57 protein-coding genes and 1 tRNA gene (2 of these 58 only partly in view) are annotated in these 55762 nt (G+C 66.9%); 29 read left to right on the top strand and 29 right to left on the bottom strand.

What is annotated here, in order from left to right; translation table 11 throughout:
• Both aceE and V6M37_RS09865 read right to left on the bottom strand, forming a co-directional pair.
• A protein-coding gene (gene aceE / locus V6M37_RS09870; protein WP_332672762.1) for a pyruvate dehydrogenase (acetyl-transferring), homodimeric type crosses the window boundary here: on the bottom strand, positions 1–260 show its beginning. 2422 nt of this gene lie to the left of the window's left edge; 260 of the gene's 2682 nt are visible here — the first part of the coding sequence; its start codon is at positions 258–260; its stop codon lies off the left edge, out of view.
• A gap of 498 nt (positions 261–758) precedes the next feature.
• Positions 759–1937: an ABC transporter substrate-binding protein gene (locus tag V6M37_RS09865; protein ID WP_442881007.1), complete on the bottom strand. Its 1179-nt coding sequence runs from the start codon at positions 1935–1937 to the stop codon at positions 759–761.
• A gap of 252 nt (positions 1938–2189) precedes the next feature.
• On the opposite strand from V6M37_RS09865, the gene V6M37_RS09860 reads away from it, so the two are divergent.
• From V6M37_RS09860 to V6M37_RS09805, 12 genes are all read left to right on the top strand, one after another.
• A complete protein-coding gene (locus tag V6M37_RS09860) occupies positions 2190–4901 on the top strand; it encodes a PAS domain S-box protein (RefSeq protein WP_332672760.1) in 2712 nt (903 codons plus the stop codon).
• Positions 4876–5511 carry a response regulator transcription factor gene (locus tag V6M37_RS09855; RefSeq protein WP_332672758.1) on the top strand — a complete coding sequence of 212 codons (636 nt, stop codon included), beginning with the start codon at positions 4876–4878 and terminating at the stop codon, positions 5509–5511. Before V6M37_RS09860 ends, V6M37_RS09855 begins: the two co-directional genes overlap by 26 nt.
• Positions 5508–6107, top strand: a complete 600-nt coding sequence (locus tag V6M37_RS09850; protein ID WP_332672756.1) for a c-type cytochrome — start codon at positions 5508–5510, stop codon at positions 6105–6107. Before V6M37_RS09855 ends, V6M37_RS09850 begins: the two co-directional genes overlap by 4 nt.
• Positions 6108–6281: 174 nt before the next feature.
• Positions 6282–7922, top strand: a complete 1641-nt coding sequence (locus V6M37_RS09845; protein ID WP_332672754.1) for a methyl-accepting chemotaxis protein — start codon at positions 6282–6284, stop codon at positions 7920–7922.
• 132 nt (positions 7923–8054) lie between these two features.
• Entirely contained in the window at positions 8055–8927 is an 873-nt protein-coding gene (gene folD / locus V6M37_RS09840; RefSeq protein WP_332672753.1) for a bifunctional methylenetetrahydrofolate dehydrogenase/methenyltetrahydrofolate cyclohydrolase FolD, read from the top strand.
• 3 nt (positions 8928–8930) lie between these two features.
• Positions 8931–9428 (top strand): 5-(carboxyamino)imidazole ribonucleotide mutase, encoded by a 498-nt coding sequence (gene purE / locus V6M37_RS09835; RefSeq protein WP_332672751.1) that lies wholly within the window; start codon positions 8931–8933, stop codon positions 9426–9428.
• Between the two features lie 17 nt (positions 9429–9445).
• Positions 9446–9781 carry a DMT family transporter gene (locus V6M37_RS09830; RefSeq protein WP_332672750.1) on the top strand — a complete coding sequence of 112 codons (336 nt, stop codon included), beginning with the start codon at positions 9446–9448 and terminating at the stop codon, positions 9779–9781.
• Positions 9782–10969, top strand: a complete 1188-nt coding sequence (locus V6M37_RS09825; RefSeq protein ID WP_332672748.1) for a 5-(carboxyamino)imidazole ribonucleotide synthase — start codon at positions 9782–9784, stop codon at positions 10967–10969.
• Positions 10956–12143 (top strand): L-threonylcarbamoyladenylate synthase, encoded by a 1188-nt coding sequence (locus V6M37_RS09820; RefSeq protein WP_332672746.1) that lies wholly within the window; start codon positions 10956–10958, stop codon positions 12141–12143. Before V6M37_RS09825 ends, V6M37_RS09820 begins: the two co-directional genes overlap by 14 nt.
• Positions 12144–12205: 62 nt before the next feature.
• Positions 12206–12281: transfer RNA gene (locus tag V6M37_RS09815), tRNA-Ala, on the top strand.
• Positions 12282–12611: 330 nt separating this feature from the next.
• On the top strand, positions 12612–12890 hold the full coding sequence (locus tag V6M37_RS09810; RefSeq protein ID WP_332672744.1) for a VF530 family protein: 279 nt from the start codon (positions 12612–12614) through the stop codon (positions 12888–12890).
• Positions 12887–13741, top strand: a complete 855-nt coding sequence (locus V6M37_RS09805) for a PA4780 family RIO1-like protein kinase (protein ID WP_332672742.1) — start codon at positions 12887–12889, stop codon at positions 13739–13741. Before V6M37_RS09810 ends, V6M37_RS09805 begins: the two co-directional genes overlap by 4 nt.
• Before the next feature lie 36 nt (positions 13742–13777).
• On the opposite strand, the gene V6M37_RS09800 is transcribed toward V6M37_RS09805, so the two are convergent.
• On the bottom strand, positions 13778–14116 hold the full coding sequence (locus V6M37_RS09800; RefSeq protein WP_442881006.1) for a hypothetical protein: 339 nt from the start codon (positions 14114–14116) through the stop codon (positions 13778–13780).
• A 309-nt stretch (positions 14117–14425) separates the two neighbouring features.
• Here V6M37_RS09800 and V6M37_RS09795 point away from each other — a divergent pair, with 309 nt between their 5' ends.
• On the top strand, positions 14426–14758 hold the full coding sequence (locus V6M37_RS09795) for a hypothetical protein (protein ID WP_332672739.1): 333 nt from the start codon (positions 14426–14428) through the stop codon (positions 14756–14758).
• Positions 14759–14885: 127 nt separating this feature from the next.
• Here the strand turns inward: V6M37_RS09795 and moaC are convergent, their stop codons facing one another.
• The gene (moaC, locus tag V6M37_RS09790) at positions 14886–15383 is read right to left on the bottom strand and encodes a cyclic pyranopterin monophosphate synthase MoaC (protein WP_332672738.1); all 498 of its coding nucleotides are present in this window, start codon (positions 15381–15383) and stop codon (positions 14886–14888) included.
• 75 nt (positions 15384–15458) lie between these two features.
• Between moaC and V6M37_RS09785 the strand changes: the two genes are divergently transcribed.
• Entirely contained in the window at positions 15459–16898 is a 1440-nt protein-coding gene (locus V6M37_RS09785; protein WP_332672736.1) for a beta-barrel assembly-enhancing protease, read from the top strand.
• A 221-nt stretch (positions 16899–17119) separates the two neighbouring features.
• Positions 17120–17350 carry a sulfurtransferase TusA family protein gene (locus V6M37_RS09780; protein ID WP_332672734.1) on the top strand — a complete coding sequence of 77 codons (231 nt, stop codon included), beginning with the start codon at positions 17120–17122 and terminating at the stop codon, positions 17348–17350.
• A 190-nt stretch (positions 17351–17540) separates the two neighbouring features.
• Here the strand turns inward: V6M37_RS09780 and V6M37_RS09775 are convergent, their stop codons facing one another.
• The 4 genes from V6M37_RS09775 to V6M37_RS09760 all read right to left on the bottom strand — a co-directional run bounded on the left by V6M37_RS09775 (position 17541) and on the right by V6M37_RS09760 (position 22924).
• A complete protein-coding gene (locus V6M37_RS09775) occupies positions 17541–20387 on the bottom strand; it encodes a valine--tRNA ligase (protein ID WP_332672732.1) in 2847 nt (948 codons plus the stop codon).
• A 115-nt stretch (positions 20388–20502) separates the two neighbouring features.
• Positions 20503–20985, bottom strand: a complete 483-nt coding sequence (locus V6M37_RS09770) for a hypothetical protein (protein ID WP_332672730.1) — start codon at positions 20983–20985, stop codon at positions 20503–20505.
• Positions 20982–21422, bottom strand: coding sequence for a DNA polymerase III subunit chi (locus V6M37_RS09765; RefSeq protein ID WP_332672728.1), 441 nt, complete (start codon positions 21420–21422; stop codon positions 20982–20984). The genes V6M37_RS09770 and V6M37_RS09765 overlap by 4 nt, the downstream gene beginning before the upstream one ends.
• A 5-nt stretch (positions 21423–21427) precedes the next feature.
• Positions 21428–22924, bottom strand: coding sequence for a leucyl aminopeptidase (locus V6M37_RS09760; RefSeq protein WP_332672726.1), 1497 nt, complete (start codon positions 22922–22924; stop codon positions 21428–21430).
• Positions 22925–23031: 107 nt separating this feature from the next.
• On the opposite strand from V6M37_RS09760, the gene lptF reads away from it, so the two are divergent.
• Both lptF and lptG read left to right on the top strand, forming a co-directional pair.
• Complete coding sequence (gene lptF / locus V6M37_RS09755; protein WP_332672724.1) at positions 23032–24111, top strand: LPS export ABC transporter permease LptF; 1080 nt, start codon at positions 23032–23034, stop codon at positions 24109–24111.
• Complete coding sequence (lptG, locus tag V6M37_RS09750; RefSeq protein ID WP_332672723.1) at positions 24108–25187, top strand: LPS export ABC transporter permease LptG; 1080 nt, start codon at positions 24108–24110, stop codon at positions 25185–25187. The genes lptF and lptG overlap by 4 nt, the downstream gene beginning before the upstream one ends.
• A 183-nt stretch (positions 25188–25370) precedes the next feature.
• On the opposite strand, the gene rplS is transcribed toward lptG, so the two are convergent.
• The 4 genes from rplS to rpsP all read right to left on the bottom strand — a co-directional run bounded on the left by rplS (position 25371) and on the right by rpsP (position 27418).
• Positions 25371–25757 carry a 50S ribosomal protein L19 gene (rplS, locus tag V6M37_RS09745; protein WP_332672722.1) on the bottom strand — a complete coding sequence of 129 codons (387 nt, stop codon included), beginning with the start codon at positions 25755–25757 and terminating at the stop codon, positions 25371–25373.
• An 85-nt stretch (positions 25758–25842) separates the two neighbouring features.
• On the bottom strand, positions 25843–26637 hold the full coding sequence (gene trmD / locus V6M37_RS09740) for a tRNA (guanosine(37)-N1)-methyltransferase TrmD (protein ID WP_332672720.1): 795 nt from the start codon (positions 26635–26637) through the stop codon (positions 25843–25845).
• A gap of 7 nt (positions 26638–26644) precedes the next feature.
• Positions 26645–27151, bottom strand: coding sequence for a ribosome maturation factor RimM (gene rimM, locus V6M37_RS09735; protein ID WP_332672718.1), 507 nt, complete (start codon positions 27149–27151; stop codon positions 26645–26647).
• Positions 27152–27166: 15 nt separating this feature from the next.
• Entirely contained in the window at positions 27167–27418 is a 252-nt protein-coding gene (rpsP, locus tag V6M37_RS09730; RefSeq protein ID WP_332672716.1) for a 30S ribosomal protein S16, read from the bottom strand.
• A 191-nt stretch (positions 27419–27609) separates the two neighbouring features.
• On the opposite strand from rpsP, the gene V6M37_RS09725 reads away from it, so the two are divergent.
• The gene (locus V6M37_RS09725; protein ID WP_332672714.1) at positions 27610–29136 is read left to right on the top strand and encodes a hypothetical protein; all 1527 of its coding nucleotides are present in this window, start codon (positions 27610–27612) and stop codon (positions 29134–29136) included.
• Here V6M37_RS09725 and V6M37_RS09720 read toward each other — a convergent pair.
• Positions 29124–30353, bottom strand: a complete 1230-nt coding sequence (locus V6M37_RS09720) for a YihY family inner membrane protein (RefSeq protein WP_332672712.1) — start codon at positions 30351–30353, stop codon at positions 29124–29126. The genes V6M37_RS09725 and V6M37_RS09720 overlap by 13 nt on opposite strands.
• Before the next feature lie 70 nt (positions 30354–30423).
• Between V6M37_RS09720 and wrbA the strand changes: the two genes are divergently transcribed.
• Positions 30424–31023, top strand: a complete 600-nt coding sequence (wrbA, locus tag V6M37_RS09715) for an NAD(P)H:quinone oxidoreductase (protein ID WP_332672710.1) — start codon at positions 30424–30426, stop codon at positions 31021–31023.
• The gene (locus tag V6M37_RS09710; protein WP_332672708.1) at positions 31020–31379 is read left to right on the top strand and encodes a DUF2069 domain-containing protein; all 360 of its coding nucleotides are present in this window, start codon (positions 31020–31022) and stop codon (positions 31377–31379) included. The genes wrbA and V6M37_RS09710 overlap by 4 nt, the downstream gene beginning before the upstream one ends.
• Before the next feature lie 47 nt (positions 31380–31426).
• On the opposite strand, the gene V6M37_RS09705 is transcribed toward V6M37_RS09710, so the two are convergent.
• The 4 genes from V6M37_RS09705 to V6M37_RS09690 all read right to left on the bottom strand — a co-directional run bounded on the left by V6M37_RS09705 (position 31427) and on the right by V6M37_RS09690 (position 35614).
• Complete coding sequence (locus V6M37_RS09705) at positions 31427–32962, bottom strand: 2-isopropylmalate synthase (RefSeq protein WP_332672706.1); 1536 nt, start codon at positions 32960–32962, stop codon at positions 31427–31429.
• 278 nt (positions 32963–33240) lie between these two features.
• Entirely contained in the window at positions 33241–34548 is a 1308-nt protein-coding gene (locus tag V6M37_RS09700) for a ferredoxin reductase family protein (protein ID WP_332672704.1), read from the bottom strand.
• Between the two features lie 111 nt (positions 34549–34659).
• Positions 34660–35154 (bottom strand): diheme cytochrome c, encoded by a 495-nt coding sequence (locus V6M37_RS09695; RefSeq protein ID WP_332672702.1) that lies wholly within the window; start codon positions 35152–35154, stop codon positions 34660–34662.
• A gap of 43 nt (positions 35155–35197) precedes the next feature.
• The gene (locus tag V6M37_RS09690; protein WP_332672700.1) at positions 35198–35614 is read right to left on the bottom strand and encodes a DUF1924 domain-containing protein; all 417 of its coding nucleotides are present in this window, start codon (positions 35612–35614) and stop codon (positions 35198–35200) included.
• A gap of 193 nt (positions 35615–35807) precedes the next feature.
• Here V6M37_RS09690 and V6M37_RS09685 point away from each other — a divergent pair, with 193 nt between their 5' ends.
• From V6M37_RS09685 to V6M37_RS09670, 4 genes are read left to right on the top strand one after another with little or no spacing between them, the layout of a single operon-like run.
• Positions 35808–36134, top strand: a complete 327-nt coding sequence (locus V6M37_RS09685; protein WP_332672698.1) for a PepSY domain-containing protein — start codon at positions 35808–35810, stop codon at positions 36132–36134.
• Positions 36135–36148: 14 nt separating this feature from the next.
• Complete coding sequence (locus V6M37_RS09680) at positions 36149–36811, top strand: response regulator transcription factor (RefSeq protein ID WP_332672696.1); 663 nt, start codon at positions 36149–36151, stop codon at positions 36809–36811.
• Positions 36808–38184 carry a sensor histidine kinase gene (locus V6M37_RS09675; protein WP_332672694.1) on the top strand — a complete coding sequence of 459 codons (1377 nt, stop codon included), beginning with the start codon at positions 36808–36810 and terminating at the stop codon, positions 38182–38184. The genes V6M37_RS09680 and V6M37_RS09675 overlap by 4 nt, the downstream gene beginning before the upstream one ends.
• A gap of 54 nt (positions 38185–38238) precedes the next feature.
• Positions 38239–39171: a YcjF family protein gene (locus V6M37_RS09670; RefSeq protein ID WP_332672692.1), complete on the top strand. Its 933-nt coding sequence runs from the start codon at positions 38239–38241 to the stop codon at positions 39169–39171.
• A gap of 46 nt (positions 39172–39217) precedes the next feature.
• On the opposite strand, the gene V6M37_RS09665 is transcribed toward V6M37_RS09670, so the two are convergent.
• The 10 genes from V6M37_RS09665 to V6M37_RS09620 form a co-directional block, all read right to left on the bottom strand.
• Entirely contained in the window at positions 39218–39961 is a 744-nt protein-coding gene (locus tag V6M37_RS09665; RefSeq protein WP_332672691.1) for a lipopolysaccharide kinase InaA family protein, read from the bottom strand.
• Positions 39958–40653 carry a class I SAM-dependent methyltransferase gene (locus V6M37_RS09660; protein ID WP_332672689.1) on the bottom strand — a complete coding sequence of 232 codons (696 nt, stop codon included), beginning with the start codon at positions 40651–40653 and terminating at the stop codon, positions 39958–39960. Before V6M37_RS09660 ends, V6M37_RS09665 begins: the two co-directional genes overlap by 4 nt.
• Positions 40654–40733: 80 nt before the next feature.
• On the bottom strand, positions 40734–42005 hold the full coding sequence (locus V6M37_RS09655) for a sensor histidine kinase (RefSeq protein ID WP_332672687.1): 1272 nt from the start codon (positions 42003–42005) through the stop codon (positions 40734–40736).
• Position 42006: 1 nt separating this feature from the next.
• Entirely contained in the window at positions 42007–42678 is a 672-nt protein-coding gene (locus V6M37_RS09650; protein ID WP_332672685.1) for a response regulator transcription factor, read from the bottom strand.
• Between the two features lie 35 nt (positions 42679–42713).
• Complete coding sequence (locus V6M37_RS09645; RefSeq protein WP_332672683.1) at positions 42714–44594, bottom strand: sulfatase-like hydrolase/transferase; 1881 nt, start codon at positions 44592–44594, stop codon at positions 42714–42716.
• A gap of 116 nt (positions 44595–44710) precedes the next feature.
• Complete coding sequence (gene pssA, locus V6M37_RS09640; RefSeq protein ID WP_332672681.1) at positions 44711–45487, bottom strand: CDP-diacylglycerol--serine O-phosphatidyltransferase; 777 nt, start codon at positions 45485–45487, stop codon at positions 44711–44713.
• A gap of 87 nt (positions 45488–45574) precedes the next feature.
• Positions 45575–46222, bottom strand: coding sequence for a phosphatidylserine decarboxylase (locus V6M37_RS09635; protein ID WP_332672679.1), 648 nt, complete (start codon positions 46220–46222; stop codon positions 45575–45577).
• Positions 46223–46420: 198 nt separating this feature from the next.
• A complete protein-coding gene (gene ilvC / locus V6M37_RS09630; RefSeq protein ID WP_332672677.1) occupies positions 46421–47437 on the bottom strand; it encodes a ketol-acid reductoisomerase in 1017 nt (338 codons plus the stop codon).
• An 85-nt stretch (positions 47438–47522) separates the two neighbouring features.
• A complete protein-coding gene (gene ilvN / locus V6M37_RS09625; protein ID WP_332672675.1) occupies positions 47523–48014 on the bottom strand; it encodes an acetolactate synthase small subunit in 492 nt (163 codons plus the stop codon).
• Positions 48015–48161: 147 nt separating this feature from the next.
• Positions 48162–49871 (bottom strand): acetolactate synthase 3 catalytic subunit, encoded by a 1710-nt coding sequence (locus V6M37_RS09620; protein ID WP_332672776.1) that lies wholly within the window; start codon positions 49869–49871, stop codon positions 48162–48164.
• A 103-nt stretch (positions 49872–49974) separates the two neighbouring features.
• Here V6M37_RS09620 and V6M37_RS09615 point away from each other — a divergent pair, with 103 nt between their 5' ends.
• From V6M37_RS09615 to pepN, 5 genes are all read left to right on the top strand, one after another.
• On the top strand, positions 49975–50556 hold the full coding sequence (locus V6M37_RS09615) for an RNA polymerase sigma factor (RefSeq protein ID WP_332672774.1): 582 nt from the start codon (positions 49975–49977) through the stop codon (positions 50554–50556).
• Positions 50553–50927, top strand: coding sequence for a DUF3619 family protein (locus V6M37_RS09610; RefSeq protein ID WP_332672674.1), 375 nt, complete (start codon positions 50553–50555; stop codon positions 50925–50927). The genes V6M37_RS09615 and V6M37_RS09610 overlap by 4 nt, the downstream gene beginning before the upstream one ends.
• On the top strand, positions 50900–51352 hold the full coding sequence (locus V6M37_RS09605) for a DUF3106 domain-containing protein (RefSeq protein WP_332672673.1): 453 nt from the start codon (positions 50900–50902) through the stop codon (positions 51350–51352). The genes V6M37_RS09610 and V6M37_RS09605 overlap by 28 nt, the downstream gene beginning before the upstream one ends.
• Before the next feature lie 10 nt (positions 51353–51362).
• Complete coding sequence (locus V6M37_RS09600) at positions 51363–51857, top strand: RDD family protein (protein WP_332672772.1); 495 nt, start codon at positions 51363–51365, stop codon at positions 51855–51857.
• 139 nt (positions 51858–51996) lie between these two features.
• Positions 51997–54702, top strand: a complete 2706-nt coding sequence (gene pepN, locus V6M37_RS09595; RefSeq protein WP_332672672.1) for an aminopeptidase N — start codon at positions 51997–51999, stop codon at positions 54700–54702.
• A 91-nt stretch (positions 54703–54793) separates the two neighbouring features.
• On the opposite strand, the gene V6M37_RS09590 is transcribed toward pepN, so the two are convergent.
• The gene (locus tag V6M37_RS09590) at positions 54794–55243 is read right to left on the bottom strand and encodes a CBS domain-containing protein (RefSeq protein ID WP_332672671.1); all 450 of its coding nucleotides are present in this window, start codon (positions 55241–55243) and stop codon (positions 54794–54796) included.
• Positions 55244–55365: 122 nt separating this feature from the next.
• Positions 55366–55762, bottom strand: the final stretch of a protein-coding gene (panC, locus tag V6M37_RS09585; protein ID WP_332672670.1) for a pantoate--beta-alanine ligase. The gene runs 431 nt beyond the window's last position; the window shows 397 of its 828 coding nt (coding positions 432–828); the start codon falls outside the window, past its right edge; its stop codon occupies positions 55366–55368.

Genomic DNA, 55762 nt, shown 5'->3' with positions numbered 1-55762 from the left:
GAGTGCAGCTTGATCTCCATATCCGGATTGCCGGGGTACTTCGGCTGCTGGCCGACGGGGATCGTGTTGATGTACTGCGTCGTTGCGGAGTAAGGGATGTCGATCCCTTCCGCACGGCCTGCTTCGATCATTTTCTCGATCAGGAAATGGGCCCGTTCGGGGCCTTCACTGGCAATGACGCCTTCGAGCGCGTCGAGCCATTCCTGGGTTTCCTGGCTGTCCTGGTCGGCTTGCAGGATCACATTCGGTGTAGCGGCCATGCGTGTCTCCTCTTGCGGTGAGCTTGTCGGATTTCGCTGTTTGCGAAGCGGTCGAGTCTGAATTTTGGACGCAAGCAGGGGTAGTTGCTGGCGCCTTTCACATTCTAAAACTAGGTTTCGTAATGTGCAATCGAACGGACGCGGACCCGGACAGGTCTGGAAGCAAAATGGCATCCCGCGCGCAGCGGACATGCGGGTTGGCGAATGGCGTCGATGACGTCGAAAAGCGGCAGCCGGGCCGAGCGTCCCGGGGGCCGGGAAACGCCCGGATGGGGCGGGTCCGATCGCAGCCGCTCCGCTGGCATGACGGGAAACGAGAACGAATGAAGACGCCCGTCTTCCGCACCGATGTCGGGAACGTATGACGGCTTTCGGGGAAGGTCGCGAACGGCCGCGCGACCGGGAAAGCGGGTTCGCGAAGGAAAAAAAGTCGGCCGGGGGAGAGGGAGGGAGGGAGAGATCCCCCGGCCGACGAGCAAAACCCGGAACGTGCGCGACTTATGGCCCGATCGCCCGGCGACGATCTGCATCGTAGGCGAAGACGACCTGGCCGTCCCGCACCTCGCCCATGAAGATGTCGCTGGCGTCGGTGATCGCCTCGTGGTTGTCCTTCGAGAACGGGCGGTCATACGTCATGATTACGCCGTCCACCTTCACGCGCAGGTCTTCCAGCGCCTCGCGGATCCGGTCGCCGTCGGTACTGCCGGCCTGGCGGATCGCGGTGGCGAGAAGAAGCAGGGAATCATACCCTTGAGCGGCCGCCGGAGGCACCGGGATGCGCGTGCTGCCGCTGGATTTTTTCCACGCGTCGAGAAAGTCGCGTCGCCGCGTGCTGGTCGGCTCCGCGATGAAGGTCTGCGGCATCCGCGCGCCTTCCGCATTCGGGCCGGCGTTGTCGATGAAGTTCGACATCGCGAGCGTCCAGCTCCCGATTAGCGGAACGCGCCAGTTCAGCCGCGCCATGCCGTTGGCGATCTGCGCGAGCTCGGGGCCGATCCCGTAGGTGAGGACGCCTTGCGCGCCGGCGTCGCGCGCACGGCGAAGCTGCGCGGTCATGTCCGCCTCGCGCAACTCGAAGCGTTCGACGGCCACGGGCCGAATGCCGTGCGCGACGAGCGCCCGCTCGAGGTCTTCCCGGCCCAGCTGCCCGTAGTTCGTCGCGTCGTGAAAGATCGCGACGCGCCGCAGCCCGCCGCGGTCGACCGCCTCGACGACGATCATCGCCGCCTGAAGCGTGTCGTTCGCGGAGATGCGGAAGACGAAGTTGTCGGGATATCGAGGGGGAACGAACTGCTTCGTGATCAGCGAGCCGGTCGCGACCGACGTGATGACCGGGATTCGCGCGTGCTGGTAGAAGCGCTGGCTCGCGAGCGCGACGCCGGTGTTGACGATGCCGACGCTGGCGACGACGCGCTCCTTGTCGATGAGTGCCTGTGCGACCTGTGCCCCGCGCTCGTTGCTCGCCTCGTCGTCGCGTTCGACGAGCACGATCGGGCGCCCGAGCACGCCACCGTCGGCATTGATCCTCTCAGCCGCGATGCGGATGCCTTCGCGCATCGAGATGCCCATCGGGCTCGATCCGCCGGTGAAGGGGCCCGAGACGCCGATTTTCACCGGGTCCTGCGCCTCGGCGGCGAGGACGGTGAGACAGAAGAGCGCAAGAAGGAGTCGCAGCACCCGGCAGGCATCCGATGACAAAACCAGCCGCAAATCTACCGGCGGGGGCCCGCGTGCAGAATTGGCGAAAACCCGCGGCCGGAGCAGGATGTCGCACCGGATCGTCGCCGCGCCGCGAACGACCCTCCACTTGCTAGGGAAAAACCGGATTCCGCCGGGCGCCGGGTGCGGCAAGAATGCCCGGCAAATCTCCAGGCGCGTCGGGACCTTCCTCCTGCGGCCCTGCTCCGGAACCGCACCGCGCCTGAACCGATGAACAGAAACCTCGACGCCGCCAGCATCGCCCGGGTCCAGTGGTATTGGAGAGCGCCTTACCTCGCCGTCGGGATCTTCGCGCTGACGATGCTCGCGGTCGTCTGGTTGTTGCAGGACCGCGAAGCCGACAGCCAGCGCAACGCGGTCGCGCGCGACGTGCAATGGGCCGAGCAGACGATGCGGGTCCACATGCAGGGCACCGAGGAGTTTCTCGGCCAGCTCGCGCGCGACCTCGCCGCGGAAGCGCTCGACGCCGACGGGTTCCAGCTGCGGGCGAACCAGCACATCGCGAACAACGGCGAGCTCGTCAACGTCGTCTGGGTCGGGCCGGAAGAAGCGGTGCGCTGGTCGGCGCCGTTCGACACGCTCGACTGGCTCGTCGGCGACGCGCTCACCGGACTGCAGACCACCGCGTTCCATCACGCCCGCGACCTCGGGCGCCCGACCTACGCGGAGGCCTACGCGAACCCGCGTGGAACCATCGTCATCGAGGTCTATGTCCCGGTACGGCGCGGCCGTGAATTCCTCGGCGCGGTCGTCGGCGTCTATTCGATCGACCGCATCGTGCGGCACCTCGTGCCGAACTGGTTCACCGAGAAATACCGGCTCGCGCTGATCAGCGGCAAGGGGGAGAGCCTCGCGGTCAATTCCAGCGTCCGCGATCTCGACGAGAGCGTGTCGTACGAAATTCCGCTCGACCCGCCGGGCAATGGACTGCGGCTGCGCGCGGTCGCGTTCCGGACCGCGACGCCGCTGTCGCAGGCGCTGCCGACGATGATGATCGTCGGCCTGTCGGTGCTCGTGCTGTGGACGCTGTGGCTGCTGCGCACGCACGTGCAGCGCCGCGTGCAGGTCGAGAAAGAGCGCGACCGGCTGTTCAACCTGTCGCTCGACCTGTTGTGCATCCTCGGCCTCGACGGAGCGTTCCGTCGCGCGAACCCCGCGTTCGAGCGCATCCTCGGCTACCGGCCGGACGACCTGCCGGGCCACGCCTTGCTCGACCTCGTTCATCCCGACGACGTCGCCGAGACGGTGGCGCAGATGCGCCGTCTCGCGGGCGGCGAACCGGCGAGCTTCGAGAACCGCTGCCGCTGCGAGGACGGATCGTTCAAGTGGCTCGCGTGGAGCATCAACCCGGTGCGCGAGGAGAAGCTCGTCTACGCCGTCGCCCACGACATCACCGGGCGCAAGGCCGGCGAGGACGCGCTGCGGGCGGAATCCACGTTCCGCAAGGCGATGGAGGAGTCGGTCCTGACCGGAATGCGTGCGATCGACCTCGAAGGGCGCATCACGTACGTGAATGCGGCGTTTTGCCGCATGGTCGGATTCGAGCAGGAGGAACTGATCGGCGTGCGCCGGCCGTTTCCGTACTGGCCTCCCGAAGACGTGAAAACCTGCAGCGAGAATCTCGATCTCACGCTGCTGGGTCGCGCACCGCCGACGGGATTCGAGATGCGCATCCGCCGCAAGAACGGCGACCGCATCGACGCGCGCTTCTACCTGTCGCCGCTGATCGACAGCAGCGGCACGCAGACCGGCTGGATGGCATCGGTGACCGACATCACCGAGCCGAAGCGCATCCGCGCGGCGCTCGAAGCGGCGCACGAGCGTTTCGTCGCGGTGCTCGACGGCCTCGAAGCGGCGGTGTTCGTCGCCGACGCGGGCACCGACGAGATCCTGTTTGCGAACCGCGCGTTCAAAAGCATCCACGGTTTCGACGCCGTCGGCCGCACCGTGCGCGGCGTCTCCGTCCCGCAGCCGGAGCGCGGCGAGTATGGCGTCGACCCGCGCGGACTGACCGCGGCAGACGTACCACGCGAGCTCTTCGACGGCGAACTGCAGCATCCGTTGTCGGGGCGCTGGTACCACGTCCGCGAACGCGCGACGCGCTGGGTCGACGGACGCGTCGTGCGGATGGGGATCGCGACCGACATCACCGAGCGCAAGCAGATGGCGGAAATTTCACGCCAGCAGGCCGAGCGGCTGCAGCGCACGTCGCGCTTGATCACGATGGGCGAAATGGCGTCGACGCTCGCGCACGAGCTGAACCAGCCGCTGTCGGCGATCGCCAACTACTGCATGGGCTCGGTGACGCGTATCCAGTCGGGCAGCTTCCGCAACGAGGACATTCTCGCCGCGATGCAAAAGGCGAGCTTCCAGGCCGAGCGCGCCGGCAAGATCATCCGGCGGGTGCGCGAGTTCGTGAAGAAGAGCGAGCCGCGGCGCAGTGCGGTGCAGATCGTCGAGCTGCTCGACGACGCGATCGGCTTCGCGGAGATCGACGCGCGGCGGATGAGCACGCGCATCGTGTCCGACGTCGCCACCGATCTGCCCGCGGTCTTCGCCGACCGCATCATGATCGAGCAGGTCGTGCTGAACCTCGTCAAAAACGGCATCGACGCGATGTCCGGTATGCCGGCCACCGAACGCGTTCTCGTCGTCCGCGCCCGCGCGCTCGGCCCTGGGGCTGTCGAAGTGTCGGTCATCGACCGCGGGCACGGCATCGGCGAGGAGGAGCGCGCGCGCCTCTTCACGCCGTTCTACACGACCAAGACCGAAGGCATGGGAATGGGGCTGAACATCTGCCGTTCGATCATCGAATTTCATGACGGCAGATTGATTGTGGATGCGAACCCGGAAGGCGGTACCATCTTCTCCTTTACGCTGCCGACGGAGTTTGCGAGTGAGCGGGTCGCCCGGAGTGCCTGACCAGAAGATCTATATCGTCGATGACGACGAGGCGTTGCGCGATTCGCTCGTCTGGCTGCTCGAATCGAACGGATACGCGGTCGCCTCCTACGAGTCGGCCGCGTCCTTTCTCGAGATCTACGACGCGTCGCTGACCGGCTGCCTCGTGCTCGACGTCCGCATGCCCGGCATGAGCGGCCTCGAACTGTTCGAGGAGTTGAAACGTCGCCGCTCGCCGCTTCCGGTGATCTTCATCACCGGCCACGGCGACGTGCCGATGGCGGTGTCCGCGGTCAAGAAGGGCGCGGTCGATTTCATCGAGAAGCCTTTCGGCGACCGCGACATGCTCGCGCTGATCGAGCAGTGCCTCGCCGCCGAGCGTGAAAATCGCATCAAGCGCCGGCTGGAGACGGAGGTCGCCCGGCGCCTCGCGCACCTCACGCATCGCGAGCGCGAAGTGCTCGATCTCATCATCGGCGGCAAGCTCAACAAGCAGATTGCCGACGTGCTCGGCATCAGCATCAAGACCGTCGAGGTGCACCGCGCGCGCGTCATGGAAAAGATGGGCGCGAACTCGCTCGCCGAGCTCGTGCAGCAGGTGATCGCTGCCGAACCGGGAGCGTCGCATTGAGCCGGCGGAGGAGCTTCGCCGCCGGGATCCTCGTCGCCGCGTTCTCGACGGGAGTCGCCGCGGCAGACCGCGCGCCGGAGCAGATCGTCGCGGAACGCTGCCGGAATTGCCATGGACCGGAAGGCCGCAGCAGCAATCCAGACTTCCCGAAACTCGCCGGCCAGAACGCCGACTACCTGACGCGACAGCTCGCGAACTTCAAGACCGGCGTGCGCACGAGCGAGCCGATGCAGCAGGAGGTCGCGCGCCTGACGGGAGGCGAGATGCGGGCGCTCGCGCTCTATTTCAGCGCGAAGGAGATCGATCCGGAGCCGGTCGCGGACCGCGCGCAGGCGCAGATCGGTAAGCGTCTCTATTTTTCGGGCGATCCGGAAAACAGCGTGGCCGCCTGCATCACGTGCCATGGCCCCGGGGGCCGGGGCGCGATATACCTTCCGCGCCTCGCCGGGCAGCATGCGAAATACCTCGTCGCGCAGTTGCATGCGTTCCGGAACCAGTCCCGCGTCGCGCCGGACATGGTGATGCACACCGTGATCCAGAACGTCACCGACGCCGAGATCGCCGCTATCGCGCAGTTTCTCAGCGGCATGAAATAGGGCCCGCGCGCCGCGGCGCGGCGGGTTCGATCGCCGCCGGGGGCCGCGTCGCCGACGCCTGCCGTCCGCTGACTTCCGCTGCCGATCCCGACATTTCCACTCAAGTTATGCGCTTCGCGGCCGTTCACGGAGGGACGCGAATGCGTTCTTGCACATAAGATCCAGGAGACTCTGTTGCTTAACCTGTACCAACTGAGCGTGGGTGCGCGCCTGCGGCTCATCGTCGCGATTGCTTTCGGCCTTTTCATTCTCGTGCTGTGGAGTGCGGTCAGCTCGCGCGGTGACGTGATGCTCGAAGAGCGCAAGACCGGTGTCCGAAACGCGCTCGAGTCCGCGCACGGAGTGCTTCAGCACTATCACGCGCGCGAGTTGACCAACGAGATGTCACGTGAGGAAGCTCAGGTGGCCGCGCTCTCCACCGTTCGCGCGCTGCGATACGGCGACGGCGAGTACTTCTTCGTCACCGATACCCATGCGCGGACGCTGATGCACCCGATCCGCCCGGAGCTCGACGGCAAGGACATGAGCGATGTCGCTGACCCGAATGGGAAGCGTCTGTTCGTCGAATTCGCCGACGTCGCCACGCGGGCCGGCGCCGGTTTCGTGGATTACCTGTGGCCGAAGCCGGGCTCGGCCGATCCGCAGCCGAAAATCTCGTACGTGAAAGCGTTTACGCCGTGGAACTGGGTGATCGGCAGCGGCGTGTATGTGAACGATGTCGACGAGAAGTTCTGGAGCGGCGCACGGGACACGCTGTTATTGGGTGTCATCGCGATCGCGCTGGTGACTCTGCTGTCCTGGCGCATCGCGCGCGGCATCCTGCGCCAGCTCGGCGGCGAGCCGTCCGACTTGCAGCGCGTCGCCGGGCAGATCGCGGAGCGCGACCTCACGTCGCACGTGAAGGTCGCCGCGGGCGACACGCGCAGCGTCACGTACGCGATGGACCAGATGCAGTCGCGCCTTGCGGAAGTGATCCGCCGCGTGCGCGACAACGCGCACGACGTGACCGACGCGGTTCGCGAAGCGGCCGAAGCGGGGCGCTCGATCCACGAGGCGTCGGTGCGCCAGACCGAAGTCGCCGGAAGCACGGCGGCGGCGATCGAGCAGATGGCGGTCAGCATCGGGCACGTGTCCGATAACACCGATGAGGCGCGCGGCAACTCGCAGCGCACGGTCGACATCGCGCAACGCGGCGAAGGCCTTGCACGCGAAGCGTCGGACGGGATCGCGCAGATCTCCGACACCGTGACGCGCGCTGCGAAGCAGATCCAGGTCCTGCGCGACCGCTCCGGCGAAATCGGCGAGATCGCCGACGTGATCCGGGAAATCTCCGATCAGACGAATCTCCTGGCGCTCAACGCCGCGATCGAGGCCGCGCGTGCCGGAGAGCAAGGCAGGGGATTCGCGGTCGTCGCCGACGAAGTTCGCAAGCTCGCCGAACGCACCGGCTCGGCGACCGCGCAGATTTCGCAGGTTATCGTTTCGGTGAAGGCCGAGACCGAAAGCGCGGTGGCGAGCATCGAGCAGATCGTGCCGAAGGTCGACTCCGGCGCGCGCTTGTCGAAGCAGGCGGCCGACGCGCTGCGCGAGATCCGCGAAGGCGCGGGCGACACGCTGGTCCGCCTCGAAGATGTCGTGACGTCGATGAAGGAGCTTACGTCGGCGAGCAACAGCGTCGCGACGAACATGCAGGAAGTCGCCGAAATGGCCGAGCGCAGCAGCGACGAGATCCGCGGCAGCGCGGAGTCCACCGAGAAGCTCAAGCACAGCGCGGAGGCGTTGGAAGGTCTGACGACCGGTTTCCGCATTGATTGACGGGCGACGGTCGGGTGGCCTTCTCGTCCGCCCGACGCCGTTCGGTCGACCCGGCACGACACCCTCTTCGACGGACCCGCACAGGCCACGGATCCTGCTATAAAATAGCCGGCTTTTTCGGGGCCCCCGACCATGACGGCTCGCATACTCGACGGCAATGCCCTTTCGACCCGCGTTCGCGGTGAACTCGCGGAGCGCGCGGCGAACCTGACCGCACAGGGCATGCAGCCGTGCCTCGCGGTGATCCTCGTCGGCGACAACCCGGCCTCGGCCGTTTACGTGCGCAACAAGGTGAGCGGGTGCGAGAAGGCCGGCATCCGCTCGCTGCGCTTCGATTTCGATGCCGGCGTCGACGCCGCCGACGTCATGACGAAGATCGCAGAGTTGAACGACGACCCGTCGGTCCACGGCATCCTCGTGCAGCTGCCGCTGCCGAAGCAGTTCGACGAGGCGGCGGTGCTCGAAGCGATCCGCGTCGAGAAGGACGTGGACGGCTTCCATGCCGAGAACGTCGGACGCCTGTCTCAGTGCCAGGAAGCCTTCCTGCCGTGCACGCCGCACGGTGTCATGAAGATGCTCGAAGCCGAGAATGTCCCGGTCCAGGGCGCCGAAGCCGTCGTCATCGGCCGCTCGAACATCGTCGGCAAGCCGATGGCGATGCTCCTGACCAACGCCGGCGCGACCGTCACGGTGACCCACTCGAAAACACGCGACCTGGCGTTCCACACGCGGCGCGCCGACATTCTCGTCGCCGCGATCGGTAAGCCGCGCTTCGTGACCGCCGACATGATCAAACCGGGTGCGGTCGTCATCGACGTCGGCATCAATCGCCTCACCGAGGGGCCGGACGCCGGCAAGCTGTGTGGCGACGTCGATTTTGCGTCGGCGAAGGACGTGGCGTCGCTGATCACGCCGGTCCCCGGCGGCGTCGGCCCGATGACGATCACGATGCTGCTGGCGAACACGGTCGAATCGGCCGAACGCGCTGTCCGCCGGAAGGACTGAGCGATGAGCGCGAAACCGGTCGTCGGCATCATCATGGGCTCGAATTCCGACTGGCCGACGATGCAGGCTGCGGCGAAGATCCTTGCCGAGTTCGGTGTGCCGTACGAGGCGAAAGTGGTGTCCGCGCATCGCACGCCGGACCTGATGTTCGAGTACGCCGAGATCGCGCGCGACCGCGGCCTGAAGGCGATCATCGCCGGCGCCGGCGGGGCCGCGCACCTGCCCGGCATGGTCGCCGCGAAAACGATCGTGCCGGTGCTCGGTGTGCCGGTGCAGTCGAAGGCACTGTCGGGGCAGGATTCGCTGCTTTCGATCGTGCAGATGCCGAAGGGCATTCCGGTCGCGACCTTCGCGATCGGCGAGGCCGGCGCAGCGAACGCCGCGCTCTTTGCCGTCGCGCTGCTCGCGAACGAGGACGCGGCGCTCGCCGGAAAGCTCGCGGCGTTCCGCGCCGGCCAGACGCAGACCGTGCTCGCGATGGAACTGCCGCCGCCGGCCTGACGGCCGCCGCGCCTGTCATGAACCCGGCCTGGCTGTACCTGCTGGTCGCCATCGTCGCCGAGGTCGTCGCGACGTCGGCGCTGACCGCGTCGCAGGGCTTCAGCCGCCTGCTGCCGTCGGTGATCGTCGTCACCGGCTACGCGATCGCGTTCTATTTTCTTTCCCTGACGCTGCGCTCGATCCCGGTCGGTATCGCCTACGCGGTCTGGTCGGGCGTCGGCGTGGTCCTGATCAGCCTCGCCGCCCTCGTGCTGTTCGGGCAGCGGCTGGATCTCGCCGCGCTGCTCGGCATCGGCCTGATCGTCGCCGGCGTCCTGGTGATCAACCTGTTTTCGGACGTTTCCGCCCACTAGATGCCCGTCACGTCGTCCCCAGTGCCTCCGATCCTGCCGCCCGCGACGCTCGGCATGCTCGGCGGCGGCCAGCTCGGCCGCTTCTTCGTTTCCGCTGCCCATGAAATGGGCTACAAGGTGTGGGCGCTCGATCCGGACCCGCACAGTCCCGCGGGCCTGATCGCCGACCGCCACCTCGTCGCCGCGTTCGACGATCTCGCGGCGCTCGACGAGTTGTCGGCTGCCTGCGCCGCGGTCACGACCGAGTTCGAGAACGTACCGGCCGCGACGCTCGACTATCTCGCGAAGTTCGTTCCGGTGCACCCGTCCGCGAAGGCGGTCGCGGTGTGCCAGAACCGCGTCGCCGAAAAGACTTTTCTCGCCGACCACGGCTTGCCCCACGGGCCGTTCGCGGTGATCCGCGCCGAGGACGACGTGCGCCGTGCTGCTGCCGACCTGTTTCCGGCGGTGCTGAAGATCGCGCGCTTCGGCTACGACGGCAAGGGCCAGGCGCGCGTCGCGAATCGCGACGAAGCCTTGCACGCGTTCCACGGATTCAAGGGCGAAGTGTGCGTGCTCGAGAAGATGCTGAGTCTCGACTGCGAAGTCTCGGTCGTGCTCGCGCGCGACGAATCCGGCAGTGTGCAGATCTTCGATCCGGTTGAAAATCGCCATCGCAACGGCATTCTCGACGTCACGATCGCGCCCGCCCACATTGGCACGATGCTCGCCGAGCGTGCCCGCGGATCCGCCCGGCGGATCGCCGAGGAATTGGGCTATGTCGGCACGCTCGGCGTCGAATTCTTCGTCTGCGACGGCGAGCTCTACGTGAACGAAATGGCGCCGCGTCCGCACAACAGCGGCCATCACACGATCGACGCATGCGTCACGAGCCAGTACGAACAGCAGGTCAGGGCGGTGTGCGGCTTGCCGCTCGGCGAACCCCGCGCGCACAGCGCCGCCGTGATGGTGAATCTGCTGGGCGAACTCTGGTACGAAGGCGGCCGCAGCGACGGCGCGTATCACGAACCCGACTGGTCCGTGCTGCACGGGGTGCCTAACCTCAGGCTGCACCTCTATGCGAAGCATCACGCGCGCCCCGGTCGCAAGATGGGGCACTTCACCGTCGTCGCGGACGACGTCGCGAAAGCGCTGGACGTCGCGCTCGCCGCCCGCGCCGCGATCGGAATCTCCGGTGACGCGCCGTAACGGCGACGGGCGCATGACCGGCGCGCCCCGGACGGATCGCGCGGCCGGCGACGCGAAGCATTTGGGCGCGAGCGATGCCGACGGCGAAAACGGGGCCGAAGCCGTCGCATCGCCGTCCATCCCGCCGGCGGCGGCAAACGCCATCGTTTCCGCCGACGCCGAGCACATCGCCCGTGCCGTCGATCTGCTGCGCGCCGGCGAGCTTGTCGGCATGCCGACCGAAACGGTGTACGGCCTTGCGGCCGACGCGCTGAACATCGCTGCGGTCACGAGGATCTTCGCCGCCAAGGGCCGGCCCGCCGATCATCCGCTGATCGTCCATCTGCCCGACGCCGACCATATGTCCCGCTGGGCGGGAGCGATTCCGAAGGATGCGCTCGCACTCGCCCGCGCGTTCTGGCCCGGTCCGCTGACGCTGATCCTGAAGCGCGAGGACGGCGTTCCCGATGCGGTGACCGGCGGGCAGGACACGGTCGGCCTGCGCGTGCCCGATCATCCCGTCGCGCTGGCCTTGCTGCGCGCGTTCGATTCGGGCATCGCCGCGCCGTCCGCGAACCGTTTCGGCCGCATCAGCCCGACGACTGCCGCCCATGTCGCCGAGGAACTCGGCGACCGCGTCGGCCTCATCCTCGACGGGGGCGCCTGCGAGGTCGGCATCGAATCGACGATTCTTGATCTTTCGCGCGACGCGCCGATGATCCTGCGCCCGGGCGCCATTTCCGCGGATGACATCGCCCGCGTCATCGGTCGCCGCGCGCAAGTCCGGTCCCTTGTCGAAGAATCGTTCGGCGAAGAACAGGACAAACCCGACCGCGACGACCGGCCGCGCGTGTCCGGCTCGCTCGCGGCGCACTACGCGCCGCGCACGCCGTTGCAGCTCGCTCCGGCGTCGCAACTCGCGGAAGTCGCCGCGACGCTTGCCGGCGAAGGCAGCCGCGTCGCGGTACTCGCGCACGGATGCGAGGATCCCCACGACGCCCGTCTGCTCTGGCGCGCGGCGCCCGCCGACCCGGTCGGCTACGCACACGACCTCTACGCAAACCTCCGCGACCTCGATGCCTGCGGAGCCGACTTCATCGTCGTCGAAGCGCTGCCCGACGCAATCGAGTGGCAACCGATCCGCGACCGTCTCGGCCGCGCCGCCGTTGGCTCCGGCGAAGCCGACGAGACATGAAAGAAATTTTCAGTCTGGGCTTGCCAGTAAAACAAAGCACCTCTATAATGCGCAGCTCTTGAGGGCCGATAGCTCAGCTGGGAGAGCGCTGCGTTCGCAATGCAGAGGTCGGGAGTTCGATCCTCCTTCGGTCCACCAATTCAAAAAAGGCCAGACATTGCTCTGGCCTTTTTCATGCCTTCCAGAAACGTCTGCCGTGGCGCGGGTTCCAGCGATTCGTGCGAAAGGTGCGGTCGCACCAAGAAGCACTCATTGGTCATAAACTGCACAAAAATTAGGCAGAGAGGCCTCTCTGTTCTCTGTTTGTGCGAAAGGCGTTTTCGCGCGCGGTCCTTAAAAAGCAATGGGTTGCGAAGGGCGGTTTGAATCGTAAGGTGGCCGGCAAGACCCACTAAAACGAGAATATGCAACGATCAAAAAGGTGGCGGCGGCATCCGACGGCTCGCCGTTGCGACCGGAGACGACTTAATGACCGACACCCAGCCCAACAATCCCCTGCACGGCCTCACCCTGGAGCGGATCCTCAACGAACTGGTGGCGTGCTACGGCTGGGCGTCGCTTGGACGGCAGATCGACATCCGCTGCTTCAACCACGAGCCGGGCATCGCCTCGAGCCTCAAGTTCCTGCGTCGCACGCCGTGGGCGAGGGAAAAGGTCGAGGCGCTTTACCTTCACAGGGTGCGCAGCAATGCCGCGCGGCGACACCCGACTCACGGCACGGCGCCCAGGAGCACCCCGAACGCATGAAAACCCCGAGCAGGATACAACCCTTGGTAGCCGATGGCCTCGTCGACGCCGTCATCCGGCAACTGATGAGTGGCAAGGAGGCGATGGTCTATGTCGTCCAGTGCGGCGACGCAGTGCGCTGCGCCAAGGTCTACAAGGAAGCCAACAAGCGGGGTTTCCACAACGCGGTCGACTACACCGAGGGGCGCAAGACCAGGAACAGCCGCCAGGCCCGCGCGATGGCCAAGGGCTCGCGCTACGGCCGCCAGGAACAGGAGGCCGCGTGGCAGCACGCCGAGGTCGATGCGCTGCGCCGTCTTGCTGCTGCCGGGGTGCGCGTGCCGACGCCTTACGATTTTCACGAAGGCGTGCTGCTGATGGAACTGGTGGCCGACGAAGACGGCGAACCGGCGCCGCGCCTCAACGACGTCGTGCTGAGCGAGGAAGATGCGCGCCGCTACCATGCGGTGCTCGTCCGCGAGGTCGTGCGCATGCTCTGCGCCGGCATCGTGCATGGGGATCTTTCCGAGTACAACGTGCTCATCGACCACGACGGGCCGGTGATCATCGATCTGCCGCAGGCGGTCGATGCCGCGGCCAACAACAACGCCCGCGCCATGCTCGAGCGCGACGTCGCCAACCTCGCCGCGTACTTCGGTCAATTTGCTCCCGCGCTACTGCACACCGACTATGGCAGCGAGATCTGGTCGCTGTACGAATCGGGCCAGCTTCAGCCCGAGAGCGCACTCACTGGGGTCTTCAGGGCGGAAGACGGACGCGCCAATGTCGACGAGCTCATGCAGATCATCGAAGCGGCGCGCCAGGAAGAGGCCGTGCGCCAGGCGGGCAGGGTCGCAGTCGGCAACGCCTGAACCGCAAGGCGGACGCCGATGCGCCCTTACCGGAGGCTATGTGCATCTGCCCAAGGTCGACGCCGAGTCGACATCGAAGGCGAGCAGCAAGTCCGAGATGCGCTGTGCTTCGACCTCGGACTTCCAGCGGAGCAGGATCTGCGTTAGCACGACCCCGGGTAGGTCGATCGGTTCTCCGCCGGCGATCGCCTTTGCCAACCGATCCGCATGCTCGGAAATGGAACTGAGGGCGACGATCCACGAGGTGAAGCGGGCACTCCAGAGCGCCGATCCGTTCCGGTTGCAGCAATAGAGGGGCCACTCGGTGCTATCGGGGTCGAAGCGGCACTGCGCGATGGGCACGCTGACCCACTGATCCGGGCGGTCATGTACCACCCGATCCTCGAAGGGCGTGATGTTGTTGCCCCCGAACCTTGAAGCCGCTCCACCCGGAAAAGAACCCGCAGCAGCTTGTCGAGGACAAGCTCTTGGAAGTGCTGGCGCTGCGCTTTCTTGCGACCTGATACGCGGCCACTTTCGGCGGGCGCATCGATACGCTCGGTCGACTTTCGCCGCCCTCAGGATCTATTCGGGCCCCGAACGGTCCGAATCTCGCAGGCGGCGGCCCGCTCGTGTTGGTGCGAACGGCAACACGAGCCGGGCGAGCGTCGCCGGCTTCGGATCAAGCAGTGACAGGAGGTGAGCATGGCACGCAATCACGTGATTACCGGCGTCTTTTCGAGTACGGGCGAAGCGGAGCACGCGAGGCAGCGGCTCGTCGAAGCCGGTGTGGCGGAGAGCCGCATCGGGGTCAGCACGGATTTGAGCGTCGACGGGATCGCGGCCGAATGCCCGGGGCAGTCGTATTCGAACCAGCCCGGTCAGGGTTCGCAGGGGATCGACGTCGATCCGTCCTCGGACGCGGTTCATGGCGGCACCTGTGTCGTCAGCGTCGATTTGAGCGGAAACACCGACTCGGGCCGGGTCGAGCAGATCATGCGGCAATGCGGCGCGCAGCAGCGCACGTCCATCCATTGAAAGGCTGACGCGACCGCGGGGTTCGCGCGTGCGACCGACGTGTGGGCAGGGCGCAGCGCGGAAAGCCGCGAGGCGAGCGGGGTGCCCGCTCCACGACAGACTGCGGCGGCAGCCTCTGCCGCGGCCGTCAGTCCTCCGCCTTCCAGTGCCCCGACTTGCCGCCGAGCTTCTCGACGAGCCGGACGTCGTCGATCCGCATGCCGCGATCGACCGCCTTGCACATGTCGTAGATCGTCAGCAGCGCGACGCTGGTCGCGGTCAGCGCTTCCATCTCGACACCGGTGCGGCCGACGGTCTCGGCGGTGACGGTGCAGACGATCGTGCTGACGGCCTCGTCGGGTTCGAACTCGACCGTCACGCGGGTCAGCGGGATCGGGTGGCACAGCGGGATCAGTTCGGCGGTCCGTTTCGATGCCTGGATCGCGGCGATGCGGGCGATGCCGAGCACGTCGCCCTTCTTCGCGCTGCCCGCCTTGATCATCGCGAACGTCTCGGGCTTCATCGTGATCGCGCCGCGGCAAACGGCGACGCGGCGGGTCTCATTCTTGTCGCCGACGTCGACCATGTGGGCCTGGCCGTCGGCATCGAAATGGGTAAGGGTCCGGGATTCGGTAGGCTGGCTCATGGGACGGCGCGCGGACCAACAGTGCGATACATTCCGCGCGGAACGGTAACGAACGGATCGGTATCATAGCACCCGATGATCAGACGGCTTTTTATCCTCCTGCTGTGCGTCGCGATGGTGCCGCGCCTGAACGCCGCCGGCCTTCCGGATCTGGGCGACGTCGCGGCGTCCGAACTTTCTCCGCTGGCCGAGCGCCGGCTCGGCGAATCGATCATGCGCGAGATCCGCTGGCGCGATAGCGCGTATCTCGACGACCCGGAAGTCGAGGAATACGTCGGGGGGCTGGGACAGCGCCTCGTCGCTTCGGGGCCGGCGCCGAACCAGCATTTCGACTTCTTCGTCGTCCGCGACGGCACGCTCAACGCGTTCGCGCTGCCGGGCGGGTACATCGGGGTCCATACCGGGCTGATCCTCGCGGCCGAGTCCGAGTCCGAACTCGCGTCCGTGTTCGGCCATGAAATCGCGCACGTCACGCAGCGCCACATCGCGCAGCTTGTCGGCAAGCAGGGGCAGGCGAGCATGGTCATGCTCGCGTCGATGCTCGTCGCGGTCCTCGCGGCGCGCAGCAACTCGCAGATCAGCGAGGCGGCCGTGGCCGCCGGGCAGGCCGGCGTCATCCAGTCGCAGCTCGGCTATACGCGCGACTTCGAGCGCGAGGCGGACCGCATCGGCTTGCAGACGCTCGAGAGCGCGGGTTTCGATGTGCGCGGGATGCCGGGCTTCTTCGAGCGGCTGCAGCGAGCGAGCCGCCTGTACGAGAACAATGCGCCGAGTTATCTGCGCACCCACCCGCTCACCGCGGAGCGGATTTCGGACATGGGCAACCGCGTCGGGCAGATGCGTTACCGGCAAGTGCCGGATTCGCCCGATTTCGGCTTCGTGCGCGCGAAACTGCGGGCCGCGGCCGCCGCGCCGCTCGATGCGGTGCGGGAATTCGAAGCGTTGTCGGCGAAATCGCCGGATGCCGCGGCCCGGAACTACGGGCTCGCCCGCGCGTATTTCGCGGCGGGGCGGCTCGATGACGCGGAAAAGACGCTCGAACCGCTGCGACGCGAAAAGCCCGGGTCCCCATTCCTCGAGTCGTTTGCGGCGGAACTGCGCGTCGCACGCGGTGACCCCCCCGGCGCCGTCGAGATCCTGCAAGCGGCGACGCAACGTTTTCCCGAGAGCCGCTCGTTGCGCTACGCGCGGATCGGCGCGTTGCTGGAGGCGGGCCGGGCTCAGGAAGCGTCGACGATGGCGCGCGCGGGGACCCAGGACCGCAGCGACGACGCGCGCTTGTGGACCTACGTCGCCCGCTCGGAAGCGGCGCTCGGGCACCGCACCGCGCAGCACCGCGCGCAGGCCGAAGTGTACGTGTTGCAGGGAAGCCTTCCGGCGGCGATCGAGCAGCTCGAGATCGCGCGCCGCGCGGGTGACGGCGATTTCTACCAGCTATCGGCGGTCGATGCGCGGATGCGCGAACTGAAGGCCGAGGAGCGTCAGCGGCGGGAGGAGAAGCGGAACGGGGGCTGAGGCTCCGCCGCTTCCCTGCTGCGAGAGCCGGAGAGCCGGAGCCCGGGCCGTTGAAGCAACGGATCGACTCGACGTTCCCGCTCCGCCCTTTGCCGGTACGCGATTTCACGACGACGGTGTCGCCGACCAAGCGCGTCGGCATCGCTCGGCTTCGGTGCGCGCCGCTTCTCCCGCCCGCGTGCACCTATTAGAATCGTCGGTTTTCCGGGTCGGGGGTCGGGATGGAGTTCGAGAGAGAAGTCGATGCGCGCGGCCTCAGCTGTCCGTTGCCGATTCTGCGCACGAAGAAAATGTTGGCCGAGATGAAGCCGGGGCAGATCGTGCGCGTGCTGGCGACCGATCCGGGATCGGTCAAGGATTTCCAGGCGTTCGCGAAGCAGACCGGCAACGAGTTGCTGAGCCAGAGCGAAACCGCGGACGAGGCGTTCGAATTTTTCCTGAAGCGCAAGTAGCAGGACCGGCTCCGGGCAGCGCGCGAGTTCGTGACGGATTCGCGCGACGGACGTTCCAGCCGGTATTCCATGCGAGCGCTCAAGGGAGTCGCGGCAGCGCGCGGGAGCGCCAGCGCTTTCATATCGAGGATCCCGGAAACGACACGGGCCGCTCCGTCAGGGGGCGGCCCGTGTCGTTGGCGCTTGCGGCTCAGCGGTCCGCGAGTTTCTCGAGCTGGGGGCGCAATTTTTCCAGCGTCGCCCTGAAACCCGCGAGGCGGGTCCGCTCCTGTTCGACGACGGCCGCGGGGGCGCGGGCGACGAAGCTTTCATTGCCGAGCTTGCCTTCGGCCTTCGCGATTTCGCCTTCGAGGCGGGCGATCTCCTTCGCGACGCGCTCACGCTCCGCGGCGATGTCGATCTCGACGCGCAGCATCAGCTTGAACGCGCCCGATACCGCGACCGGCGCGAGCTCGGCGGCGCCGATGTCCTCGACGACGGTGACTTCCGACAGCCGTGCGAGGCCGGCGAGGTAGGGCGCGTACGCCGACAGCGTGGTGGCATCGCCGGCCGCGACGAGGGGCATCTTCTGCGCCGGCGAGATGCCCATTTCGCTGCGCAGGTTGCGGCAGCTGCCGACGATCGCCTTCAGTTCGGCGATCTTCGCGTCGGATGCCTCGTCGATCCGCCCGAGATCGGCCTGCGGGTAGGGCGCGAGCATGATGCTTTCGACGTCCTTGCGGCCGGCGAGCGGCGCGACCGTCTGCCACAGCTCTTCGGTGATGAAGGGGATCAGCGGATGCGCGAGGCGCAGCACGGTTTCGAGCACGCGCAACAGCGTCCGCCGCGTCGCGCGCTGCTGCGCGGAGGTGCCGTTCTGGATCTGGACCTTAGCGAGTTCGACGTACCAGTCGCAGTACTCGTCCCAGACGAACTCGTAGATCGCCTTCGCGACGAGGTCGAAGCGGTAGTCCTTGAAGTGCTGCGCCACGTCGGCCTCGGTGCGCTGCAGCTTCGACACGATCCAGCGGTCGGCGAACGAGAAGTCGAGGTTCGCCGCATTGCACGCCGCGCTGCCCGCCGCCGCATCGATGCCGCAGTCGTGGCCTTCGGTGTTCATCAGCACGAAGCGCGTCGCGTTCCACAGCTTGTTGCAGAAGTTGCGGTAGCCCTCGCAGCGTGCGAGGTCGAACTTGATGTCGCGCCCCGGCGTCGCGAGCGACGCGAACGTGAAGCGCAGCGCGTCGGTGCCGAACGCCCCGATCCCTTCCGGGAATTCCTTGCGCGTCTTCTTCTCGATGCTCTGCGCCTGCTTCGGATTCATCAGGCCGAACGTGCGCTTCTCGACGAGCGCGTCGATCGAGATGCCGTCGATCAGGTCGATCGGGTCGAGCACGTTGCCTTTCGACTTCGACATCTTGTGCCCTTCGGCGTCGCGGATCAGACCGTGCACATAGACGTCGCGGAACGGGATCCTGCCGGTGAGGTGCTTCGTCATCATCACCATGCGCGCGACCCAGAAGAAGATGATGTCGAAGCCGGTCACGAGTACCGACGACGGCAGGTAGAGGTCGAGCGCCGGGTTCGACTTCGCCGGCCACTCGGGCGTCCAGTCGAGCGTCGAGAACGGCCACAGCGCCGACGAGTACCACGTGTCGAGCACGTCCTCGTCGCGGCGCAGCTTCCCGGTGTAGCCGTGCTTCGCCGCGAGCGCCTGCGCCTCGGCTTCGTCGTGTGCGACCCACACGCGGGTGTCGCCTTCGACGTCGGCGTACCAGGCGGGGATCTGGTGGCCCCACCACAGCTGGCGCGAGATGCACCAGTCCTGGATGTTGTTGAGCCACTGGTTGTAGGTGTTGACCCAGTTCTCCGGGTAGAAGCGGATCTCGCCCGACGCGACGCATTCGAGCGCCTTTTCGGTGATGCTCTGGCCGTCCGCGCCGCCTTTGCTCATCGCGACGAACCACTGGTCGGTCAGCATCGGCTCGATGACCGCGCTGGTGCGGTCGCCGCGCGGCACCATCAGCTTGTGCGGTTTGATGCCGGCGAGCAGCCCGAGCGCATCGAGGTCCTGCACAATGACTTCGCGCGCGGCGAAGCGGTCCATGCCGCGGTATTTTTCCGGCGCGTCGTCGCTGACGTGCGCGTCGAGCCGCAGGATGCTGATTATCGGCAGCTTGTGGCGCAGACCGACCGCGTAGTCGTTGAAGTCGTGCGCCGGCGTGACCTTGACGCAGCCGGTGCCGAACTCGCGGTCGACGTAGTCGTCGCCGATGATCGGGATGTCGCGGTCGCACAGCGGCAGGCGTACGGTCTTGCCGATCAGGTGCGCGTAGCGCTCGTCTTCCGGATGCACCATCACCGCGACGTCGCCGAGCATCGTCTCGGGACGCGTCGTCGCGACCGTCAGACCCTTCAGTTCACCGATCGGCCCCTCCGGGAACGGGTAGGTGATGTGCCACAGGAAGCCGTCCTCTTCCTCGGACACGACTTCGAGGTCGGAGACCGCGGTGCCGAGCTTCGGGTCCCAGTTGACAAGCCGCTTGCCGCGGTAGATCAGCCCTTCGTTGTAGAGCCGCACGAAGGTCTCGGTGACAGTCTTCGACAGGCCTTCGTCCATCGTGAAGCGCTCGCGCTTCCAGTCGGGCGACGTGCCGAGGCGGCGCATCTGGCGCGTGATCGTGCCGCCGGAGTATTCCTTCCACTCCCACACTTTCTCGACGAACTTCTCGCGGCCGAGGTTGTGGCGCGAGACGCCTTTCGCGTCGAGCTGGCGTTCGACGACGATCTGCGTTGCGATGCCGGCGTGGTCGGTGCCGGGCTGCCAGAGCGTGTTGAAGCCGCGCATGCGGTGGTAGCGCGTGAGCGCGTCCATGATCGTCTGGTTGAAGCCGTGGCCCATGTGCAGCGTGCCGGTGACGTTCGGCGGCGGCAGCAGGATGCAGAACGCCTCGGGGTTCGACTTGTCGAGGCCGGCGTCGAAATAGCCGCGCGATTCCCATTCCGGATACCAGCGGGCTTCGATGTCCGCGGGCTCAAAACTCTTGGCCAATTCCATGGTGTGCTCGGGGCGAGAAGGCAAAGCGCGGATTATAGCGGATGGGCGAGGGGCGCCCGGAGCGGCGAAACCGTGAGGACGGCACTGCGGGAACGGGCCCGAAACCGGGCACCCTTCAGTGCGAATCGCCCGATTCGTCTTCGAGACGGCGCGAAATCCGCTCGGAAAGCGTTGGCAGCAAGGTCGCGCGCAAGTGCGCGAGGGTTTCTTCCTGCAGACGGTCGGAGAACTTGTCGAGTTCGCGCGACAGCAGTTGCGGAAACTCCGTCGCGAACCACGCTTCGACTTCGCGCGAGATTTCGGTGTCGAGCCCGACGAGCTGTTCGGCGAGCCGGTTCCGCTCGGTGTGCGAGGGGGCGGTCGGTGCTTCGACGGGCGGCGGCGGGGCGAGCGCGGCCGCGGACAGTTCGGACGGGTCGACGACGTCGGTCAGAACCGGCAGGTCCTCGTCCTCGAGCGCGACGAAAACGTCCGGTTCCGGCGGTTCGGTGCTCCGGTGGTGGCGGCGCAGCAGCGCGTCCGCCTTGTCGAGCAACTCGTCGGCCGCCTTCAGATCGTCGTCCGGTTCGATTCCCGGACCCGCTGCCCACGTGCTCATAGCGCCTCCCGACGCACCGCATCGAACGCCTGCAGCCGCAGATCCTGTTGCTTGTAGTGCTTCCACCGCGCGCGCGCGGGCAGCTTCTGCGCCTCGCTCTGCCCGACGATCTCGACGAGCATCCGGAAACGCTCGAATCCCTCGGGAATGTCGTCGGCGAGGTTGAGCAGCACGTCGGTTTCCGGCCAGCGTAGAGGCGTGTCGGCCCGGCCGATCACGACCGGGGTTTCCGCGGCGAGCGGCGAGTCGACCATCACGTGCGGGACGAATTCCAGCGGATCGAAGTTCCACAACAGCCGGTCGAGTTCGCGGGCCATGGCCTCGTCGGCAACGCGCAGGGCGACCTTGCGGCCGTCCGAAAATGCGCGAGCGGCGAATTCACAGGCGAGCGCGAGCGGGTGCTCGGCGTTGTGATAGAACTGCACCCGCGTCGCCATCGGCGTCAGGCCTCGGCACTCCGGCAGCGGCCGATCAGGAACTCCGCGAGCAACGGCACCGGCCGTCCGGTCGCCCCTTTCGCGTCGCCCGACACCCACGCGGTGCCGGCGACGTCCAGGTGCGCCCATGTGTACGCTTTCGTGAATCGCGCGAGGAAGCAGGCGGCGGTGATCGTGCCGGCGTAGCGTCCGCCGATATTGCCCATGTCTGCGAAGTTGCTTTTCAGCAGCTCCTGGTACTCGTCCCACAATGGCAGCTGCCAAGCGCGGTCGCCGGAGCTCGTGCCGCTGTCGAGCAGCTCGCGCGCGAGCGCGTCGTTGTTCGTGAGCAGCCCGCTCGCGATCTTGCCGAGCGCGACGACGCACGCGCCGGTGAGCGTCGCGATGTCGACGACGCACGCCGGGTTGAACCGCTCGGCATAGGTCAGCGCGTCGCACAGAATCAGCCGGCCTTCGGCGTCGGTGTTGAGGACCTCGATCGTCTGGCCGCTCATCGACGTGACGATGTCGCCCGGCTTCGTCGCGCCGCCGCCCGGCATGTTCTCGGTCGCCGGGATGATGCCGACGACGTTGAGCGGCAAGCCGATGGCCGCGATCGCCTTGAACGTGCCGAGCACGCTCGCGGCGCCGCACATGTCGAATTTCATCTCGTCCATTTCGGCGCCGGGCTTCAGAGAGATGCCGCCCGTGTCGAACGTGATGCCCTTGCCGACGAGCACGACCGGCCGGTCTTTCGTCTTCGCGCCCTTGTAGCGCATCACGATGAATTTGGGCGGCTGATGCGAGCCGCGCGCGACCGACAGCAGCGAGCCCATGCCGAGCTTTTCCATGTCGTCGCGCTCGAGCACCTCGACCTTGAGCTTGTATTGCTTGCCCAGCGCGAGAGCCGTCTCGGCGAGATACGTCGGCGTGCAGAAGTTGCCCGGCAGGTTGCCGAGGTCTCTCGCCAGCGCCATGCCTTCCGCAATCGCCCGGCCGCGCCTGACGGCGGCGTCCATACCGGCCGAAATCCGGTTGGCGGTCAGCAGGACGATATTCGTCGCGCCGCGGCGCTTTTCGTCCTTCTTCGATTTTGTCGCGTCGAAACGATAGGCGCCGTCGGCGATCGCCCGCGTGAGCTGCTGCAGCCCCCAATCGATGTCCCGGCCGGGAACGGTGCTGTCGGCGAGGCAGACCGCGGCGTCGGCGGCGGGGCTGGACGCGAGAGCCTTCGCCGCTGCGGTGGTTGCGTCGCGCCAGGACTTGTCGCCGAATTCGTCCTGTTTGCCGAGACTGACGACCAGCACGCGCTCGCTGGCGCTGCCCGCGAGGTCGTGGATCATCAGCGTCGCGCCGGCTTTCTCGTCGAGATCGCCGCGCGCGAGGATGGCCGCGAGCTTGCCATTTGCCGCGTTATCGAGCGCCAGCGCGGCGCCGTCGAGCGTGCCGCCGGCGAAAACGCCGACGACCAGAGTGCCGGTTTGCAGTTTTTCCGGGGTTCCGGTCTTTATGGTAAATTCCACGCGCTGCTCCTTTGATAGACGCGTCATCCGATCGCCGCCGATTATGGCCCGTCCGCGACGAACCCGTCAAAATCGCTCCCCCCAACGCATACCGAAGTCATTGCGCGATGATCTTCCGCCGCGCCCTCCAGCGTGAGTTCTCCCAGTCGGCCGCCGGCGTCTTCGTTGCGCTGTTCGCAATCCTGGTCAGCGTCGTCCTGATCCGCCTGCTCGGACAGGCTGCGGGAGGGCGCGTGCCCGCGGACGCGGTCTTCGCGCTGATCGGTTTCGGCGCGGTCGCGCGCTTGCCGGTCGTCCTTTCGATGACGCTCTTCATCGCGATCCTGCTGTCGCTGTCACGGTCGTATCGAGACTCCGAGATGGTCGTCTGGTTCGCATCCGGCCTTCCGCTGACCGCGTTCATCCGCCCGGTGCTGCAGTTCGCGCTGCCTGTCGTCCTCGCGATCAGCGGCGTCACGCTGTTTCTCGCACCGTGGGCGAACCAGAAGAGCGAGCAATATCAGGCGCGGATCGACTCGCGCGACGACACGTCACGTATCGCGCCGGGCGTGTTCCGCGAGTCGAGCGCGGGTCAGCGCGTCTTCTTCGTCGAAATGGGGGCGGAGGAGGACGGCAAGGTCCGCAACGTGTTCGTCGCGAGCGAAAAGGACGGAAAGCTGGGCGTCGTCGTCTCGGCGGAAGGTTCGCTGAGGACCGACCCCAACGGCGATCGCTTCGTCGTGCTCGAGCAGGGGCGCCGTTACGATGGCACGCCCGGGTCGCCGGAGTACCGCGTGCTGGAGTTCGAGAGCTATTCGATCCTCGTGGAGGAACGCAAGGCGGAGAGCGCGGCGGCGCGCACCCGGACGCTGCCGACATCGCAACTGCTGCAAACGCCGACACCGCGGTCGCTCGGAGAGCTCCTCGAACGGATCGGAACGCCGGTGTCGGCGCTGCTGCTGGCGCTGATGGCGATTCCGCTGTCGTTCGTCAATCCGCGCGCCGGCCGCACGAACAACCTGATTTTTGCCGTCCTCACCTATCTCGTTTACAACAATGCGATCAGCGTCTTCCAGTCATGGGTGTCGCAGGGACGCCTACGCTTCGAGATCGCCGTGTGGTTGCCGCACCTCGTCGTGCTCGCGGTGCTCGCGCTGATGTTCTACCGGCGGCTCGCGGTGTCGCCGTTCTGGCGGGTCCGCGCATGACGCAGGTCCTGACGCGCTATCTCGCGCGCGAAATCTACGGGGCGACGGCGCTGATGCTGGGCGCCTTCCTCGGCTTGTTCGCCTTTTTCGACTTCATCAACGAGCTCGATGCGATCGGCGAGGGCGGCTACCAACTGCATCACGCGCTGATCTTCGTCGCGATGATCCTGCCGGGCCGCGTGTATGAGCTGCTGCCGGTCGCGGTGCTGATCGGCACGCTCTACGCGCTGACGACGCTCGCACGCCACTCCGAGATCACCGTGATGCGCGCCTCGGGCGTGTCGACGACGCGGATGCTGCGGACCCTCGCCGGCATCGGGGCGCTCTTCGTCGTCATGACCTTTGTCTTCGGCGAATACATCGCGCCGCCGGCCGAACGCGCCGCGCAGCAATGGCGCCTGACCGCGACGAAATCCTCGGTCTCGAACCAGTTGCGCTCCGGGCTGTGGGTCAAGGACGGGCCGCGCTTCGTGAACGTGCAGACGGTGTTGCCGGACCGCAGCATGGAGAAGGTGCGCATTTTCGTGTTCGACGAGCGTCACGCGCTGTTATCGATCAGCGAGGCGGCCACCGCCCGGTATGACGTGGACAGGCAGGGGTGGCGGCTCGAGGGCGTGCGGCAGACGAGATTTCTCGGCGACCATACCGACGTCGTCGAGGTGCCCGAACTTCACTGGCGTTCGGATCTCACGCCCGACGTGCTCAGCGTGCTGATGGTCGTGCCCGAGCGGATGTCGGTGACGACGTTGTTCGCGTACGTGAATCACCTGCGCGAAAACCAGCAGAACGCCGATCGCTACGAGATCGCGCTGTGGAAGAAGCTCGTCTATCCGTTCGCCGCGCTCGTGATGATGGCGCTCGCGTTGCCGTTCGCGTTCCGGCATGACCGGATGGGCGGCGTGAGCGTGAAAGTCTTCTTCGGCGTCATGCTCGGCGTCGGTTTTTACCTCCTCAACGGGCTGTTCTCGAACCTCGGGGTGATCAACAGCTGGCATCCCGCACTGGCCGCGCTGACTCCGAGCTTGCTTTTCCTCGCCGCCGCCGCAGTCATGCTGTTCTGGGTCGAGCGCCGATGAGCCGTGCGCGGGGTTCCGGTTCGGGGACCGGACGGTGCGGCCGACCTGGCTGACCGCGGTCGACGAAAAACGGGCCCGGCGCGCCAGGTTTCCTTCCGGGTTTTCGATTGATTCAGCGCGGTTGTCGTCGACGAAAAACGGACCCTGACGGGTCCGTTGTCATACTGCGAGCCGAAGCGTGGATCAGCTGTTCTTCGCGGCAGAGGCCTTGTAGTTCAGCTTTTCCTTGATACGCGCGGACTTGCCCGAACGGTCGCGGAGATAGTACAGCTTCGCACGACGCACGTCGCCGCGGCGCTTCACTTCGATCTTGTCGACGAGCGGCGAGTAGGTCTGGAACGTACGTTCCACGCCTTCACCCGACGAGATCTTGCGAACGATGAAGTTGGAGTTCAGACCGCGGTTGCGCTTCGCGATCACCACGCCTTCGTAGGCCTGCAGACGCTCGCGCGTGCCTTCCTTCACCTTCACATGCACCACGACGGTGTCGCCGGGGGCGAATGCCGGAATGGTCTTGTTTTCGGTGAGGCGGGCGATTTCTTCCTGTTCCAGTTGCTGAATCAGGTTCATGTACGACTCCTGTCGATTCAATGGCGCTTGGCCTTGCGTGCAGAGCAGGACGAGTGCCTGATGCATGCGGTTTGTATTCGGGTTTTCAGACGCTGCTGCCGCCTTCAGCCCGTTCTTGCTCCTGCCCGAATTCCTCGAGCAGTGACAATTCTTCCTTGCTCAGCTTGCGTCCCGCCAGCAGATCGGGCCGCCGGCGGGATGTCGTCCCCAGCGCCTGCTTCAGCCGCCAGCGACGGATCGAGGCGTGATTGCCCGAGAGCAGCACCTTCGGCACGCGCTCCCCTTCGTAGATCTCCGGCCTCGTGTAGTGCGGGCAGTCGAGCAATCCGTCCACGAATGAGTCTTCCTGCGCCGATTCGGCGTCGTTCAATGCGCCCGGCAACTGGCGCACGATCGCGTCGAGCAGCACCATCGCGGGGAGTTCCCCGCCCGACAGCACGAAGTCGCCGAGCGACACTTCCTCGTCGACGCAGCGATCGATCAGCCGCTGATCGACGCCTTCGTAACGCCCGCACAGCAGCGTCAGCGCGGGTAGCGCGGTCAGTTCCAGCACTTTCGCGTGATCCAGCGGCCGCCCCTGCGGCGACAGATAGATCACGCGGCCGGCGGCGCCCCGTAATTCCTCTTGCGCGGCTCTCGCCCGGCCGATCGCCTTCTCGAGCGGTTCGGCCATCATCACCATGCCGGGCCCGCCGCCGTAGGGACGGTCATCCACCGTCCGGTGCGGATCCGACACGAAATCCCGCGGGCTGTGGAACGCGATCTCGTAGAGTCCGCGATCCAGCGCGCGCCGGGTGATGCCGCTCGCGGTCAGCGCTGCGAACATCTCCGGAAACAGCGTGATCACATCGAAGCGCCTCGCGGCGGCTGTCGTGTTCACGCTGGCGTCACCAATCCTTTTGCCAATCCGCCCGGATCGTCCGCGCGGCGAGGTCAACGTCCAGCACATACGTGGCGACGAACGGAATCAGCCGTTCTTCGTCGCCGTCGCGAACCTGCAGGACGTCGTGGGCGCCGGTCGACATCAATGCTTGGACGGTTCCCAGCGGCTCGCCGGCTTGGTTCGTCACCGTCATGCCGACGAGGTCGCTCCAGTAGTATTCGTCCTCGTCGGGCGTTGGCAGGGCTTCGCGCGGCGCGCCGATGTAGCGGCCCTGAAGGGCCTCCGCCCCATTGCGGTCGCCGATGCCTTCGAACGACGCGACGAGTCCGGCGCCATGTTCCTTGAAGCCGGTCAGCTTGACCGCCTGCCACGCCGACTCGGGCGCATCGGCCGAATCGGCAAGCCACCAGTCCTGCATCTCGCGCCAGGACAGCGGATCATCCCCGAAAGGATGGACCTTGACCCAGCCCTTGACGCCAAAAGGGGCGACGATGCGCCCCAGGATGATCATGACCGCGAGAGTCGATCAGGCCGCGGCTTTTGCGGCCTGTTTTGCGAGGCGGAGCACCCTCGGCGACAGCTGCGCGCCGTTCTGCTTCCAGTACTCGAGGCGCTCAGCGTTGATCACCAGACCCTTCTCGGATTCGGCAGCCATCGGGTTGTAGAAGCCGACGCGCTCGATGAAACGGCCGTCGCGGCGGTTGCGCGAGTCGGCGGCGACGATGTTGTAGAACGGGCGCTTTTTGGCGCCACCACGGGCAAGGCGAATGACGACCATTTGGGTGTCCTGAGTTGGTATGCGAAAAGCCGGTGATTGTAGGGTAATCGAGGGGCTTGGACAAGCGCGGCGTGCAGCGCGTCGTCCTGTGCGGTGCGGATCGCGATCGGAGGCGGGGGTGAAGGCCGGCGCCCAAGCGCGTGAATCTTGAATAGAATGCACGCGACCTCCCGCACGCGACCGACCTCCGAATGCCCTTGCGCGAATCAGTTTCCGAGCAACTCCTCCCTGTCCTGGAGTGGCTCGCTGCCGAACCGGACGCGGATCCGGTCGCGGACCTTACCGCGCTGCGCGGGCACCTCACGTCGCTTCCGGCGTCGATTTCGTCGTCCGCGGAGGGCCGCGAATGTGTCGAGCAACTGGCGGCGAGGGCGCTCGATGCATGCGATCGCTTCAAACCGCGTCTGCTCGATGTGGCGCTGCCGCTGCCTCGGCAGCTGAACGTCGCTTCGGTCGAACTGGTCGCTGCGATGCTCGATCTCGCGGGGTTCTTCCTGTGCCTCGCCGAATCAATCGGCGAAAGGCGCGTCCTCGCCCGGCGCCAGGATCCGTCGGCTTTCGTGTCGCATGGGCTGCGGCTCGTCCGCGAGGCGTTCCTGGTGTCCGCGATGGGCGGCGGGGTCGTCCCGTCCGGGCTCTGGTCGCGGGCGTACCGGTTGTTCGCTGACAGCGCCGGCGACGGCGGGGCCGACGGGCAGCCCGAGGGCGAGCGGGACGCCGCCGCGCTCGACTTCAAGCGCCTGCTCGCGCTTGCGGCGCTGCAGCCGGAGAGTCTGACCGCAAGGGAACTCGCCTGGTCGGACGACTATCTCGAGGCCGCGGCCGGCGCGGCCGACGTCTCCCGCACGCCGCTCCAGCCGACCGCGTCGGCTTTCTGGATCGACGCCGGCGCGGATGCGGGGCCGGTTGCGATGGTGCGTGAGAGTTCACCGGCGGTAGCAGGTCTGCTCTATTTTTCCGCCCACGGCGTATCTCGTCGGGCGGCAAGCCATGTCGCCTGGCTCAGTGCCAGAATGGCCGACGCGGAGACCGAGGGGGAGTGCCGCGGCGGGACCGAATTGCTGATGCCGGACGCGGAGGGATTGCCGGTCGGCCTGACTCCGGCCGAGGCGCTGTCGCTGCTGGAGCGGATGCGCGACCGCTGGGCGTCGCCGCCGAACCGGGCTCAATCGCGCCGCGCACAGCAGTACACCGTCGAGGTCTGCGCCGGCTTGCGGGCGATCTGGGACGCGAACCGGCGCGGTGCGGATTCGTCCGGCATCGTCGAATGGACTGTCTACAACGAGAGCCCGGGCGGTTACGCGGTGATGGCCGTCGCCGGCGTGGCCGGAACGCTTTCCGCGGGCATGCCGATCGCGCTGCGGCGCGACGCTGGGCAGCCCTGGTCGATCTGCCTCGTGCGCTGGCTTCGCAGCGACCAGCCGGACCGGGCGGAACTCGGGCTCCAGCTCATCGCGCAGTCGTGCACCCCCGTCGCGGTCGGCTTCCGCGGCGGCGACGTACGCATGACCGTTCCGGCGCTGATCCTTCCGCCGAAGGCCGCATTGCGCCGCAATCAGGCGATTCTGGCGCCGGCCGGTACTTATACTTCGCGCGGATTTTCCCTCGTCCACGAGGGCGACCGGGTCTACGTCGCGCAGGCCCGGGTGCTCAGCCTCGACATGCAGACGGCGAACGTCGAACTGTTCCAGTACGAAATCGACCCTTATCCGGGCTGAGCCGGCGCGATCGGCGCGACAGATTTCGCGACCAGCGACGAGAGCGGGAGGTCGGCGGCACGAAGCGCCTCGGCGAGGCGCTGGCCGACGAGATTCGCGCCCTCTGCGCCCGGGGCCGCGAGCCAGTCCGACGGAGACAGCGCGAAGCGGCCGACGACCGCGGCGACGCGGATGTCGTCGGCATCGCGACTGAGGACCCAGCCGCCGTCTTCAGTGCGCACGACCCAACCGGCATCGCACATGTCGCCGAGCAGGATCTCGCCTTCATTGCTGGCGACGCGCGCCGAGCCCTGCAGCGGTCCGAACGACGAGGCGACGCCGGCGCGTTGCCCTTCAGCGAGGGTGATCAGGATGTTCAGCGCGGCCCATGCGCGGTATCCGGGGAATGCGGGCAGGATCCGCGTGCGCTCGAAAAAACCCGGCAGCGTCGCCGACAGCGCGGCGCCGAGCAGGATCACGACCCAGGAAAGATAGAGCCAGACGAGGAAGATCGGCACCACCGCGAAGGTACCGTAGATCAGCGTGTAGGTCGGGATGCGCGCGATGAAGAGGCCGAACGAGCGCTGCATCAGCAGAAAGACGACCGCCGCGGCGACGCCTCCGGCCAGCGCATGGAGCGCGCGCACCGGATGGTTCGGCACGACGTAATAGAGGACGCTGAACAGCGATGCGAGCAGCACATGCGGGACGAGGCGGGCGGAAAAATCGCCGATCAGCGAGCCTTCGCCGGCGAGCGCGATCGACGTAGCGACGACGTGCCCGGTGGCCAGCACGATGCCGCCGAGTGCGAGCGGCCCGAGCGTCATCGCGAACCAATGCACCATCAGGCGGCGCAACAGCGGGCGGGGGCGACGCACGCCCCAGATGTTGTTGAATACCCGGTCGATCGTCAGCAGCAGCATCAGCGCGGTCAGGACCAGCAGGGCGATGCCGATCAGCGTGAGCCCCGCGGCCTTCTGCGAGAACTCGAATGCGTAGGTCGCGATGATCTGGCCGGCGCGCTCGGGCAGCAGGTTTTCGAGCAGGAACGCGCGCAGCGACGCCCCGACGCGCGCGAAGGCCGGAAAGTTGCTGAACAGGGCGAGGATCACCGTCACGAGCGGGACGATCGCGAGCAGCGTCGTGAAGGCGAGGCTTCCGGCGACTTGCGGGCAGCGGGTGGCGACGAAACGTTCGGCCAGCAGGCGCAGAAAGTCTCGTGCGGAGTTCAGCAACATCTTGGAGGGGTCCCGGGGCGTCGGAGGTCAGCGCGTATAATTCGCGCATATTCTAGCCACGCGGCCCGCGATGAAAGAAATCCTCGTCCTCTACTACAGTCACCGCGGCTCGGTTCGCGCACTGGCCGAACACGTCGCGCGCGGCATTTACCAGGTCCCCGGCGTCATCGCGCGGGTGCGCACGGTGCCGAAGGTGTCGACGGTGTGCGAGGCGGTCGAGGACGACATCCCCGCGTCGGGGCCGCCCTACGTCGAGCCGCGCGACCTGCAGGAGTGCATCGGCCTCGCGCTCGGCAGCCCGACGCGCTTCGGCAACATGGCGGCACCGCTGAAATATTTTCTCGACGGCCTCGCCGCCGATTGGGTCAATGGCACCCTCACGGGAAAGCCCGCGGCGGTGTTCACGTCGACCGCGAGCCTGCACGGCGGGCAGGAGGCGACGCTGCTGTCGATGATGCTGCCCTTGCTGCACCACGGGATGTTGATCGTCGGTCTCCCGTATTCGGAGGTCGAACTCAACACGACCCGCAGTGGCGGCACGCCCTACGGCGCGAGCCACGTCGCCGGCCCGGACGGCAATCCCGAACTGTCGCCCGAAGAGATCCGTCTGGCCGTCGCGCTCGGCCGACGGCTCGCGCAAAGCGCCGTCCGGCTGGCGGGTCCGCTGTGAAGGTGCGCACGCTGAACGTCGCGGCGAGCCTGCTGCTGGTCGCGCTGATCGCGCTGTGCGTGCTGTGGGAAGGCTGGCTCGCGCCGCTGCGCCCCGGCGGTTCCTGGATGATGCTGAAGGCGCTGCCGTTGATGGCGGCGCTGTTCGGCGTCCTCAAAGGGCGGCGCTACACGTACCAGTGGCTGTCGATGCTCGTGCTGCTCTATCTCGTCGAGGGCGTCGTGCGCGCGGCGGACCCCGGTCTCGGCGGGATGCTTGCATGGGCCGAGGCGATCCTCGCCGCGCTGCTGTTCGTGATCGTCGTGCTTTACGCGCGGCTGAGCGCGCCGTCGCGGCAGCGGGCAGCGGGGAGCTGAGAGCCCCGGGCGCCGCGGCCTTCTTCGGGCCACGGCGCCACGCCCGGTCAAATTTGCGGATTCAGGCGCTCGAACTTCCCGTGCAGCTTGTTCAGCGCGTTCAGATAGGCTTTCGCCGATGCGACGATGATGTCGGTGTCCGCGCCTTGGCCGTTGACGACCTTGCCTTCCTTCGCGAGGCGCACCGTGACTTCGCCCTGGGCGTCGGTTCCGGTCGTGATCGCATTGACCGAGTAAAGCAGCAACTCGGTGCCGCTGTTCGCGAACGTCTCGATCGCCTTGAACGCCGCGTCGACCGGGCCGGAACCCTCGGCCGAGGTGCGCGTTTCCTGCCCGTCGACCGATACTGTCAAATCGGCGCGCGGTGTCTCGCCGGTCTCCGAGTGGAAGCGCGACGAGACGAGGCGGTAGTGTTCCTGCTCGGGCGTGACGATCTCGTCGCTCATCAGCGCATGCAAGTCCTCATCGAAGATCTCGTGCTTCTTGTCGGCGAGCTCCTTGAAGCGCGCGAACGCGTGGTTGAGATGTTCCTCGGACTCGACGACGATGCCGATTTCGTGCAGCCGGCTGCGGAACGCGTTGCGGCCCGAATGCTTGCCGAGCACGAGCTTGTTGGTCGTCCAGCCGACGTCCTCGGCACGCATGATCTCGTAGGTTTCACGGTGCTTGAGGACGCCGTCCTGGTGAATCCCCGACTCGTGCGCGAACGCGTTGGCGCCGACGATCGCCTTGTTCGGCTGCACCGGGAAGCCGGTGACGCCGGAGACGAGCTTCGAAGCCGGGACGATTTGTGTCGAGTCGACCCGCGTGTCGCACGGAAATACGTCCTGGCGCGTGCGCACCGCCATGACGAGTTCCTCGAGCGCGGCGTTGCCTGCGCGCTCGCCCAAGCCGTTGAGCGTGCATTCGACCTGGCGGGCACCCGCCATCACCGCCGCGAGCGAGTTCGCGACCGCGAGGCCGAGGTCGTTGTGGCAATGCACCGACCAGATGACCTTGTCCGAGTTCGGAACGCGTTCGATCAAGGTACGGATCGTCCGGGCATATTGGTCCGGTACGTTGTAGCCGACGGTATCCGGGACATTGATCGTCTTCGCGCCGGCGCGGATGACCGCGTCGAAGATGCGGACGAGGAAATCGATCTCGGAACGTCCGGCATCCTCGGCCGAGAACTCGACATCGTCGGTGTATTCCTTCGCCCAGCCGACTGCGCGCACCGCCTGCTCGACGACCTGGTCGGGCGTCATCCGCAGCTTCATTTCCATGTGGATCGGGCTGGTTGCGATGAAGGTGTGGATGCGGCCGCGCGCGGCGGGCTTGATCGCCTCGCCGGCGCGGCGGACGTCCGCTTCGTTCGCCCGCGCGAGCGCGCAGACGGTCGATTCCTTGATCGCTTCGGCGATCGCGCGCACCGATTCGAAGTCGCCGTTCGATGCCGCCGGAAAGCCCGCCTCGATGACGTCGACGCGCATCCGTTCCAGTTGCCGGGCGATGCGCAGCTTTTCGTCGCGGGTCATCGACGCGCCGGGGCTCTGTTCGCCATCGCGCAAGGTGGTATCGAATACGATCAACTGGTCTTTCATCGTCGGCTCCACGGGAAATTGGACGTCAGGAAACGGATATGCCAAGACGCCTGCGCGTGATGCGCGGGCGGCGGACAAACAACAGGGAGGGGGAGGAAATATTTAGCGCGCGGGGCGCAGCAGCGGGCCGAGCAGCAGCAGGCCCGCCGGCAGAAGGCGAAGCGACAGGAGGGAGAGGTCGCGTTCGAGAGTCATGCGGCCGACTATAAAGCAGCCGCCTGAACTCGCGCAAGCGCCATGCCGATTGTTTTTGTCAATCCGTGCAATCGCGCCGGCCCTCAACGCAGTTCGAATGCTTCCTGATGGAACCGCAAGTCGTCGATGCCGAGCGCCCGGTAGCCGTCACGCAATGCTTCGGCGAAGCCGCGCGGGCCGCAGAACCAGATTTCGGCGCGCCGGTCGTGCCGTTCGCTCAGCGTGAGCGCCGTCAGCGGGCCGTCGCGGTCCGTGCCGACGACGTGGAGCCGGACCGACGGCAGCGCTGCGCACAGCGATTCGAGGCGCGCGACGAACGGGTCGCCGTCGCTTTCCCGCGTGCAGTAATAGAAGTCCGCGTTCGGCCCCGCGTCCGGCGTTTCCTGCAGCGACTCGAGCCACGCGAGAAACGGCGTCACGCCGATGCCTCCCGCGATCCAGATCTGCGCCGCTTTGCGCGAGCGGCGGTAGTCGAAGCGGCCGTACGGGCCTTCGATCCTGACCGGTTGGCCGGGGCGGAGGCGCGACGCGAGGTCGCGGGTGTAGTCGCCGAGGCCCTTGATCTGGAACGTGACGCGCCCGTCGCCGCGGTGGGCCGACGCGATCGTGAAAGGATGCGCGCCCTCGACCCGGTCGAAGGTCGCGAATGCGAACTGCCCCGGCTCGTGGCCGCGCCAGCCGTCGAGCCGGCATTGCACTTCCGTCACGCCCGCGGCTTGTTCCCGCAGCGCCTCGATCTGTCCCGTGACTCGACGCGAGCGACCGACGCGGCCGAACAGCGAGCGTAGGCCGGCGTGCGTGCCCGCAACGATTGAGAGCGCGAGCAGCGCGCCGAGCGCGCTAGTCCAGTAGCTCGGCGGCGCAAGGAAGGCCGTGTGGATCGCGAGCATTCCATACAGCACCGGCATCGCGTGGTGCAGCGAGCGCCACGGACGGTACGGGAAGCGCTTCCACAGCGTGACGGCGAGCATCGCGAGCAGCGCGTAGATCGCCCACTCGCCGAGATCCTCGCCGACGTCGCGCATGACTTCGAGGATGCCGCCTTCGTGGCCCTTCGGGAGCCGCCCCTCGCGCCCGAACAGGCTCTTGATGACGTCGTCCGACATTTCGACGAGCCAATGCAGCGCCGCGAACGAGACCGCGAGGATGCCGGCCCATTTGTGCAGGCGGTAGATGCGGTCCATGCCGCCGAGCGGACGTTCGAGCCATGCGGGCCGCGTCGCGAGAACGATCGCCAGCGACATCAGCGAGAACGCCCACAGTCCCGTGAGGTAAAGCGCTTCCTGGCGCACGATCCACGGCAGCGCGGCGCCGCTCGTCGCGGCGTCCGAAGGGGGCAACGCCCAGGCGAGCGTGACGAGCGAGAGAAAGCCGGCAAGTATCGTTTTCATCGTCGGGGTCCGGGATCGAGTTGTTCACGGGCGGCACCGGGGGATCGGGTGCCGCGTTGCGGGGCGGAACGGTTGGTCGCGTGACCGCGAGGATCGCGGCCCGGAGGCGCCTCAGTCGTCCTCGAAGTAGCCGAGCTTCGCATCGACGTGGCAGGCCGGGCAGTTCGCCTTCGAACCCACGTCCTTCTCCTTCCATTCATGGCGCGGCACTTCGTCGTGCTCGTGGATCCATTTCGGCAGTTCGGTGATGCGCTGCGGCGACGCGTCGGCGCGGATGCCCTTCATCAGCTTGCGGCCGTACTGCCGTCCGCCGGTGTCCGCGGCGTGGTCGACGAGGTAGCGGGTGACGCGGGCGGCAGTGTCGGCGTCGAGGCTCGCGTCGTCGCCGAAATGGTCGTTCAGTTCGGTCATCATGCGGCGCCATGACGCCGCCGGCAGCATTGCGGCGGGAAAAGCCATGTGGCAGCCCCCACATTCCTCGGCGGTGAGCTTGTCGGCGATTGGCGGAAAGAAGTCGTCGCCCCCCGCACGGGCCTTGCCCAGGACGACGGCGGTCAGTCCGACGACCAGGAGGCCGGCGGCGATGGAACGGGTCGGGATGTTCATTGCAGGGCTCCTCGGGTCTTTGTTCATCGGTTGGTCGCGCCGCTCACTGGCCCGCCATGTACGCGAGCCAGTCGCCTTTCTCGCGCGGCGTGCACTCGCGACCGAGCACTTCGTTGCAGTTGCGCTTGAACCATTTCTCGACTTTGGCCGGATCCTGGTAGCGCCCCGGCGACGCGGAAGCCGCCATAGGCTCGATCGCCTTGCCGGTCCGCGTCTTTCCCGGGCCTTGGGCGTCCTTTCCGTGACACGATGTGCAGGCCGGCGTGTCGGGCTTGCCCCCCGCGTGTTCGGTGCGATGCAGGGTTTCGCCGCGCGCCGCCGAAAACCCGGGGAATCGGGGCGTCTCCGCCCTTGCCGCCGCCGCGTAGCGCTCGATCAGGCTCGTCGGCGGGGCGGCCGATACGGTCGCCGCGAGCGGGAGGGCGCAGAGGAAGCCGATTGCATAGGGTGTCACCGTCATGTTTTCATCCTTGTTCGTGGCGCCGGCGCGCCTGGCATTGAGCCTGTTGCAGCGGACGGGCGCTGTTGCGGTGCCGTCGTTTGAGTGCAGTCTGGGCGCCTCGGGCTGAACGATGGCTGAAGCGGGCGTTCACCATTCGTTCACTTTCGGGTTGGTAGAACTTCACGCGTCGAACAACCACCGGGAATCCGTCGTGCACCTATCCGCGTTTGTCGTTGCCGCTGTCTTCGCGGCCGGGCTCGTCCCGTCTGCGGGCGTCGCGGGCGAGTCGGACCACGACCGCGCGCGCCAAGCGCTCGAACGCGGAGAAGTCCTGCCGCTGCGGGCGATCCTCGACAAGGTCGCGCGCGACTACCCGGGCGACGTCGTCGAAGTCGAACTCGAGCGCGAACACGGGACGTGGATCTACGAGATCGAGCTGATCGGCGGGGACGGCAGGCTCGTCAAGCTCGAGATCGACGCCCGCAGCGCCGCGGTGCTCCGGGTCAAGGGGCGGGACGCGCGGCGCGAAGGTCGCTAAGAGGAGCAGGACCGATGCGGATTCTGGTCGTGGAAGACGAGCCGAAGCTCGCCGCGCAGCTCGTCGAAGGGCTGACGGAAGCCGGTTACGCGGTCGATCGGGCCGACAACGGCCGTGACGCGCATTTCATCGGCGACGTCGAGCCGCTCGATGCGGTCGTGCTCGATCTCGGTCTGCCGCTGATGGACGGGATCACCGTGCTGAAGAAGTGGCGCGCGGCCGGCAGGACGATGCCGGTCCTGATTCTCACCGCGCGCGACAACTGGCATGAGAAGGTCGCGGGCATCGACGCGGGGGCGGACGATTACCTGACGAAGCCGTTCCACATGGAGGAGTTGCTCGCGCGCTTGCGGGCACTGATCCGCCGCGCGGGCGGACACGCGAGCGCCGAACTCGCGTGCGGCCCCGTGGTGCTCGACACGCGCGCCGGGCGCGTGACCGTCGACGGACAGGCCGTGAGCCTGACGAGCCACGAGCTGCGGGTGCTCGCCTACCTGATGCACCACCGGGACGAGGTCGTGTCGCGCAGCGAACTGACCGAGCACATCTACGCGCAGGACTTCGACCGCGATTCGAACACCATCGAAGTCTTCATCGGGCGACTGCGCAAGAAGCTCCCGCCCGGCCTGATCGAGACCGTGCGCGGACTCGGGTACCGGCTCACGGACCCGACGTGAGCGGGCGCCCCGCGTCGCGCGGCTCGCTGCGCGTCCGGCTGCTCGCGGGCAGCCTCGTCTGGATCCTCGGCACGCTGACGGTGACCGGCTTCGTGCTGACGGACCTTTTCCGGCAGCACGTCGCGGCGCGCTTCGAGGCCGAACTCCACCTTCATCTCGACCAGCTGACGGCGAACATCGAAACCGGCAGCGCGGGCGAACCGACGCTTCGCGCCGAACTGAGTGATCCGCGACTGCAGAGGCCGTACTCGGGGCTGTACTGGCAGGTCGACGGCGTCGGCGACGCGGAACGCGCGGTGCTGCGGTCGCGTTCGCTGTGGGATGTGACGCTCGCGGTCCCCGCCGACAGCGTGCCCGACGGCGGTGTCCATGTTCACCGCATCGACGGTCCCGATCGTCGGCGCGTCGTGATGATGGAACGTGTCGTGCGACCGGCCGAACGCCCCGACCGGCCGCTCCGGCTGATCGTCGCCGCAGACGAAAGCGGCATGACCGATCCGGTGCGCGAATTCGTCGGCCTGCTGATCGTCGCGCTCGGCGTGCTCGCGGCGGGCCTCGTCGTCGCGGTGGGCCTGCAGGTGTCGGTCGGGCTCGCGCCGCTGCGCCGGCTGCGGGCGGCGCTCGCAACGGTGCGGGACGGGCGCGGCCGGCAACTCGAAGGCACATATCCCAACGAGGTCCAGCCGCTCGTCGACGAACTCAACGCACTGCTCGAGCACGACGCCGAGGTCGTCGCGCGCGCTCGCACCCAGGCCGGCAATCTTGCCCACGCGGTGAAGACGCCGCTCGCGGTGCTCGGCAATGCGGCCGTGCGGGAGCAGGGCGCGCTCGCGACGCTCGTCGCCGAGCAGGTCGACGCCGCGCAGCGCCAGGTCGATTACCACCTCGCGCGGGCACGCGCCGCCGCCGCGACGAGAGTACCGGGCCTGCGCACCCCGGTCAGGCCGGCGCTCGACGCGCTGCTGCGGGTGATGGAGCGGCTGCATGCGGAACGCCGGCTGCAAATCGCGATCGAACCGCCCGCCGCCGGGCAGGCCGAACCGGTCTTTCGCGGCGAAGAACAGGACCTGCAGGAAATGCTCGGGAACCTTCTCGACAACGCTTGCAAGTGGGCGGCGCGGCGCGTCGACGTGCGGCTGTCGGCCGCTTCCGGGCAATTGCAGGTCGTCGTCGAAGACGATGGGCCGGGCCTCGCACCGGACGAACGCGAAGCGGTGTTCGAGCGCGGCGTGCGTGCCGACGAGCAGGTGCCGGGGTCGGGCCTCGGCCTGGCGATCGTGCGCGATCTCGCCCGCCTGTACGGCGGCGACGCGCGGCTCGAAGAATCCGCGGCTGGCGGGCTGCGTGCGGTGCTGACGCTCCCCGCGGCCTGATCGGGAACAACCGGCTGCGTCCGGCCGATATATTTCAACCAACGGGAGAACACGATGAACCCTGAACAGACCCGCTCGCTGCTGACCGTCTGCCTGATGGCGGCCTTTTCCGACGGCCATCAGGATCCGCGTGAGCGCGATCACGTGCGCGATGTCGCAGAATCGCTTTCGGCGCAGTCCGGCGGCGATTTCATGCGCCTGTACCAAGACGTGCTGCTGAAGCGGGTAACGCTCGAACAGGCGGTCGCGGGACTCGATTCCCCCGAACTGCGCCAGCTCGCGTTCGAGATGGCGGTCGGCGTATGCGACGCCGACGGCGTCCACGACGCGGACGAGACCGCGTTTCTCGATCGTCTCGGCGACCTGCTCGGGCTCGCTCGAGCGGCCGTGGCGCCGGTGGTCCGCGAAGCCGACGCGCTCGCGGCGGCGCCCGTCGAGGAACTGATTCCCGAGTTGCCGCCCGCGGCGTCCGCGGATCAGCCCGAACTCGACCGCATGATCCTCAACGCGGCGATCCTCAACGGCGCCCTCGAACTCCTGCCCGAGACGCTCGCGTCGATGGCGATCATTCCGCTGCAGACGCGGCTCGTCTATCGCGTCGGCAAGGCGCACGGGTACGAACTCGACCGCGGCCACATCACCGATTTCCTCGCGACGGTCGGCGTCGGGCTGACGTCACAGTACGTCGAACAGTTCGGTCGCAAGCTGGTCGGCGGCCTGCTCGGCAAGGTCCTCGGCCGCACCGGTCGGACGATCGGCAGCGAGGCGACCGGGTCCGCGTTTTCGTTCGCGACGACCTACGCGCTCGGCCACGTCGCGAAGCGCTATTACGCCGGGGGGCGCAAGCTCGACGCCGCGAGCCTGAAGTCGACCTTCGCGCAGACCGTCGACAGCGCGCGCGGACTCCAGGCGCAGTACGCGCCGCAGATCACCGAGCGCGCGCGCACGCTGGACCTGAAGCGCCTGATGGCCGAGATCCGCGCGTAGGCGGATTCGCCGACGCGCTCCTGCGGACCCGTCGCGCTTCCTTCCGCTAAACGCCCGCCTGCGGCCGCACTTCGAACGACCGCGGGCGGCCCGCCTCGCGCTGCGCGTCTCCTCGTGCGGCGCCTGCGCCCGCCATCGCACGGGCGTGACTTGCGAGCAGCAACTCCCACTCGGGGGCAGACCATAGATCCTGATGCCGCCGCAGCTGATCGAGGTCGTGGCGCGCGGCGGCCCCCGGGGTTAGCCGGGCGCGAGCCTTTTCCAGGTCGAGCAGCGCGACTTCCGGTGCGGCGCCGTGCCACCGCACCATGACGTGCTTGTCGTACAGGCAGCTGTGCTGGATGCGGGCCCGATGCATCCTGCCGACGACGTGGCCGACCTCGCGGGCGACGGCGGTGCGCTCGATGTGATCGAGACGCGGTAGCGCGTTCAACGGGGCGAAGCCCTCGAGCGCCGCGGTGACGAGGACGGCTTCGACCGCGCCGGCACGGCGCATCACGGCGTGGAACAGCGGGACGGGCACGTTCAGTTCGAGTTGTCGCAGCACGTGAAGATGAAGGTGCTCTCGGCTCGCCGTCGGCCACCCGAACGGATGGGCCAGTGTTCGGCACAGGTGGTTGTACTGCCGCTTGACGTAGACGATTCCGACGTCGTGACGTACGCGCAGCACGCCGCTCCAGCCGTGCCGCCGCACGTTTGGCGCTTCGACCCATTCGCCGGCGACGTTCCACCAGTACGCGTGTTTCTCGGCGGCTGGTGTGAAGAGGGGCAGGATGCCGGATTCGATCATGTGCCGCTCCTGCGCAGCACATACACGCGCCACATCGCGTAGCGCGGCAAGAAGTCGAAGTGGCCGAGGACGCGGAAGCCCGACGAGCGGAACTCCTGCTCGACGGTGCGCGCCGGTAGCACGAAGCGGTTCTGGACGCCGCTCTCGCCCCGCTGCGCGCGCTTCTCCTCGAGCTGCCTGCGTTTCCACGCCTTGTAGTTGCCGTCGACCCACAGCGAGAGGATCACGGTGTCCCGCGCGACGCGGTGGAATTCGCGCAGCATCGCGACGCGGTGCGTGGCGTCGCCGATGTGGTGCGCGAGGCGCATCGAGAAGATGCAATCGACCGAGCGGTCGGGCAGTTCGATGTCGAACGCGGAGGTGCGCAGCGTGCGCACGCGCTCGACGAGCGACGGCGGATGCGCGGCGAGGGCGACGTCGAGCATCGCGGCCGAATTGTCGGCGCCGATGATGATCCGGCCCGCCCGTTCCGCGAGCAGCGGCCAGAAGCGCCCGGCGCCGCACGGCAGATCGAGCACGAGCGTCGGGTCGCCGGCGAGTGCGAGGGCGGTGCGCGCGAGTTGCTCGTCGCGCCAGTGGGAAAGGCGACGGGCGAGGCCGTCACGGTGCTTCTCGAGATAGGCCTGCGCGTGGTGGCGGTCGTATTTTTCCGAGAACGGGAGTCGGACCGGGCCGGAGACGGCATCGTGCATTCGGGGCTCCTGGGATGACGATGCCTGCGAGGGTACGGCCCGCGGCGTCAACGCCCCGTCGCACGAGGGTCAAGAAAGCGTCAAACCCGGTGAAGATCGACGCGGAACTCGCAGCCGCCGCCCGCGGGTTCCTCGAGGCGGACGGCCCATCCCTGGCGCTGGCAAATGCGGGCGACGATCGAAAGACCGATGCCGATACCGTCGCCCCGGCTCGCCTCGCCGCGCGCAAAGGGTCGGAAGATTTTCGCGCGTTCGCCTTCGGGAATGCCTGCGCCGGAGTCGACGACGCTGAAGCCGCCGGCGCGGATCACGAGGCGCACGAAACCGCGGTCGGTGTAATGGATCGCGTTGCGCAGCAGATTCGTCAGTACCGCGCGCAGCAGCGGCCCCGGGTACACGTCGTTGTCCCGGGATTCGACGGCCAGCCCCAGTTCGAGCCCGCGGCGCGCCGCTTCCGGCTGCCAGCGGTGCAACTGTTCGTCGGCGGCGTCCGCGAGCGAAGTGCCGGCGAGCGGCGCCTGCTTGTCCTGCGGCGCGCGCGCGAGACCGAGAAAGGTTTCGACGAGTTCCTGCATTTCGGAGCAGGCCCGCGCGATCCGCTCGACCTGTCGGCGCTGGCTGTCGGACGCCGAACGATGTTCGAGCAGCAATTCGGCCGAACTCGCGATGATCATCAACGGGGTTCGCAGTTCGTGACTGACGTCGCTGGTGAACAACTGCTCCCGCTCGAGCGCTTCGCGCAACCGCCCGAGCGTCGTGTCGAAGGCCGCGGCGAGCTTGCCGACCTCGTCGTCGGCATAGTCCGGCGCGAGCGGCGGTGCGAGCGGCAGCAACTGGTCGCGGTGCTGAACCTGGCCGGACAGTCTGACGACGGGCGCGATCACGGTCCGGGCAAGGGCCTTGCCGAGGAGCCACGCGACGAGAATCGAGAGCACGAAACCGAACGAGACGATGTGGAGGCGGGTCTGCTCGCGGCGTTCGAAATCTTCCTGGTCGAGCAGCAGCACGTGGCGCCGGCCGTCCTCGTCGCGGATCATCACGTGGTATGCGTCGTCGTCGCTCACTTCCTCGTACAGGCCCGGGCCGCGCCCCTGCAGCCACGCGGGCAGCGACGAAAGTTCCCCGGCGGGAACGACGTACAGCGTCATATCGAGGCCCGGCGCCGGATCGCGGCCGGCACGCCGCTCGGCGATGAGGAAATCGAGATGGCGGTTCATCGAGTCCGACACCAGCTCGAGCTCGACTCCATCGACGGCGAGGATGATCGACAGCGAGAACAGGCCCGCGACCGCGACCGTCATCAGTACGAAAGCCGCGACAATGCGGTTTGCGAGGCTCTGCCGGGCGGGCATGTCAGTCCGCAGTCAGGCGATAGCCGATGCCATGCACCGTATGCAGCAGCGCGGATGCGAAGGGTTTGTCGACTTGTTGGCGCAAGTTATGGATGTGGCTGCGCAGGCTGTCGCTGTCGGGCGGCGAGTCGCCCCACAGCGCGGTTTCGAGCAGTTCGCGCCGCACGACGGCGGGGCTCTTGCGCATCAGCACTTCGAGCAGCTTGAGGCCGATCGGCCCGACGTGCAGCGTCTGCCCGCCGCGCCGCACTTCCAGCGTGTCGAGGTCGTACTGCAGGTCGCCGACGACGATCTGGCGGCGCCCGCCCACGCGGCTGCGCTTCAACACCGCTTCGATGCGGGCGGCCAGTTCCGACAGCGCGAAGGGCTTGGTCAGGTAATCGTCGGCGCCCGCGCGAAAGCCGTGCAGCCGGTCGTCGAGGGCGTCGCGCGCCGTCAGCATGATGACCGGCGTCTGGTCCCGCTCGGTCTCCCGCAGCCGCTCGCACAGCGCATAACCGTCGACGCCGGGCAGCATCACGTCGAGCACGATCAGGTCGTAGCGCTGCGTCGCCGCGAGGTGCAGGCCGGTGAGGCCGTCCTGCGCACAGTCAACAACGTAGCCTTTGAGCGCGAGATAGTCCGCCAGATTAGCGAGGATGTCGCGATTGTCTTCGACGAGCAGCAGTCGCATGGTTTCGGATCCGGTCGGGATGCGGGCGTCTTCGTTCAGCCTCGGCCGCTGAAGCGTGCGAGATTACCCATTATCTCGACCATCGACGAGCGGATCGTGATGATCGCCGCCGCCGGGTCGTCCAGCGGATGGTCTTCGCCGTCGGTCGCTTCGTTGCGCCCGGCGCCGAGCGCGTTGATCGGGAACGTGACCTTGAAGTCGTCGCCGATATACGCGACGCGGTTCCAGTCCGCGACGACGGCGTAGCGGCGATGGAAGCCGGGGGCGAACAGGTCCTGGCCGAGCGAGTAGTCCGACGCCGGATTACGGACGCCGAGCAGGGGCATCAGCGTCGCGGGAAGGTCGAGATGGCTGGTGATCCCGGTGATCACGGCCGGCTTGCGGCCCGGGACGCGGATCACCGCGGGGGTTCCCGTCTGGAAGCGGTTGAATTGCGCGCCATGGCCCCATCGGCTGCGCTCCATGAATTCCTCGCCATGATCCCCGAGCACGATGACGATCGTATCGTCGAGCAAACCGCTCGCGCGCAGGTGCTCGACGACGCGACCGATCTGCTTGTCCACCTGATGCGCGGCGTTGACGTAGCGGTTCTTGATCAGCGGCATCTGGGTGGCGAAGTCGGTGGTCAGGTAGTTGAAATCCTCGAGGTAGGGCCGCGCGATGGCACCGGCTTCGGGGAAGTCGTAGTTCGCGTGCGTCCCCTCGAAAAACATGTAGGTCATGAACGGGCGCGCGCGGTCCCTGCCGTCGATGAAGCGGGTCATGTGGTCGATGTTGATCGCGTCGCGCTGCCAGGCGCTGCCGCCGGTGTCGAGCGGGTGAAGATCGCCCGGACGCATTCCCGCGAACACGGTCTTGTCGAATGCGGGGTAGGTGAAACGCTGGCTCGTGTGCAGGCTGAATTGGTAGTCCTGCTGCTGCAGCACGTCCATCAGCACCGGCTGGCGGCGGGCGGCGAGCATCGTAAACCAGTAGTTTCCGTAGAGCCCGTAGAACATCGAGAACACGCCCATCTGCGTCATGTTCGCGCCGCTGTAGTGATTTTCGAGGCGCAGCGCGTCGTTCGACAGCGCCCGGAGATTGGGCATGATCTCCGGATCCAGCATGTCGAAACGTAGCGACTCAGCCACCAGCCAGACGATGTTCAGCGGCCGGCTCGGCGCCTCCACGGTCAGCGCGGCGAGCGGATAGGTCAGCGCGCCGCCGCCGACATGCAGCCGGGCGGCGGGAACCTCGTCCGCGGCGACGCCGAGCCGTTTCGCGAGCCGCCCGAAGGTCAGCGGCTGGTACAACGGGTAGCGCTCGCTCGCGAACAGGATCGGCTGGAAGTTCGTCATCGCGCTGTAGCCGTAGGCGATGCGCTCGCCGAGGGTCAGGACGACGAAGAGCGCGAGGGCCGCGCTCCACTGACGGCGCGAAGAGCCGCTCGCGAGGCGTCGAGCGCGCGTCGTCCACGCGTAAGCGAACGCGTGGGTCGCGATCAGGCCGAGCACGATCAGTGCCGCAGTCAGCACGGTGCCGGTGCTCGCGCCGAGCGATTCGATGCCTCCCGGCGTTGACACCAGGTCCACGACGAAACCGTTGATGTGGAACCCGTACATCCGGAAGATCACCCGGTCGGAAAAGAGCAGGACGTGCGTGAGTGCGGCGAGTCCGACTGTCGCGACCGCGAGAACTGCGCCCCGCCCGCGGGTCGGAGCGGCACGGCCGAGGAGGCGTCGCAGCACGTGCCCCGCGGTGACAGCGGGGAGGAGATAGAGGAATGCGTAGGTAAGCGTCGTCGCGAGCGACCATGCCGCGACGGCGAATCCGGCGTATTGGGCGGACGTCTGGCTGCTCGCGAGCTGGGCGCACGCGAGCAGCCACGAGAGCAGGAAAAAGCGATCGAGCTGGGTGGGACTCGGCAGCGAGGACATCGGAAGCTCCGGTGACAACCGGCCCGCATCCTCGCAGTGGCGACGTCAAGCGCGCTTCAACTTTCCGTCAAGAAAACGTGAAACCGCACGCCCGGCGGAGATTTCCGCCGAGGCGCTCATTCGGTCGGTTCGTCCCGGCGTTCGGTCGCCGCGACCGCTTCGCGACGGCGACGTTTCTGCGCGAAGCGCCAGAAGTAGATCACGTAGCCGGACGCCGCGTAGACGAGGAACAGCGCGAACAGCACCCCCGGCGGATAGCTCGACACCAGCGCGAACGCCATCACGAGCGCGATGACGACGATGAACGGAACGCTCTTCCGCAGGTTGATGTCCTTGCCGCTCCAGAAGAGCACGTTGCTGACCATCGATACGCCGGCGAAGATCGTTAGCAGGGCCGCGAACCAGCTCACGTCCTGACCGGTCAGCCCGTTGTCGATGACGACCCAGACGAGACCGGCGATCAACGCCGCGGCGGCCGGGCTCGGCAAACCCTGGAAATACCGCTTGTCGATCACGCCGATGTTCGTGTTGAAGCGCGCGAGCCGCAGCGCGGCGCCGGCGCAGTAGATGAACGCCGCGATCCAGCCGAACTTCCCCATGTCCTTCAGCGCCCACTCGTACATTACGAGCGCCGGGGCGGCGCCGAACGACACCATGTCTGACAGCGAATCGTATTCGGCGCCGAATTCGCTTTGGGTTCGTGTGAGCCTCGCGACCCGTCCGTCGAGCCCGTCGAGCACCATCGCGACAAAGATCGCGACCGCGGCATGCTCGAAGCGAAGGTTCATCGCTTGCACGATCGCGTAAAAACCGGCAAACAGCGCGGCGGTCGTGAACAGGTTCGGCAGGATGTAGATCCCGCGGCGACGTTTCTCGAGGGGAATCAGTGGCATGGAATGACTTGTTCCGCGGTTGGCGGGTAGTTCCCGGATGTCCGTTCGATTACAAAGCCGGCGACGCGAGCAGGCCGCCGACGGTCCTCACGGCAACTCAGCAAGTACTGTGCTCGACGCCGAAACCTTGTCGCCGATCGTCACGCGCGCGCGGCTGCCCGGCGGCAGATAGACGTCGACGCGCGAACCGAAGCGGATGAACCCGTAGCGCTCACCGCGCCGGAGTCGCGACCCCGCTTCAACATAGCAAAGAATCCGCCGCGCGATCAGGCCGGCGACCTGCACGCAGGTCACGTCCTGGCCGTTGGCGAGCCGCAGGTGCAGCGCGTTGCGCTCGTTCTCGACCGACGCCTTGTCGAGCGCGGCGTTGACGAAACGTCCCGCGTTGTACCAGCGCTGGATCACTTCCCCGTCGACCGGGCTGCGGTTCGAATGGACGTTGAAGACGTTCATGAACACGCTGATTTTCAGGCTGTCGCGGTCGAGGTACGGGTCGCGCACGGGCTCGATCGCGACGATGCGGCCGTCGGCCGGCGAGAGTACGTCCTTCTCGCCTTGCGGAATCGGCCGCGGCGGATCGCGGAAGAACTGCACGACGAACACGAACAGCACCCAGAAGGGCAGCGCCCATGCGAAGCCCGCGGCGCCGTTGATGACCACGGCCACGGCGAGCGCGATCGCGATGAACGGCCAGCCTTCGCGGGCGAGGATCGGATGGGGATAGTTATTGGACATGGCGTATCCGGGACAAAAAAGGCCGGGTTCCCGCGCAACGCGGAACCCGGCCCGTGGGGCGAGGGGAATCGGAGCGCCGACCGGTCCGGTCGATGTCTGGCGCGCGGCGCGCCGAAAGCGACGCGGGGGCAAACCCGTCAGGATCGCGATCGACATCCGGCCGCGAGCCGCGACGCGCGCGGCTCCTTTCGCCAGGACTCAGTTCTTCGTCTGGTCGACCAGCTTGTTCTTGCGGATCCACGGCATCATTTCGCGCAGCTGGCCGCCGACCTGCTCGATCGGATGCGCCGCGTTCAGGCGACGGCGCGCCGTCATCGACGGGTAGTTCGAGCGGCCTTCCTGGATGAACATTTTCGCGTATTCGCCGGTCTGGATGCGCTTCAGTGCGGCGCGCATCGCTTCGCGGGACTTCTCGTTGATGACTTCCGGGCCGGTCACGTACTCGCCGTACTCGGCGTTGTTCGAGATCGAGTAGTTCATGTTCGCGATGCCGCCTTCGTACATCAGGTCGACGATCAGCTTCAGCTCGTGCAGGCACTCGAAATAGGCCATTTCGGGCGCGTAACCGGCTTCGGTCAGCGTCTCGAAGCCCATCTTCACGAGCTCGACGGCGCCGCCGCACAGCACGGCTTGCTCACCGAAAAGGTCGGTTTCGGTCTCTTCGCGGAAGTTCGTTTCGATGACGCCGCCCTTCGTGCCGCCGATCGCCGCCGCGTACGACAGCGCGATGTCCTTCGCCTTGCCCGACTGGTCCTGATGCACCGCGATCAGCGACGGCACGCCGCCGCCCTTCAGGTACTCGGAACGCACCGTGTGGCCCGGGCCCTTCGGCGCGATCATCACGACGTCGAGGTCCGCGCGCGGCACGACTTGGTTGTAGTGCACGTTGAAGCCGTGTGCGAACGCGAGCGTCGCGCCCTGCTTGATGTTCGGCTCGACGTCGTTGCGATACACCTCGGGGATGTTCTCGTCGGGCAGCAGGATCATGACCAGGTCCGCGCTGGCGACCGCTTCGGCGACTTCCTTGACGGTGAGGCCGGCCGCTTCCGCCTTCTTCCACGAAGCGCCGCTCTTCCTCAGGCCGACGGTGACCTTGCAGCCGGATTCATTGAGGTTCTGCGCGTGCGCGTGGCCTTGTGAGCCGTAGCCGATGATCGCGATCTCTTTGCCTTTGATCAGCGAGAGGTCGGCGTCCTTGTCGTAATAGACTTTCATGATCTTCCTTTCTGGTTTCGATGGCATCAGCGCCGGCGGCCGCCATGATAACGGCAGCGCTGCCGGCCGCAAACGGGGTTGGCGGTCAGACCTTCAGGATGCGATCGCCGCGGCCGATGCCGCAGACGCCCGAGCGCACGGTTTCGAGCACCAGTGCCGGGTCGATCGCGTTGATGAAGGCGTCGAGCTTGGACTGGTTGCCGGTCAGCTCGACGACGTAGGACGTGTCGGTCACGTCGATGATGCGCGCCCGGAAGATGTCGGCCATGCGCTTCATCTCCTCGCGGTCCTTGCCGGTCGCGCGCACTTTCGTGAGCATCAGCTCGCGCTCGATGTGGGCGGCTTCGGAAATATCGACGACCTTGACGACTTCGACGAGCTTGTTCAGCTGCTTCGTGATCTGTTCGATGATGTCGTCCGAGCCGGTCGTGACGATAGTCATGCGCGACATCGACGCGTCCTCGGTCGGCGCGACGGTCAGCGATTCGATGTTGTAGCCGCGCGCCGAGAACAGGCCGGAGACACGCGACAGCGCGCCCGATTCGTTCTCGATCAGCAGGGAGATGACGTGTCTCATGTTGTTCTCTTGAGGGTCTACGGGGAGCCGGTGATCCCGCGGACACGGACTGCCGGCGGCCGGCATCCGCGGCGACGAGGGGCCGGTAGGCGCCTCGCCGGGCGGCGCGACGTCGATGTCGCCGCGCCCCGCGAGAAATATCGGGTGTTACAGGTCCTCGGCCGACAGGATCATCTCGGTGAGACCCTTGCCGCCCTGGACCATCGGATACACGTTCTCGGTCTGGTCGATCTGGAAATCGAGGAACACGAGGTCGTTCTTGCGCGCGAACGCTTCGCGCAGCGCACCCTCGACGTCGGCCGGTCGTTCGACCCGCAGTCCGACGTGGCCGTAGGCCTCGGCGAGCTTCGCGAAGTCGGGCAGCGAATCCATGTAGGACTCGGAATAGCGCTCGCCGTGGAAAAGCTGCTGCCACTGGCGGACCATGCCGAGGTAGCGGTTGTTCAGGTTGCAGATCTTGATCGGCAGCCGGAACTGCTTGCACGTCGACAGTTCCTGGATGTTCATCTGGATCGATGCTTCGCCGGTCACGCACGCGACCGGCGAGCCGGGGTGCGCGAACTGCGCACCCATCGCGTACGGCAGGCCGACGCCCATCGTGCCGAGGCCACCGGAGTTCAGCCAGCGGCGCGGCTTGTCGAAGCGGTAGTACTGCGCGGCCCACATCTGGTGCTGGCCGACGTCGGAGGTGATGAACGCGTCGCCGCCGGTGACTTCCCACAGTTTCTGGATCACGAACTGCGGCTTGATGATCTCGTCCGAGTTCTTGTACTTCATGCACTCGCGGCGGCGCCACTCGTCGACCTGCTTCCACCAGGTCGCCAGCGCTTCGCCATCCGGACGTGCGGAGGAAGCTTCGAGCTGGCGAATCATTTCGTCGAGCACTTCCTTCACGTCGCCGACGATCGGGATATCGACCTTGACGCGCTTCGAGATCGACGACGGGTCGATGTCGACGTGGATGATCTTGCGCGGCTCTTCGGCGAAGTTTTCCGGGTCGCCGATGACCCGGTCGTCGAAACGGGCACCGACCGCGAGCAGCACGTCGCAGTAGTGCATCGCCATGTTCGCTTCATAGGTGCCGTGCATCCCGGGCATACCCACGTACTGACCGTCGCTCGCCGGATAACCGCCGAGGCCCATCAGGGTGTTCGTGATCGGGAAACCGAGCAGGCGCGTGAGTTTCGTGAGCTGCTCCGCCGCATCGGAGAGCACGACGCCGCCACCGGTGTAGATCATTGGCCGCTTCGCTTCGAGCAGCAGCTGCACGGCCTTGCGGATCTGGCCCTGGTGACCCTTGACGACCGGATTGTACGAGCGCATCGAGACTTCCTGCGGGTACTCGAACTCGCACTTGTGCATCGACACGTCCTTCGGGATGTCGACGAGCACCGGGCCGGGCCGGCCGGTCTTTGCGAGATAGAATGCCTTCTTGATCGTCGCGGCGATGTCCCGGACGTCCTTGACGAGGAAGTTGTGCTTGACGCACGGCCGCGTGATGCCGACGGTGTCGACTTCCTGGAACGCGTCCTGGCCGATCGCCGCGGTCGGCACCTGGCCGCTGATGATGACCATCGGGATCGAGTCGCAGTAGGCGGTCGCGATACCGGTGATCGCGTTCGTCGCGCCCGGGCCGGACGTCACAAGCGCGACGCCGACCTTGTCGGTGCTGCGGGCAAAGCCGTCGGCGGCATGGACTGCGGCCTGCTCGTGGCGGACGAGTACGTGGCGTACCCGGTCCTGATTGAATAGTGCGTCGTAAATGTAGAGTACCGCGCCGCCGGGATAGCCGAACACGTATTCGACCTTTTCTTCCTGCAGGCACCTGATTACAATTTCCGCACCAGTCAGCACCATCGCAAACTCGCTCATTATCACGTTCTAAACGACGAACGTTACCGGTCACTCGGCGTTTGGTCAAGATTGGCGCTGCGTCGCAGCAAGACGCCGAACCGCCGCGATTCTCAAGGATTCACAGCTGGCTTCCCGGGTAGAACTGTCCGCCTTTCTCGAGGGCGTCGAAAAGCGTGCGTTCAAGCAGGCGGTTTATGCGCTGAGGACCGACGAAGCGGCCCTCGACGCGGTCCAGGATGCGATGCTGAAGCTGTCGGCGAGCTATGGCGACCGCCCGGCCGGCGAGTTTCCGATGCTATTCCAGCGCATCCTCCAGAACGTCATCTACGACGCGCTCCGGCGGCAGAAGGTCCGCAACACGTGGACCGCGCGGTTGTCATCCTTCGTATCCGAGGACGAGGACGAGGCCGACGCCTTGGATATCCTCACCGCCGACTCCGACGCGGCAACTGCCGACGCGCCGCATCGGCAGTTCGAGCGCGCCAGAACGCTCGCCGCGATCGAGCGGGAAATCGCCCGCCTGCCCAATCGTCAACGGGAAGCGTTCCTGATGCGTTATTGGGAGGAAATGGATATTTCCGAGACGGCTGCCGCAATGGGGTGCTCGGAAGGGAGCGTCAAGACGCACTGCTCGCGCGCCACGCAGACGCTGGCGGCAGCCCTCAAAGCAAAGGGGATCGTGCCATGAACGAACAGGATTTCGGCCGGAATGTCGCGGCTCACCTCTCGGCGTCGGCGAGGGAGCTGGACGACGGGCTGGTCGAGCGGCTGCGCGCCGCGCGCGAGCAGGCCCTCGCGGTCCAGCGCCCGTCAGGGCGGTTGGCGCGGCTCTTCGGCGGAAAGGCCGGTTTCCGGCTCCGGTTTCCGGCCGTGGTCCGTCCTCTGGCGGTCAGCGTCGCGGTCCTCGTGGCCGTCGTCGTCGGCGACTATTGGGCGACCTGGGCCCGCGTCAGCACGCTGCAGGAAGTCGACACCGCGCTGCTGATCGACGACTTGCCGATCGACGCCTACCTCGACGCGGAATTCAAGGCATGGGTGCAGCAAGAATCGCGGTCCTGATCCTGACGTTGATCGCCAGCAGTGGCGTCGCGGCAGCCGTGACGCCGATCGGGGCGCCGCGATGGAACCGCTTGAGTCCGGGCGAGCAGCAGATCCTCGCGCCGCTCGCCGACGACTGGAACGGCATGAGCGACGAGCATCGTCAGAAATGGGTCGGAATCGCGCGCGAATACCGGCGTCTGACGCCGCAGGAACAGGCGCGGATCCAGAATCGGATGAAGGACTGGGCGAATCTCCGGCCGGAGCAGCGCGAGGCCGCCAGGGACCAGTACCGCAGCTTGCGGAACATCCCCCCCGAAAAGCGGGAAACGCTGCGCGAACAATGGCAACGATATCGAAGCCTGGCCCCCGAGGAGCGCGTCGTGAAGTCCCAGGCCCGACCCGGCAGGGACGGACGGGCGCCGCGCGGAAAAGGAAATGAATAACACGTCGAGAATGAACAAATCGTCCACGCCGAGAGCCCCGATCAGCAAGCCATCGCCGCAGCGCACGCTCGTCGAACTGGCCGGCCTGCGCCGGCGGCTCGCGAGCCTGCTTTACGAATCACTGCTGATGCTCGGCGTTCTTGCGCTGACCTTCATGGTGCCGTACCTGATTCTCGGCGTCGTCTGGAATGTCGCGCCGGCCGGCTGGGTCGCGTGGCTGCACGTCTACCTGGTGCTCGGTGTGTACTTCGTCTGGTACTGGCGCCGAGGCGGCCAGACCCTCGCGATGCAGACTTGGCGGCTGCAACTCGTGCGCGCCGCCGACGGACGATTGCCCGCGGCTTCGACCGGCTGGCTTCGTTACACGCTCGCCTGGCCCTCGGTTCTGTGCTTCGGGCTCGGGCTCGCGTGGGCGCTCGTCGATCGCGATCGGCAATTCCTGCACGACCGGCTTGCCGGCACGCGGGTCGTGCTGCTGCCTTCGGTCGCCGGCCAGGCGCGCTGATACCCGCGCGGCCGTTCGCCGCTTCCCGGCGCCTGCGGTTCGGCCCTTCGGAGTCGCGGTGTTCGCGGTCGCGCCGCCACGGCCCCCACGCGTATAGTTCCGGTTTGCCCGAATGGATCCGACGCGATCGGAGACGACAATGAAAACCGAACACGCCCCAGCGATTCTCCGCGCCGATTACCAGCCGCTTGCCTGGCAAATCGCGCGCACCGAACTTCACTTCCACCTCGATCCGTCGGCGACGCGCGTCACGAGCCGGCTGCACTGCGTTCGCGACGCACGCGTGCCGGCGGGGCCGCTCCGGCTCTGCGGCGAGGACATCGAGCTGTCGTCCCTGCGGATCGACGGCGCCGAACCCGAACCGGCCCGGGTCGTCCGCGACGCGCGCGGCATCGATCTCGATCTCGACGGCGAAGCGGCCGAGATCGAGATCGTCACCCGCATCGATCCCGCCGCGAACACCGCGCTTTCGGGCCTTTACCAGTCCCGTGGCGGCTTCTTCACGCAATGCGAGGCGGAAGGATTCCGCCGGATCACGTTTTTTCCGGACCGTCCGGATGCGATGAGCCGCTACACGGTGACGGTCGAGGCGGACAAGGCAAGCTGCCCGGTGCTGTTGTCGAACGGCAATCTCGTCGAACACGGCGAGCTCGAAGGCGGGCGGCACTACGCGAAATGGGTCGATCCGTTCCCGAAACCTTCGTATCTCTTCGCGCTCGTCGCGGCAAAGCTGGTCGCGCTCGAGCGCCGCGTCACGACGGCCTCGGGGCGTGAAGTGCTGCTGCAGGTCTGGGTCGAGGACGGCAATCTCGACCGCGCGGAGCACGCGATGGATTCGCTCGTGCATTCGATGCGCTGGGACGAGGAGACCTTCGGCCTGGAACTCGACCTCGACCGCTTCATGATCGTCGCCGTCAGCGACTTCAACATGGGCGCGATGGAGAACAAGGGGCTCAATATCTTCAATTCGAAGTACGTGCTCGCGAAGCCGGATACGGCGACCGACGTCGACTACGAGAACATCGAGAGCGTCGTCGCGCACGAGTACTTCCATAACTGGACCGGCAACCGCGTGACCTGCCGCGACTGGTTCCAGCTGACCCTGAAGGAAGGGCTGACCGTCTTCCGCGACCAGCAGTTTTCGGCCGACATGCTCGGCCGGATCGCGGAAACGGGGGGCGAGGCCGCGGCCGCGTCGGCGCGCGCGGTGAAGCGGATCGACGACGTGCGGGTGCTGCGCGCGGCGCAGTTCCCGGAGGATGCGGGGCCGATGGCGCATCCGATCCGCCCGGACAGCTACCAGGAGATCAACAATTTCTATACGGCGACGGTCTACGAGAAGGGCGCCGAAGTCATCCGCATGCTGCATACGCTGCTCGGCGCGGAAGGTTTCCGCAACGGCATGGACCTCTATTTCAGCTACTACGACGGGCAGGCGGTCACGTGCGACGATTTCGTCGATTGCATGGCCGAAGCGAACGGCCGCGACCTCGACCAGTTCATGCACTGGTACGCGCAGGCCGGCACGCCGCGGGTGAGGGGGGCGGGCAGCTACGATCCCGAGGGCCGCGTCTATACGCTGACGTTGTCGCAACATACGCCGCCGACGCCGGGCCAGACGGAGAAGCAGCCGCTCGTGATTCCGGTCGCCGTCGGCCTGATCGGGCCCGACGGCGCCGATCTGCGGTTGCGCGTCGAGCACGAGAACAACGTCGGTGCGACGACGCGGGTGCTCGAACTGACCGAAGCCGAACAATCCTTCCGTTTCGTCGACGTGCCGTTCGAGCCCGTGCCGTCGCTGCTGCGCGGATTCTCGTCGCCGGTCATTCTCGAACTCGACGAGGACGACGCGCGGCTCGCGTTCCGCATGGCGAACGATTCGGACGCGTTCAATCGCTGGGATGCCGCGCAGCGCTACGCCGAGCGGGTCATTCTCGCGCTCGCGGGCGATGCGGCGGCCGACCGCCGGCTCGCGGTCCCGGACGCTTTCGTCGCGGCGTTTCGCGCGCTGCTGACGAACACCTCGCTCGATCCGGCCTTCCGCGCGCAGGCCGCGGCGCTGCCCTCCGAAGGCTATCTGCTGGAGCGAATGGAGCCGGCGGACCCGGCGCCGCTGCGCGCGGCGCTGCTTTTCCTCACGCGCGAACTCGGCTCGCGGCTCGCCGACGACTGGCTGAAGCTCGGCGACGCGCTCGCCGTCGACGGCCCGTATCGCTTTCATCCCGCGGACGCCGGCCGCCGCGCGCTGGCGAACCTCGCGCTGAAATACCTCGCGGGCGCCGATGTCGACCAGGGCCTCGCCCACGCCCGGCATCGGTTCGAGCGTTTCAGCAACATGACCGAAGGTTTCGGCGCGCTCGCCGCGCTCGTGCAGAGCGCGAATCCGGCGCGCAAAGCGGCGCTGGAAACTTTCCACGCGCGTTTCGGCAACGACACGCTCGTGCTCGACAAATGGTTCGCGCTGCAGGCCGCGGCCTGGCGCTGGGATCCGAGCGAGGAGCCGGTCATCGAGCGCGTGCGTGCGCTGATGCGGCATCCGGCCTTCAGCCTCGGCAATCCGAACAAGGTCTACGCGCTGCTCGGCGGCTTTTTCCGCAACAACCCGGCCGAATTCCATGCGGCCGACGGCAGCGGCTATGCGTTCTGGGCTGAGCAGGTGATCGCGCTCGATGCGAGGAATCCGCAAGTCGCATCGCGGATTGCGCGTTCGCTGGAAAACTGGCGGCGGTTCGCGCCCGCGCTTCAGGCGCGCATTCGTCCCGAACTCGAAAAAGTCGCGGCGGCGCCCGGCCTGTCGCCGGATGTCGCCGAAATCATCGAGAAGGCGCTCGGCAACGGCGTCTGAGCGGGCAGCGCCGGAGGTTTCGAGGGGCTGCGACGATCGCGCGGCCCCCGGAGCGTCGGGTGCCCGCGCGCCGCGCGGCATTCCGGCGGATTCAGGTCGCGATGTCGCCCGCGATGTAGTTCGACAGGTGGCTGATCGTCTCTTCCTGATGGACGATGATCGATTTGACGACGTCGCCGATCGTCACGATGCCGGCGATCTTGCCGTGCTCGACGACCGGCAGGTGGCGGAAGCGGTTTTCCGTCATGAGGTTCATGACGTCGTCGACCGTCTGTGACGGCGTCACCGTGCACAGATTCGCGGTCATCAGGTCGCCGACCTTCACGTCCTTCGAGCTGAGGCCCTTGAGCGCGATTTTCCGCGCGTAGTCGCGCTCGGTGAAGATCCCGGCGAGGCGATTGTTCTCGACGACGAGGACCGCGCCGATGTCGAATTTCGCCATGATGGACAGGGCTTCGAACACGCTGAGGCCCGGCTCGACCGAGTGCACGCCGGTTCCCTTCTGTTCGAGGATCTGCCGGACCGTGGTTGTCGCTGTCATCTCTGTTTCCCTCCTGAGGTTATCGCTTTGCACTGCACGCGCCGGTGCGACGATGGCGTCATAGCTTGGAACGAAGACGCTGCCGACGCAAGCGCCCCAGCGAGGGATCGGCAACGGGCGCGCTACACTTCGACGTTGTCAATGAGTCGCGTCTGGCCGAGCTTGGCCGCGGCGAGGACGACGAGCGGGTCGTCGGCGTGAACCGGAGGCTGAAGATCGCTGCGGCGACGCACGGCGATGTAATCGGGATGCCAGCCGTGCGCGGCGAGTTCCGCGATCGCCTCGGTTTCGAGCTTGAGGAAATCGTGGTCGCCGCGTCGCACGGCGTCCCGGATCCGCGACAATTCGCGATGCAGCCGCGGCGCCTCCGCGCGCTCTTCGGCGGACAGGTAACCGTTGCGCGACGACAACGCGAGTCCGTCAGGCGCCCGCACGGTTTCACCGGGGAGGACTTCGACGGGGATCGCGAGCTCGCGCACCATGTTCGACAGCACCATCAGCTGCTGATAGTCCTTCTTG

It is taken from the genome of Aromatoleum sp., assembly GCF_036675785.1.
Classification (GTDB): domain Bacteria; phylum Pseudomonadota; class Gammaproteobacteria; order Burkholderiales; family Rhodocyclaceae; genus Aromatoleum.
The sequence above is the reverse complement of the archived record's forward strand: the minus strand, read 5'-3'. Positions and strand labels throughout refer to the sequence as shown.

What these genes read in the sequence shown, in the direction of transcription:
- V6M37_RS09860 (WP_332672760.1), top strand. Translation starts at nt 2,190, where the DNA reads ATGAACAGAAACCTCGACGCCGCCAGCATCGCCCGGGTCCAGTGGTAT.
- folD (WP_332672753.1), top strand. Translation starts at nt 8,055, where the DNA reads ATGACGGCTCGCATACTCGACGGCAATGCCCTTTCGACCCGCGTTCGC.
- purE (WP_332672751.1), top strand. Translation starts at nt 8,931, where the DNA reads ATGAGCGCGAAACCGGTCGTCGGCATCATCATGGGCTCGAATTCCGAC.
- V6M37_RS09830 (WP_332672750.1), top strand. Translation starts at nt 9,446, where the DNA reads ATGAACCCGGCCTGGCTGTACCTGCTGGTCGCCATCGTCGCCGAGGTC.
- V6M37_RS09825 (WP_332672748.1), top strand. Translation starts at nt 9,782, where the DNA reads ATGCCCGTCACGTCGTCCCCAGTGCCTCCGATCCTGCCGCCCGCGACG.
- V6M37_RS09810 (WP_332672744.1), top strand. Translation starts at nt 12,612, where the DNA reads ATGACCGACACCCAGCCCAACAATCCCCTGCACGGCCTCACCCTGGAG.
- V6M37_RS09805 (WP_332672742.1), top strand. Translation starts at nt 12,887, where the DNA reads ATGAAAACCCCGAGCAGGATACAACCCTTGGTAGCCGATGGCCTCGTC.
- V6M37_RS09795 (WP_332672739.1), top strand. Translation starts at nt 14,426, where the DNA reads ATGGCACGCAATCACGTGATTACCGGCGTCTTTTCGAGTACGGGCGAA.
- moaC (WP_332672738.1), bottom strand. Translation starts at nt 15,383, where the DNA reads ATGAGCCAGCCTACCGAATCCCGGACCCTTACCCATTTCGATGCCGAC.
- V6M37_RS09785 (WP_332672736.1), top strand. Translation starts at nt 15,459, where the DNA reads ATGATCAGACGGCTTTTTATCCTCCTGCTGTGCGTCGCGATGGTGCCG.
- V6M37_RS09780 (WP_332672734.1), top strand. Translation starts at nt 17,120, where the DNA reads ATGGAGTTCGAGAGAGAAGTCGATGCGCGCGGCCTCAGCTGTCCGTTG.
- V6M37_RS09775 (WP_332672732.1), bottom strand. Translation starts at nt 20,387, where the DNA reads ATGGAATTGGCCAAGAGTTTTGAGCCCGCGGACATCGAAGCCCGCTGG.
- V6M37_RS09770 (WP_332672730.1), bottom strand. Translation starts at nt 20,985, where the DNA reads ATGAGCACGTGGGCAGCGGGTCCGGGAATCGAACCGGACGACGATCTG.
- V6M37_RS09765 (WP_332672728.1), bottom strand. Translation starts at nt 21,422, where the DNA reads ATGGCGACGCGGGTGCAGTTCTATCACAACGCCGAGCACCCGCTCGCG.
- lptF (WP_332672724.1), top strand. Translation starts at nt 23,032, where the DNA reads ATGATCTTCCGCCGCGCCCTCCAGCGTGAGTTCTCCCAGTCGGCCGCC.
- lptG (WP_332672723.1), top strand. Translation starts at nt 24,108, where the DNA reads ATGACGCAGGTCCTGACGCGCTATCTCGCGCGCGAAATCTACGGGGCG.
- rplS (WP_332672722.1), bottom strand. Translation starts at nt 25,757, where the DNA reads ATGAACCTGATTCAGCAACTGGAACAGGAAGAAATCGCCCGCCTCACC.
- rimM (WP_332672718.1), bottom strand. Translation starts at nt 27,151, where the DNA reads ATGATCATCCTGGGGCGCATCGTCGCCCCTTTTGGCGTCAAGGGCTGG.
- rpsP (WP_332672716.1), bottom strand. Translation starts at nt 27,418, where the DNA reads ATGGTCGTCATTCGCCTTGCCCGTGGTGGCGCCAAAAAGCGCCCGTTC.
- V6M37_RS09725 (WP_332672714.1), top strand. Translation starts at nt 27,610, where the DNA reads ATGCCCTTGCGCGAATCAGTTTCCGAGCAACTCCTCCCTGTCCTGGAG.
- V6M37_RS09720 (WP_332672712.1), bottom strand. Translation starts at nt 30,353, where the DNA reads ATGTTGCTGAACTCCGCACGAGACTTTCTGCGCCTGCTGGCCGAACGT.
- wrbA (WP_332672710.1), top strand. Translation starts at nt 30,424, where the DNA reads ATGAAAGAAATCCTCGTCCTCTACTACAGTCACCGCGGCTCGGTTCGC.
- V6M37_RS09705 (WP_332672706.1), bottom strand. Translation starts at nt 32,962, where the DNA reads ATGAAAGACCAGTTGATCGTATTCGATACCACCTTGCGCGATGGCGAA.
- V6M37_RS09700 (WP_332672704.1), bottom strand. Translation starts at nt 34,548, where the DNA reads ATGAAAACGATACTTGCCGGCTTTCTCTCGCTCGTCACGCTCGCCTGG.
- V6M37_RS09695 (WP_332672702.1), bottom strand. Translation starts at nt 35,154, where the DNA reads ATGAACATCCCGACCCGTTCCATCGCCGCCGGCCTCCTGGTCGTCGGA.
- V6M37_RS09690 (WP_332672700.1), bottom strand. Translation starts at nt 35,614, where the DNA reads ATGACGGTGACACCCTATGCAATCGGCTTCCTCTGCGCCCTCCCGCTC.
- V6M37_RS09680 (WP_332672696.1), top strand. Translation starts at nt 36,149, where the DNA reads ATGCGGATTCTGGTCGTGGAAGACGAGCCGAAGCTCGCCGCGCAGCTC.
- V6M37_RS09670 (WP_332672692.1), top strand. Translation starts at nt 38,239, where the DNA reads ATGAACCCTGAACAGACCCGCTCGCTGCTGACCGTCTGCCTGATGGCG.
- V6M37_RS09665 (WP_332672691.1), bottom strand. Translation starts at nt 39,961, where the DNA reads ATGATCGAATCCGGCATCCTGCCCCTCTTCACACCAGCCGCCGAGAAA.
- V6M37_RS09660 (WP_332672689.1), bottom strand. Translation starts at nt 40,653, where the DNA reads ATGCACGATGCCGTCTCCGGCCCGGTCCGACTCCCGTTCTCGGAAAAA.
- V6M37_RS09655 (WP_332672687.1), bottom strand. Translation starts at nt 42,005, where the DNA reads ATGCCCGCCCGGCAGAGCCTCGCAAACCGCATTGTCGCGGCTTTCGTA.
- V6M37_RS09650 (WP_332672685.1), bottom strand. Translation starts at nt 42,678, where the DNA reads ATGCGACTGCTGCTCGTCGAAGACAATCGCGACATCCTCGCTAATCTG.
- V6M37_RS09645 (WP_332672683.1), bottom strand. Translation starts at nt 44,594, where the DNA reads ATGTCCTCGCTGCCGAGTCCCACCCAGCTCGATCGCTTTTTCCTGCTC.
- pssA (WP_332672681.1), bottom strand. Translation starts at nt 45,487, where the DNA reads ATGCCACTGATTCCCCTCGAGAAACGTCGCCGCGGGATCTACATCCTG.
- V6M37_RS09635 (WP_332672679.1), bottom strand. Translation starts at nt 46,222, where the DNA reads ATGTCCAATAACTATCCCCATCCGATCCTCGCCCGCGAAGGCTGGCCG.
- ilvC (WP_332672677.1), bottom strand. Translation starts at nt 47,437, where the DNA reads ATGAAAGTCTATTACGACAAGGACGCCGACCTCTCGCTGATCAAAGGC.
- ilvN (WP_332672675.1), bottom strand. Translation starts at nt 48,014, where the DNA reads ATGAGACACGTCATCTCCCTGCTGATCGAGAACGAATCGGGCGCGCTG.
- V6M37_RS09620 (WP_332672776.1), bottom strand. Translation starts at nt 49,871, where the DNA reads ATGGTGCTGACTGGTGCGGAAATTGTAATCAGGTGCCTGCAGGAAGAA.
- V6M37_RS09610 (WP_332672674.1), top strand. Translation starts at nt 50,553, where the DNA reads ATGAACGAACAGGATTTCGGCCGGAATGTCGCGGCTCACCTCTCGGCG.
- V6M37_RS09605 (WP_332672673.1), top strand. Translation starts at nt 50,900, where the DNA reads ATGGGTGCAGCAAGAATCGCGGTCCTGATCCTGACGTTGATCGCCAGC.
- V6M37_RS09600 (WP_332672772.1), top strand. Translation starts at nt 51,363, where the DNA reads ATGAACAAATCGTCCACGCCGAGAGCCCCGATCAGCAAGCCATCGCCG.
- pepN (WP_332672672.1), top strand. Translation starts at nt 51,997, where the DNA reads ATGAAAACCGAACACGCCCCAGCGATTCTCCGCGCCGATTACCAGCCG.
- V6M37_RS09590 (WP_332672671.1), bottom strand. Translation starts at nt 55,243, where the DNA reads ATGACAGCGACAACCACGGTCCGGCAGATCCTCGAACAGAAGGGAACC.